The 53,101-nt window shown below is 62.4% G+C and carries 69 protein-coding genes and 1 tRNA gene (2 of these 70 running past the window's edge); 50 read left to right on the top strand and 20 right to left on the bottom strand.

Features of this window, described 5'->3' with window-relative positions:
• A protein-coding gene (gene dhaL / locus HWY30_RS09735) for a dihydroxyacetone kinase subunit DhaL (RefSeq protein WP_090808535.1) crosses the window boundary here: on the top strand, positions 1-1,593 show its 3' portion. Its footprint begins 111 nt before the window's first position; 1,593 of the gene's 1,704 nt are visible here — the last part of the coding sequence; its start codon lies off the left edge, out of view; its stop codon occupies positions 1,591-1,593.
• A 76-nt stretch (positions 1,594-1,669) separates the two neighbouring features.
• On the opposite strand, the gene HWY30_RS42450 is transcribed toward dhaL, so the two are convergent.
• The 4 genes from HWY30_RS42450 to selD form a co-directional block, all read right to left on the bottom strand.
• Positions 1,670-1,804 (bottom strand): hypothetical protein, encoded by a 135-nt coding sequence (locus HWY30_RS42450; RefSeq protein WP_143037237.1) that lies wholly within the window; start codon positions 1,802-1,804, stop codon positions 1,670-1,672.
• A 36-nt stretch (positions 1,805-1,840) separates the two neighbouring features.
• Positions 1,841-2,896, bottom strand: coding sequence for a permease (locus tag HWY30_RS09730; RefSeq protein WP_090808538.1), 1,056 nt, complete (start codon positions 2,894-2,896; stop codon positions 1,841-1,843).
• Positions 2,897-2,921: 25 nt separating this feature from the next.
• Positions 2,922-3,989, bottom strand: coding sequence for a tRNA 2-selenouridine(34) synthase MnmH (mnmH, locus tag HWY30_RS09725; RefSeq protein ID WP_090808540.1), 1,068 nt, complete (start codon positions 3,987-3,989; stop codon positions 2,922-2,924).
• Between the two features lie 116 nt (positions 3,990-4,105).
• Positions 4,106-5,164 carry a selenide, water dikinase SelD gene (gene selD / locus HWY30_RS09720; RefSeq protein ID WP_090808542.1) on the bottom strand — a complete coding sequence of 353 codons (1,059 nt, stop codon included), beginning with the start codon at positions 5,162-5,164 and terminating at the stop codon, positions 4,106-4,108.
• Between the two features lie 248 nt (positions 5,165-5,412).
• Between selD and fdnG the strand changes: the two genes are divergently transcribed.
• The 8 genes from fdnG (at position 5,413) to HWY30_RS09680 (ending at position 15,689) form a co-directional block, all read left to right on the top strand.
• Positions 5,413-8,481, top strand: a complete 3,069-nt coding sequence (gene fdnG, locus HWY30_RS09715; protein WP_143037238.1) for a formate dehydrogenase-N subunit alpha — start codon at positions 5,413-5,415, stop codon at positions 8,479-8,481.
• Positions 8,482-8,490: 9 nt separating this feature from the next.
• Positions 8,491-9,414 carry a formate dehydrogenase subunit beta gene (fdxH, locus tag HWY30_RS09710; RefSeq protein WP_090808548.1) on the top strand — a complete coding sequence of 308 codons (924 nt, stop codon included), beginning with the start codon at positions 8,491-8,493 and terminating at the stop codon, positions 9,412-9,414.
• Positions 9,411-10,067 (top strand): formate dehydrogenase subunit gamma, encoded by a 657-nt coding sequence (locus HWY30_RS09705; RefSeq protein WP_090808550.1) that lies wholly within the window; start codon positions 9,411-9,413, stop codon positions 10,065-10,067. Before fdxH ends, HWY30_RS09705 begins: the two co-directional genes overlap by 4 nt.
• Positions 10,068-10,190: 123 nt before the next feature.
• Complete coding sequence (gene fdhE, locus HWY30_RS09700) at positions 10,191-11,192, top strand: formate dehydrogenase accessory protein FdhE (RefSeq protein ID WP_090808552.1); 1,002 nt, start codon at positions 10,191-10,193, stop codon at positions 11,190-11,192.
• Between the two features lie 46 nt (positions 11,193-11,238).
• Positions 11,239-12,687, top strand: coding sequence for an L-seryl-tRNA(Sec) selenium transferase (selA, locus tag HWY30_RS09695; RefSeq protein ID WP_176078871.1), 1,449 nt, complete (start codon positions 11,239-11,241; stop codon positions 12,685-12,687).
• Positions 12,688-12,700: 13 nt separating this feature from the next.
• Positions 12,701-14,614 carry a selenocysteine-specific translation elongation factor gene (gene selB, locus HWY30_RS09690; RefSeq protein ID WP_090808557.1) on the top strand — a complete coding sequence of 638 codons (1,914 nt, stop codon included), beginning with the start codon at positions 12,701-12,703 and terminating at the stop codon, positions 14,612-14,614.
• A 49-nt stretch (positions 14,615-14,663) separates the two neighbouring features.
• Positions 14,664-14,759: transfer RNA gene (locus tag HWY30_RS09685), tRNA-Sec, on the top strand.
• Positions 14,760-15,029: 270 nt separating this feature from the next.
• A complete protein-coding gene (locus HWY30_RS09680) occupies positions 15,030-15,689 on the top strand; it encodes a DUF3800 domain-containing protein (protein ID WP_090808559.1) in 660 nt (219 codons plus the stop codon).
• Positions 15,690-15,696: 7 nt separating this feature from the next.
• Here HWY30_RS09680 and HWY30_RS09675 read toward each other — a convergent pair whose 3' ends face one another.
• From HWY30_RS09675 to HWY30_RS09665, 3 genes are read right to left on the bottom strand one after another with little or no spacing between them, the layout of a single operon-like run.
• The gene (locus HWY30_RS09675; protein WP_167368738.1) at positions 15,697-16,767 is read right to left on the bottom strand and encodes a tyrosine-type recombinase/integrase; all 1,071 of its coding nucleotides are present in this window, start codon (positions 16,765-16,767) and stop codon (positions 15,697-15,699) included.
• 4 nt (positions 16,768-16,771) lie between these two features.
• The gene (locus HWY30_RS09670) at positions 16,772-17,008 is read right to left on the bottom strand and encodes a DUF4224 domain-containing protein (protein WP_090808561.1); all 237 of its coding nucleotides are present in this window, start codon (positions 17,006-17,008) and stop codon (positions 16,772-16,774) included.
• Positions 17,001-17,285 (bottom strand): hypothetical protein, encoded by a 285-nt coding sequence (locus tag HWY30_RS09665; protein ID WP_244144854.1) that lies wholly within the window; start codon positions 17,283-17,285, stop codon positions 17,001-17,003. The genes HWY30_RS09670 and HWY30_RS09665 overlap by 8 nt, the downstream gene beginning before the upstream one ends.
• Before the next feature lie 23 nt (positions 17,286-17,308).
• On the opposite strand from HWY30_RS09665, the gene HWY30_RS09660 reads away from it, so the two are divergent.
• Complete coding sequence (locus tag HWY30_RS09660) at positions 17,309-17,533, top strand: hypothetical protein (protein WP_090808565.1); 225 nt, start codon at positions 17,309-17,311, stop codon at positions 17,531-17,533.
• A gap of 34 nt (positions 17,534-17,567) precedes the next feature.
• On the top strand, positions 17,568-18,125 hold the full coding sequence (locus HWY30_RS09655) for a hypothetical protein (protein WP_167368739.1): 558 nt from the start codon (positions 17,568-17,570) through the stop codon (positions 18,123-18,125).
• 28 nt (positions 18,126-18,153) lie between these two features.
• Here HWY30_RS09655 and HWY30_RS09650 read toward each other — a convergent pair whose 3' ends face one another.
• Together HWY30_RS09650 and HWY30_RS09645 are read right to left on the bottom strand one after the other, a co-directional pair.
• Positions 18,154-18,783, bottom strand: coding sequence for a Lar family restriction alleviation protein (locus HWY30_RS09650; protein ID WP_176078870.1), 630 nt, complete (start codon positions 18,781-18,783; stop codon positions 18,154-18,156).
• 26 nt (positions 18,784-18,809) lie between these two features.
• A complete protein-coding gene (locus HWY30_RS09645) occupies positions 18,810-19,280 on the bottom strand; it encodes a DUF1643 domain-containing protein (RefSeq protein ID WP_090808570.1) in 471 nt (156 codons plus the stop codon).
• Between the two features lie 230 nt (positions 19,281-19,510).
• Here HWY30_RS09645 and HWY30_RS09640 point away from each other — a divergent pair, with 230 nt between their 5' ends.
• Both HWY30_RS09640 and HWY30_RS09635 read left to right on the top strand, forming a co-directional pair.
• Positions 19,511-19,729: a hypothetical protein gene (locus HWY30_RS09640; protein ID WP_090808572.1), complete on the top strand. Its 219-nt coding sequence runs from the start codon at positions 19,511-19,513 to the stop codon at positions 19,727-19,729.
• 361 nt (positions 19,730-20,090) lie between these two features.
• Complete coding sequence (locus HWY30_RS09635) at positions 20,091-20,345, top strand: hypothetical protein (RefSeq protein ID WP_090808574.1); 255 nt, start codon at positions 20,091-20,093, stop codon at positions 20,343-20,345.
• A 51-nt stretch (positions 20,346-20,396) separates the two neighbouring features.
• On the opposite strand, the gene HWY30_RS09630 is transcribed toward HWY30_RS09635, so the two are convergent.
• The 6 genes from HWY30_RS09630 to HWY30_RS09605 all read right to left on the bottom strand — a co-directional run bounded on the left by HWY30_RS09630 (position 20,397) and on the right by HWY30_RS09605 (position 24,509).
• Positions 20,397-20,936, bottom strand: coding sequence for a hypothetical protein (locus tag HWY30_RS09630; RefSeq protein ID WP_143037241.1), 540 nt, complete (start codon positions 20,934-20,936; stop codon positions 20,397-20,399).
• Positions 20,937-21,177: 241 nt separating this feature from the next.
• Positions 21,178-22,035: a DUF2303 family protein gene (locus tag HWY30_RS09625; RefSeq protein ID WP_090808577.1), complete on the bottom strand. Its 858-nt coding sequence runs from the start codon at positions 22,033-22,035 to the stop codon at positions 21,178-21,180.
• A 27-nt stretch (positions 22,036-22,062) separates the two neighbouring features.
• Positions 22,063-22,404, bottom strand: a complete 342-nt coding sequence (locus HWY30_RS09620; protein WP_090808578.1) for a hypothetical protein — start codon at positions 22,402-22,404, stop codon at positions 22,063-22,065.
• 60 nt (positions 22,405-22,464) lie between these two features.
• Positions 22,465-22,776 (bottom strand): hypothetical protein, encoded by a 312-nt coding sequence (locus HWY30_RS09615; RefSeq protein WP_143037242.1) that lies wholly within the window; start codon positions 22,774-22,776, stop codon positions 22,465-22,467.
• 145 nt (positions 22,777-22,921) lie between these two features.
• Entirely contained in the window at positions 22,922-23,194 is a 273-nt protein-coding gene (locus tag HWY30_RS09610; protein ID WP_143037243.1) for a hypothetical protein, read from the bottom strand.
• 787 nt (positions 23,195-23,981) lie between these two features.
• Positions 23,982-24,509, bottom strand: coding sequence for a helix-turn-helix domain-containing protein (locus HWY30_RS09605; protein ID WP_090808582.1), 528 nt, complete (start codon positions 24,507-24,509; stop codon positions 23,982-23,984).
• 25 nt (positions 24,510-24,534) lie between these two features.
• Between HWY30_RS09605 and HWY30_RS42905 the strand changes: the two genes are divergently transcribed.
• Positions 24,535-24,906, top strand: coding sequence for a YdaS family helix-turn-helix protein (locus tag HWY30_RS42905; RefSeq protein WP_090808586.1), 372 nt, complete (start codon positions 24,535-24,537; stop codon positions 24,904-24,906).
• Positions 24,907-24,960: 54 nt separating this feature from the next.
• Here the strand turns inward: HWY30_RS42905 and HWY30_RS09595 are convergent, their stop codons facing one another.
• Together HWY30_RS09595 and HWY30_RS09590 are read right to left on the bottom strand one after the other, a co-directional pair.
• Positions 24,961-25,203 (bottom strand): hypothetical protein, encoded by a 243-nt coding sequence (locus HWY30_RS09595; RefSeq protein WP_090808588.1) that lies wholly within the window; start codon positions 25,201-25,203, stop codon positions 24,961-24,963.
• 109 nt (positions 25,204-25,312) lie between these two features.
• Positions 25,313-25,552, bottom strand: a complete 240-nt coding sequence (locus HWY30_RS09590; RefSeq protein WP_090808590.1) for a hypothetical protein — start codon at positions 25,550-25,552, stop codon at positions 25,313-25,315.
• Between the two features lie 218 nt (positions 25,553-25,770).
• On the opposite strand from HWY30_RS09590, the gene HWY30_RS09585 reads away from it, so the two are divergent.
• The 7 genes from HWY30_RS09585 (at position 25,771) to HWY30_RS09555 (ending at position 29,928) form a co-directional block, all read left to right on the top strand.
• Positions 25,771-26,364 carry a hypothetical protein gene (locus tag HWY30_RS09585; protein ID WP_143037244.1) on the top strand — a complete coding sequence of 198 codons (594 nt, stop codon included), beginning with the start codon at positions 25,771-25,773 and terminating at the stop codon, positions 26,362-26,364.
• Positions 26,364-26,555, top strand: a complete 192-nt coding sequence (locus HWY30_RS09580; protein ID WP_090808594.1) for a hypothetical protein — start codon at positions 26,364-26,366, stop codon at positions 26,553-26,555. Before HWY30_RS09585 ends, HWY30_RS09580 begins: the two co-directional genes overlap by 1 nt.
• 194 nt (positions 26,556-26,749) lie before the next feature.
• A complete protein-coding gene (locus HWY30_RS09575; protein WP_090808596.1) occupies positions 26,750-27,589 on the top strand; it encodes a ParB/RepB/Spo0J family partition protein in 840 nt (279 codons plus the stop codon).
• Complete coding sequence (locus tag HWY30_RS09570) at positions 27,589-27,819, top strand: hypothetical protein (RefSeq protein WP_090808598.1); 231 nt, start codon at positions 27,589-27,591, stop codon at positions 27,817-27,819. Before HWY30_RS09575 ends, HWY30_RS09570 begins: the two co-directional genes overlap by 1 nt.
• The gene (locus HWY30_RS41535; RefSeq protein WP_090808600.1) at positions 27,816-28,613 is read left to right on the top strand and encodes a DNA-methyltransferase; all 798 of its coding nucleotides are present in this window, start codon (positions 27,816-27,818) and stop codon (positions 28,611-28,613) included. The genes HWY30_RS09570 and HWY30_RS41535 overlap by 4 nt, the downstream gene beginning before the upstream one ends.
• On the top strand, positions 28,613-29,707 hold the full coding sequence (locus tag HWY30_RS09560) for a DNA-methyltransferase (RefSeq protein WP_090808602.1): 1,095 nt from the start codon (positions 28,613-28,615) through the stop codon (positions 29,705-29,707). Before HWY30_RS41535 ends, HWY30_RS09560 begins: the two co-directional genes overlap by 1 nt.
• Entirely contained in the window at positions 29,704-29,928 is a 225-nt protein-coding gene (locus HWY30_RS09555; protein WP_090808603.1) for a hypothetical protein, read from the top strand. The genes HWY30_RS09560 and HWY30_RS09555 overlap by 4 nt, the downstream gene beginning before the upstream one ends.
• A 23-nt stretch (positions 29,929-29,951) precedes the next feature.
• On the opposite strand, the gene HWY30_RS09550 is transcribed toward HWY30_RS09555, so the two are convergent.
• From HWY30_RS09550 to HWY30_RS09540, 3 genes are read right to left on the bottom strand one after another with little or no spacing between them, the layout of a single operon-like run.
• Positions 29,952-30,251, bottom strand: a complete 300-nt coding sequence (locus HWY30_RS09550; RefSeq protein ID WP_090808605.1) for an addiction module antidote protein — start codon at positions 30,249-30,251, stop codon at positions 29,952-29,954.
• Complete coding sequence (locus HWY30_RS09545) at positions 30,251-30,538, bottom strand: helix-turn-helix domain-containing protein (RefSeq protein ID WP_090808608.1); 288 nt, start codon at positions 30,536-30,538, stop codon at positions 30,251-30,253. Before HWY30_RS09545 ends, HWY30_RS09550 begins: the two co-directional genes overlap by 1 nt.
• Positions 30,525-30,995: a type II toxin-antitoxin system RelE/ParE family toxin gene (locus HWY30_RS09540; RefSeq protein WP_244144853.1), complete on the bottom strand. Its 471-nt coding sequence runs from the start codon at positions 30,993-30,995 to the stop codon at positions 30,525-30,527. Before HWY30_RS09540 ends, HWY30_RS09545 begins: the two co-directional genes overlap by 14 nt.
• Positions 30,996-31,217: 222 nt before the next feature.
• Between HWY30_RS09540 and HWY30_RS09535 the strand changes: the two genes are divergently transcribed.
• The 29 genes from HWY30_RS09535 to HWY30_RS09395 form a co-directional block, all read left to right on the top strand.
• Positions 31,218-31,574, top strand: coding sequence for a hypothetical protein (locus HWY30_RS09535; RefSeq protein ID WP_143037245.1), 357 nt, complete (start codon positions 31,218-31,220; stop codon positions 31,572-31,574).
• Complete coding sequence (locus tag HWY30_RS41530) at positions 31,571-32,344, top strand: Rha family transcriptional regulator (RefSeq protein ID WP_244144852.1); 774 nt, start codon at positions 31,571-31,573, stop codon at positions 32,342-32,344. The genes HWY30_RS09535 and HWY30_RS41530 overlap by 4 nt, the downstream gene beginning before the upstream one ends.
• The gene (locus HWY30_RS09525) at positions 32,341-33,486 is read left to right on the top strand and encodes a helix-turn-helix domain-containing protein (RefSeq protein ID WP_167368740.1); all 1,146 of its coding nucleotides are present in this window, start codon (positions 32,341-32,343) and stop codon (positions 33,484-33,486) included. The genes HWY30_RS41530 and HWY30_RS09525 overlap by 4 nt, the downstream gene beginning before the upstream one ends.
• Positions 33,483-33,980 carry a DUF1064 domain-containing protein gene (locus HWY30_RS41525; RefSeq protein WP_244144851.1) on the top strand — a complete coding sequence of 166 codons (498 nt, stop codon included), beginning with the start codon at positions 33,483-33,485 and terminating at the stop codon, positions 33,978-33,980. The genes HWY30_RS09525 and HWY30_RS41525 overlap by 4 nt, the downstream gene beginning before the upstream one ends.
• Before the next feature lie 192 nt (positions 33,981-34,172).
• A complete protein-coding gene (locus HWY30_RS09515; RefSeq protein ID WP_143037247.1) occupies positions 34,173-34,547 on the top strand; it encodes a hypothetical protein in 375 nt (124 codons plus the stop codon).
• Positions 34,544-34,981 (top strand): nuclease domain-containing protein, encoded by a 438-nt coding sequence (locus HWY30_RS09510; protein ID WP_090808618.1) that lies wholly within the window; start codon positions 34,544-34,546, stop codon positions 34,979-34,981. The genes HWY30_RS09515 and HWY30_RS09510 overlap by 4 nt, the downstream gene beginning before the upstream one ends.
• Entirely contained in the window at positions 34,981-35,304 is a 324-nt protein-coding gene (locus tag HWY30_RS09505; RefSeq protein ID WP_143037248.1) for a hypothetical protein, read from the top strand. Before HWY30_RS09510 ends, HWY30_RS09505 begins: the two co-directional genes overlap by 1 nt.
• Positions 35,301-35,660 carry a phage protein NinX family protein gene (locus HWY30_RS09500; RefSeq protein ID WP_167368741.1) on the top strand — a complete coding sequence of 120 codons (360 nt, stop codon included), beginning with the start codon at positions 35,301-35,303 and terminating at the stop codon, positions 35,658-35,660. The genes HWY30_RS09505 and HWY30_RS09500 overlap by 4 nt, the downstream gene beginning before the upstream one ends.
• A 34-nt stretch (positions 35,661-35,694) precedes the next feature.
• Positions 35,695-36,069 carry a hypothetical protein gene (locus tag HWY30_RS09495; protein ID WP_090808622.1) on the top strand — a complete coding sequence of 125 codons (375 nt, stop codon included), beginning with the start codon at positions 35,695-35,697 and terminating at the stop codon, positions 36,067-36,069.
• Complete coding sequence (locus tag HWY30_RS09490; protein WP_143037249.1) at positions 36,066-36,311, top strand: hypothetical protein; 246 nt, start codon at positions 36,066-36,068, stop codon at positions 36,309-36,311. The genes HWY30_RS09495 and HWY30_RS09490 overlap by 4 nt, the downstream gene beginning before the upstream one ends.
• A 146-nt stretch (positions 36,312-36,457) precedes the next feature.
• Positions 36,458-36,721 carry a hypothetical protein gene (locus tag HWY30_RS09485; RefSeq protein WP_090808624.1) on the top strand — a complete coding sequence of 88 codons (264 nt, stop codon included), beginning with the start codon at positions 36,458-36,460 and terminating at the stop codon, positions 36,719-36,721.
• A 12-nt stretch (positions 36,722-36,733) separates the two neighbouring features.
• The gene (locus tag HWY30_RS09480) at positions 36,734-37,375 is read left to right on the top strand and encodes a hypothetical protein (RefSeq protein WP_090808626.1); all 642 of its coding nucleotides are present in this window, start codon (positions 36,734-36,736) and stop codon (positions 37,373-37,375) included.
• Positions 37,376-37,734: 359 nt separating this feature from the next.
• The gene (locus HWY30_RS09475; protein ID WP_090808628.1) at positions 37,735-38,283 is read left to right on the top strand and encodes a DUF1441 family protein; all 549 of its coding nucleotides are present in this window, start codon (positions 37,735-37,737) and stop codon (positions 38,281-38,283) included.
• Positions 38,216-40,159 carry a phage terminase large subunit family protein gene (locus HWY30_RS09470; RefSeq protein ID WP_167368742.1) on the top strand — a complete coding sequence of 648 codons (1,944 nt, stop codon included), beginning with the start codon at positions 38,216-38,218 and terminating at the stop codon, positions 40,157-40,159. Before HWY30_RS09475 ends, HWY30_RS09470 begins: the two co-directional genes overlap by 68 nt.
• Entirely contained in the window at positions 40,156-40,455 is a 300-nt protein-coding gene (locus HWY30_RS09465) for a hypothetical protein (protein ID WP_090808632.1), read from the top strand. Before HWY30_RS09470 ends, HWY30_RS09465 begins: the two co-directional genes overlap by 4 nt.
• A complete protein-coding gene (locus HWY30_RS09460) occupies positions 40,452-42,146 on the top strand; it encodes a phage portal protein (protein WP_167368743.1) in 1,695 nt (564 codons plus the stop codon). Before HWY30_RS09465 ends, HWY30_RS09460 begins: the two co-directional genes overlap by 4 nt.
• Positions 42,143-43,450: a S49 family peptidase gene (locus HWY30_RS09455; protein WP_090808636.1), complete on the top strand. Its 1,308-nt coding sequence runs from the start codon at positions 42,143-42,145 to the stop codon at positions 43,448-43,450. The genes HWY30_RS09460 and HWY30_RS09455 overlap by 4 nt, the downstream gene beginning before the upstream one ends.
• A 32-nt stretch (positions 43,451-43,482) precedes the next feature.
• Positions 43,483-43,896 (top strand): hypothetical protein, encoded by a 414-nt coding sequence (locus tag HWY30_RS09450; protein ID WP_090808638.1) that lies wholly within the window; start codon positions 43,483-43,485, stop codon positions 43,894-43,896.
• A 96-nt stretch (positions 43,897-43,992) separates the two neighbouring features.
• Positions 43,993-45,075: a major capsid protein gene (locus HWY30_RS09445; RefSeq protein ID WP_090808640.1), complete on the top strand. Its 1,083-nt coding sequence runs from the start codon at positions 43,993-43,995 to the stop codon at positions 45,073-45,075.
• Positions 45,076-45,102: 27 nt separating this feature from the next.
• Positions 45,103-45,336 carry a hypothetical protein gene (locus HWY30_RS09440; RefSeq protein ID WP_090808642.1) on the top strand — a complete coding sequence of 78 codons (234 nt, stop codon included), beginning with the start codon at positions 45,103-45,105 and terminating at the stop codon, positions 45,334-45,336.
• Complete coding sequence (locus HWY30_RS09435) at positions 45,336-45,785, top strand: hypothetical protein (RefSeq protein ID WP_090808644.1); 450 nt, start codon at positions 45,336-45,338, stop codon at positions 45,783-45,785. Before HWY30_RS09440 ends, HWY30_RS09435 begins: the two co-directional genes overlap by 1 nt.
• Positions 45,778-46,443, top strand: a complete 666-nt coding sequence (locus tag HWY30_RS09430) for a hypothetical protein (protein ID WP_090808646.1) — start codon at positions 45,778-45,780, stop codon at positions 46,441-46,443. The genes HWY30_RS09435 and HWY30_RS09430 overlap by 8 nt, the downstream gene beginning before the upstream one ends.
• A 12-nt stretch (positions 46,444-46,455) precedes the next feature.
• On the top strand, positions 46,456-46,674 hold the full coding sequence (locus HWY30_RS09425; RefSeq protein ID WP_090808648.1) for a hypothetical protein: 219 nt from the start codon (positions 46,456-46,458) through the stop codon (positions 46,672-46,674).
• Complete coding sequence (locus HWY30_RS09420) at positions 46,674-48,176, top strand: phage tail sheath subtilisin-like domain-containing protein (RefSeq protein ID WP_090808649.1); 1,503 nt, start codon at positions 46,674-46,676, stop codon at positions 48,174-48,176. The genes HWY30_RS09425 and HWY30_RS09420 overlap by 1 nt, the downstream gene beginning before the upstream one ends.
• A 62-nt stretch (positions 48,177-48,238) precedes the next feature.
• Positions 48,239-48,613, top strand: a complete 375-nt coding sequence (locus HWY30_RS09415) for a phage tail tube protein (protein WP_090808651.1) — start codon at positions 48,239-48,241, stop codon at positions 48,611-48,613.
• Positions 48,614-48,691: 78 nt separating this feature from the next.
• Positions 48,692-49,012, top strand: coding sequence for a phage tail assembly protein (locus tag HWY30_RS09410; RefSeq protein ID WP_167368744.1), 321 nt, complete (start codon positions 48,692-48,694; stop codon positions 49,010-49,012).
• A gap of 149 nt (positions 49,013-49,161) precedes the next feature.
• Positions 49,162-51,099, top strand: a complete 1,938-nt coding sequence (locus HWY30_RS09405; protein ID WP_090808655.1) for a phage tail tape measure protein — start codon at positions 49,162-49,164, stop codon at positions 51,097-51,099.
• Positions 51,096-52,370 carry a DNA circularization N-terminal domain-containing protein gene (locus HWY30_RS09400; protein ID WP_090808657.1) on the top strand — a complete coding sequence of 425 codons (1,275 nt, stop codon included), beginning with the start codon at positions 51,096-51,098 and terminating at the stop codon, positions 52,368-52,370. Before HWY30_RS09405 ends, HWY30_RS09400 begins: the two co-directional genes overlap by 4 nt.
• On the top strand, positions 52,351-53,101 hold the 5' portion of the coding sequence (locus HWY30_RS09395; protein ID WP_090808660.1) for a phage baseplate assembly protein. 512 nt of this gene lie beyond the right edge of the window; the window shows 751 of its 1,263 coding nt (coding positions 1-751); its start codon is at positions 52,351-52,353; its stop codon lies beyond the right edge, outside the window. Before HWY30_RS09400 ends, HWY30_RS09395 begins: the two co-directional genes overlap by 20 nt.

Raw genomic sequence — 53,101 nt, 5'->3', positions numbered from 1 at the left:
GCCGATGCCCAGGCCGTGGCCGCGCGCGGCGAGGTCGCGCTGATCTCGGGCGGCGGCTCGGGCCACGAGCCCGCGCACGGCGGCTATGTGGGCCACGGCATGCTGAGCGCGGCGGTAGCCGGCGAGATCTTCACCTCGCCCTCCACCGACGCCGTGCTCGACGCGATACGCGCGGTGGTCGGCCCCGCGGGCGCGTTGCTGATCGTCAAGAACTACACGGGCGACCGCTTCAACTTCGGCCTCGCGGCTGAAATCGCGCGCGCCGAGGGCATCCTCGTTGAGATGATGATCGTCGCCGACGACGTCGCGCTGAGCGCGAGCGGCGATCACGCGGGCCGTCGCGGACTCGCGGGCACAGTGTTGGTTCACAAGATCGCGGGCGCGGCGGCCGCGCGCGGTTTGCCGTTGGCCGAGGTCGCGCGGCTCGCTCGGGAAGCGGCCGCGTCGCTCGGCACGATGGGCGTCGCGCTGACGCCGTGCACGGTGCCGGCCGCGGGCAAGCCGGGCTTCGCGCTGGGCGATGGCGAAATCGAATGGGGCCTCGGCATTCATGGCGAAGCCGGCGTGGCGCGCGGCGCGCTGGAGCCGGCCGACGCGATCGTCGGCAAGCTGCTTGCAAAGATCGTCGACGATCTCGCGTTGCAGGCGGGCGAGCGCGTCGCGCTGCTCGTCAACAATCTGGGTGGCACGCCGCCGAGCGAACTCAACGTGGTGGCTGGTGCCGCGCTGCGCGAGCTTGCCGGGCGCGGCATCGCAGTCGCGCGCGCGTGGGCCGGCACGTTCCTGAGCGCGCTCGAAATGGCCGGCGTCTCGCTGACGCTGCTGCGTATCGATGACGAACGGCTGAGCCTGCTCGACGCCGCCTCACAGACGAGCGCATGGCCTGCGCTGAGCGGCCGCGTCGCGCAGGTCGCGGTGCGTGCGGCGCCACCCGCGCCGCAAAGCGCGAGCGGCGCGACGCTCGCGCGTGACGCGACGCTGCGGCGCGCGCTCGAAGCGGTCTGCGAGTGCCTGCTGGCAGCCGAGCCGACATTGACCGAAATGGACCAGCGCGTCGGCGACGGCGACCTCGGCATCAGCCTTGCGCGCGGCGCACGCGCGGTGCAGCTCGAGCTCGATTCCTACGCGTGCGCAACCACGCCGGGCGCGGTATTGCGCGGCATGTCGGCGACGCTGCGGCGCGTGGTGGGCGGCACGTCGGGTCCGCTGTACGCGGTGATGCTGCTGCGCGCGGCGGCCGCGCTCGAACAGTCGGGTGGGACCACCGCACGGCAATGGGCGACGGCGTTCAGCGTCGGTGTCGATGGGTTGATGGAACTGGGGGGCGCGCGGCCGGGCGATCGGACGATGGTCGATGCGCTGAGGCCCGCTGCCGACGCGCTGCACGACGCACTCGCTCAGGGAGCGTCGACGGATGCCGCATTGCAGGCCACCGTCGCTGCGGCATGCGACGGCACGTCTCGTACCGCATCGATGCATCCGCGGCGCGGGCGTTCGAGCTATGTCGGCGAGCGCGCGCTCGGTCATATGGACCCGGGCGCGCATGCGGTCGCGTTGTGGCTCGCGGCGATTCGCGACGCGCTTCCCGGTTAGGCGCAAGCGGACGCGAACGATACGGCGAACGCAAGGGACGAGCGCACTTTCGCAGCAGAGAAAAACTACGCCGCCGTCACGGCCGCAGCAGATCGAACCCCGCGAACGCCACGACGCCGCTCAGTGCGATCAGCGCCACCGAGTGCTGTCCAAGGTACAGCAGCCCGGCAGCGGACCAACACGTGACAGCGAATGCGGCAATACGTTTCATGCTTCCTTCTTCTACGACTCGAACTCAAAAACCGACTCAGAAGCCCAGCGTAACGGCCAGCAGTCCACTGACGACACCGCCCACCACCACTGCACAGGTCACCACCGTCAGCACGCGCCGCGGAAACGACCGCGCGAGCATCGCGAGCGACGGCACGCTGACGAGCGGCAGCGTCATCAGCAGCGCGCCGGCGGGGCCGGCGGCCATGCCGAATGACAGCATCGCCTGAATGATCGGCACTTCACCCGCGGTCGGAATCACGAACAGCGTGCCGGCGATCGACAGCGCGATGATCCACAGCAGGCTGTTGTCGACGTCCGGGCCGATGTGCGGAAACAGCCACGCGCGCGCCGCGCCGAGAATCAGCACGAGCGCGATGTATTCCGGCACGAGCCGCAGCGTCATGCGCCCCAGAATCGTGATCCAGCGCGAGAACGCGGTGCCTGGATCGTCGGCGCTGACCCGTTGCGCGACGGCCTCTCGCGACGCTTGCGCTTCCTGCGGCGTGACCATGCGGTTCACGACGTAGCCAAGGCCGAACACCATCACGATGCCGAGCGCGAGGCGCAGGCCCATCCACTGCCAGCCGAGCACGAAGCCCATGAAGATCAGCGTAGCGGGATTCAGCGCGGTATTACCAAGCCAAAAAGCAATCGCCGCGCCCGGCGCCGCTTCACGCGCGCGCAGGCCCGCGACGACCGGCGCCGCGCAGCAGGTGCACATCATGCCCGGCAACGACATCAGGCCGCCTTTGACGACGCTGTTGAAGTCGGCACGGCCGAGCGTGCGCGCGACCCATTGCGGTGGAATCAGCGCCTGTACCGCGGAGCCGAGCAGCAGGCCGAGCACCATCGCCTGCCAGATTGCCTTGCCGTAAGCGAGCGCGAAGTCGATCGCGGCCTGCCATGACGCCGCCGGCGCGCTCGCGGACGTGCCCATCAGGATCGACTTGCCGATCGAATGCTGGCTCGCGGCGACGAACGCGCGGTTGTAGTACGGAAACCACTTCACATAGAAGAGGCCGACGACGGCGATCAGCAGGAACACGATCCAGCCAAGCGTGACGCGGGGTTGCCGAAGGGTTGATTGCATGATGGTTGTTGAATGTCGTTGTGGATCAACCGACGACTAGCGTGCGGGTATCGAGCTGCGCGAGCAGCGTTTTCGCCTGCTCGACGATGTCGGCGTCGTTCGGGCGGAAATCGAGTTGCAGCGAGTTGGGCAACTGCTCGAAATGCTGGCCGCTGCTGCGCGCGTATGCGGGATCGTAGTGCCGTTCGATCAGTTCGCGCGCGAGCTCGGCGCGCCGGTTCTCGTCGACGAGCCGCAGCCAGCACGTGACCCGCTCGCGGCTGTGCAGACCGATCAACCGTTCCAGCTGTCCCTTGAAGTAATCGGGATGCTCGAACAGATGCGCGTAATCCTGCAAAAGAAACGCCGCGCGGTCCTCGCTGCTCGAGCGCACCTCGACGCACGCGCCGCGATGAAACGTTTCGAGCAGCGCGAGCGGCAGCGTGACGGAGCCGATGCGCCGGCTTTCCGCCTCGACGAACACCGGCCGGTTCACGTCGAAGTCGCGCAGCGCGGTGACGAGCAGCGTGTCGAAACGCTTTTGCGACGGCTGCGCCACGCCCGCATACGCGCCGAGCAGCGAGCCGCGATGCGCGGCGAGCGCCTCGAGGTCGAGCGTTTGCGCGCCGGCCTCATGCAGCGCCGACAGCAGCCGGGTCTTGCCGCTGCCGGTCGGGCCCACGAGCGCGATATAGCTGAAACGACGCGGCAGGGTTTCGAGCCTCTCCAGCGTGGCGCGCCGGTAGCTCTTGTAGCCGCCGTCGAGCTGCCGCGCCGACCAGCCGATCATGTTGAACAGTGTCGTGACCGAGCCCGAACGCTTGCCGCCGCGCCAGCAGTAGATCAGCGGGCGCCAGTTGCGCGGCCGGTCGGCGAACGTGGTTTCCAGATGATGCGCGATGTTGCGCGCGACCAACGCCGCGCCGAGCCGCGTGCCCTCGAACGGCGACACCTGCGTGTAGGTCGTGCCGACCAGCACGCGTTCCTCGTTGCTCAGCACTGGCGCGTTGGTCGCGCCGGGAATATGGTCTTCCTCGAACTCTAGCGGAGTGCGAACGTCGACGATTTCATCGAAATCGCCGGCTTTGTCGAGGCTGACTAGAAGACTTTTCAAGGGAGTAGGGACAAAACGGACCGCGGGAAGACCGAAATTATCGCATGGGCGGCTCGTTCGGGCCGGTTATATGCGTCCTTCCCGGGGTCTCCAGTGACGTCCTTCGGCCGCCTACCTCAGATGACTTCGACCCGCGCTTGCCCGCTCACCAGCTCGCCGATCACCCGTGCGTCGGCAAAGCCATCGGCGCGGAACAGCGCGAGCACTTCGTCTACCGCTTCGGGCGAGCACGACACTAGCAGCCCGCCCGACGTCTGCGGATCGGTCAACAACGCGCGGCCGGCGGACGGCAAGGTGGCGGGCAGCACCACGTCGTGGCCGTAGGCATCCCAGTTGCGGCCCGATGCGCCGGTGAAAATGCCTGCTTGCGCGAGGCTCGCGACGTTCGGCAGCCACGGCAGGTCCGCGTAGCGCACACGCGCGGTCAGCTTCGAGCCGCGTGCGAGTTCCAGCGTGTGGCCGAGCAGGCCGAAGCCGGTGATGTCGGTCAGCGCATGCACGCCGTCGAGCCGCGCCAGCTCGGCGCCCGGCCGGTTCAGCTTGGTGGTCGCGCCGATCATTGCCGCGTAGCCGGCCTCGTCGAGCCGGTCTTTCTTCAATGCCGCGGACAGAATCCCGACGCCGAGCGGTTTGCCGAGGATCAGCACGTCGCCGGCCTGGCCGCCCGCGTTGCGCTTGACGCGCTTCGGATCGACGATGCCCAGCGCGACGAGGCCGTAAATCGGCTCGACGGAATCGATCGAATGGCCGCCCGCGAGCGGGATGCCTGCTTCCGCGCAGACCGATTCGCCGCCTTTCAGCACGGCCGCGATCACGTCGTGCGGCAGCACGTTGATCGGCATGCCGACGATCGCGAGCGCCATGATCGGCTTGCCGCCCATCGCGTAGACGTCGGAGATCGCGTTGGTCGCGGCGATGCGGCCGAAGTCGAATGGATCGTCGACGATCGGCATGAAGAAATCGGTGGTCGCGACGATCGCCTGGTCTTCGTTGAGCTTGTAGACGGCGGCGTCGTCGGCGGTGTCGTTGCCGACCAGCAGGTCGGGGAAGAATGGCAGCGGCGCGCTGCGCTTGAGCAGATCGGCGAGCAGGCCGGGCGCGATCTTGCAGCCGCAGCCGCCGCCGTGCGACAGGCTCGTCAGGCGGGGCGACTGGCTTGCTTGGACTTGGGTCATGGGGGCGAGAGTTGGGGTTCGTCGAATGACCGCATTATGAGGGTTGTTTTCACCCTGTGCAGCGTCGGCACGGGCGCAAACCGGCTCTATGCCGAACCCGTTTCGACCCCCGTTTTGCCGAGCGATAAACGGCCCCTTTCAAGTGACTTTCGCATGTCCCATCTACCGGGGTGGCGAATGCACTATGCTGCATGTCGCGAAACGGCATCTATAATCAATTTTGTCCCCAAAAGAGCCGAGGCCATGCAATGACGCAAATGACTCGGCGACAATTCCTGAAGGTCTCTGCCACGACACTTGCCGGATCGAGCCTGGCCCTGATGGGCTTCTCGCCGACACCCGCGCTGGCCGAAGTCCGTCAGTACAAATTGTCGCGTGCGACTGAAACCCGCAACACCTGCCCCTACTGTTCGGTGGGCTGCGGCATCCTGATGTACGGTCTTGGCGACGAGGCCAAGAATGTGAAGACGAGCATCTTCCACATCGAGGGCGACCCCGACCATCCGGTCAATCGCGGCACGCTGTGCCCGAAGGGCGCGAGCCTGATCGACTTCATCCATAGCTCGAGCCGTCTGCGCTATCCCGAGTACCGCGCGGCCGGGGCGAGCGAGTGGAAGCGCATCTCGTGGGAAGACGCGCTAGACCGCATCGCGAAGCTGATGAAGGAAGACCGCGACGCGAACTTCGTCGAGACGACCGCGGACGGCAAGAAGGTCAACCGCTGGCTGACTACCGGCATGCTCGCGGCATCGGCCGGCAGCAACGAGGTGGGTTATCTGACGCACAAGACTATTCGCAGTCTTGGCATGCTCGGATTCGACAATCAGGCGCGTGTCTGACATGGCCCGACGGTGGCAGGTCTTGCCCCGACGTTTGGCCGTGGAGCGATGACGAACCATTGGGTCGACATCAGAAACGCGGACGTGATTCTCGTGATGGGCGGCAATGCGGCCGAGGCACACCCATGCGGTTTCAAATGGGTCACCGAAGCCAAGGCGCACCGCAAGGCGCGTCTGATCGTGGTCGACCCGCGCTTTACGCGTACGGCGTCGGTCGCGGACTACTTCGTGCAGATCCGCACCGGTACGGACATTGCGTTCCTCGGCGGGGTGATCAACTACCTGCTGACGAACGACAAGATCCAGCACGAGTACGTGAAGAACTACACGGACGTGCCGTTCATCGTGCGCGAGGATTTCGCGTTCAAGGACGGCCTGTTTTCCGGCTACCACGCCGACACGCGCAGCTACGACAAGGCCTCGTGGGACTACGTGCGCGGCGATGACGGCTTCGCCAAGGTCGATCCGACGCTGCAGGACCCGCGCTGCGTCTATCAGCTGATGAAGCAGCACTACTCGCGCTACACGCCCGAGCAGGTCGAGAAAATCTGCGGCGTGCCGAAGGAGAAGTTCCAGCACGTGTGCGAGATGCTCGCGTCGACGTCGGTGCCGAACCGCGCGGCCACGATCATGTACGCGCTCGGCTGGACGCATCACTCGGTCGGCTCGCAGATCATCCGCACCGGCGCGATGGTGCAACTGCTGCTCGGCAACATCGGCATCGCGGGCGGCGGCATGAACGCGCTGCGCGGCCATTCGAACATCCAGGGCCTGACGGATCTCGGCCTGATGTCGAACCTGCTGCCGGGCTACATGACGCTGCCCATGGAAGCGGAGCAGGACTTCGACGCCTACATCGCGAAGCGCGCCAAACAGCCGCTGCGGCCGAACCAGCTGAGCTACTGGCGCAACTATCGCGCGTTCCACGTGAGCTTCATGAAATCGTGGTGGGGCGACAAGGCGACCGCCGACAACAACTTCGCTTTCGACTATCTGCCGAAGCTCGACAAGTCCTACGACCTGCTGCAGGTCTTCGAGCTGATGAATCAGGGCAAAATGACCGGCTACATCGCGCAGGGCTTCAATCCGCTTGCCGCCGCGCCGTTCAAGGCGAAGAACGGCGCGGCGCTGGCCAAGCTGAAGTGGCTCGTGATCATGGATCCGCTCGCGACCGAAACGTCGGAGTTCTGGAAGAACTACGGCCCGTTAAACGACGTCGACAGCGGCTCGATCCAGACAGAGGTGTTTCGTCTACCGACCACCTGCTTCGCCGAGGAACGCGGCTCGCTCGTTAGTTCGAGCCGGGTGCTGCAGTGGCATTGGCAGGGCGCGGACGGTCCCGGCGAAGCGAAGAGCGACCTCGATATCATGGCGGGGCTGTGGCTGCGTATTCGCGACGCTTATCGCAAGGACGGCGGCAAGTATCCCGATCCGATCCTGAACATGAGCTGGCCGTATGCGAACCCGGAAAGCCCGACGCCCGAAGAACTCGCGATGGAGTACAACGGCAAGGCGCTCGCGGATGTCACCGATCCGAAGGACACGACCAAGGTGCTCGCGAAGAAGGGCGAGCAGCTCGCGAGTTTCGCGCTGCTGCGCGACGACGGCTCGACCTCGAGCGGCTGCTGGATCTTCTGCGGCGCGTGGACCCAGGCGGGCAACCAGATGGGCCGCCGCGACAACTCGGACCCGACCGGCATCGGCAACACGCTGAACTGGGCCTGGGCATGGCCGGTGAACCGGCGGGTTCTGTACAACCGCGCGTCGTGCGATCTCAGTGGCAAGCCGTTCGATCCGACGCGCAAGCTGATCGCGTGGAACGGCAGCAGGTGGTCGGGCGCCGACATTCCGGACTTCAAGGTCGACGAGCCGCCCGAAGACGGCATGAATCCGTTCATCATGAATCCGGAAGGCGTGGCTTGCTTCTTCGCGCGCGAAGCTTTGGTGGAAGGGCCATTCCCCGAGCACTACGAGCCGTTCGAAACGCCGCTCGGCTACAACCCGCTGCATCCGGACAACAAGTTGGTCGTCAGCAATCCTGCGGCGCGCGTGTTCCCGGACGACAAGGCCACGTTCGGCACGCACGAGAACTTCCCGCATACGGCGACCACCTATCGTCTGACCGAGCATTTCCACTACTGGACCAAACACGCGCGTCTGAACGCGATCATCCAGCCCGAGCAGTTCGTCGAGATTGGCGAAGACCTCGCGAAGGAGATCGGCGTGGTAGCCGGCGACCGGGTCAAGGTGAGTTCGAACCGCGGGCACCTGGTGGCCGTCGCGGTCGTGACGAAGCGGATCAAACCGCTGATGATCGAAGGCAAGAAGGTGCAGACCGTCGGGCTGCCGCTCCATTGGGGCTTCAAAGGGATCGCGAGGCCGGGCTATCTCATCAATACGCTGACGCCCCCGGTGGGCGACGGGAATTCGCAGACACCGGAATTCAAGTCGTTCCTCGTCAAGGTCGAAAAGGCATAAGGAAAAGAGATGGCACTGCAATCACTGGACATCAGACGCGTTTCGGCCACCACCACGCAGCCGCCGGTGATTCGCGAGCCGGCCACGGGCACGGTCGCGAAGCTCATCGACGTGTCGAAGTGCATCGGCTGCAAGGCGTGTCAGACGGCCTGCATGGAGTGGAACGATCTGCGCGACGAGATCGGCGTGAACGTGGGCGTCTACGACAACCCGCCCGATCTCACCGAGCATTCGTGGACCGTCATGCGGTTTGCCGAGTACGAGAATTCCGCCGGCGATATCGAATGGCTGATCCGCAAGGACGGCTGCATGCACTGCGAGGACCCGGGCTGCCTGAAGGCCTGTCCGGCGCCGGGCGCGATCGTGCAGTACACGAACGGCATCGTGGATTTCCACCAGGAGAACTGCATCGGCTGCGGCTTCTGCATCGCTGGCTGCCCGTTCGACATCCCGCGTATGTCGAAGAAGGATCACCGCGTGTACAAGTGCACGCTGTGTTCGGATCGTGTGGCGGTCGGCCAGGAGCCGGCGTGCGTGAAGACCTGCCCGACCGGCGCGATCATGTTCGGCACCAAGGAGGACATGAAGCAGCAGGCCGAGGACCGCATCGTCGATCTGAAGGAGCGCGGTTTTCAGAACGCTGGCCTGTATAACCCGGACAAGGTCGGCGGCACGCATGTGATGTACGTGTTGCACCACGCCGACCGGCCGTCGCTGTATCACGGCCTGCCGGACGATCCGCGCATCAGTCCGCTGGTCTCGTTGTGGAAGGGCATCGCCAAGCCGATCGGGCTCGCCATTATGGGGATCGCCGCGCTCGCGGGCTTCTTCCACTACACGCGCGTCGGCCCGAACGAGGTGTCCGAGGCCGACGAAGCCGCAGCCGTCAAGGAAGCCGAAGAAGCACGCCGTTCGCGGGAGGGTAGGCAATGAACCACTCTGAGCACACCGACTTCACGGACGTAAAGGGCAACCGACTGATCGTGCGCTATACGCCGAACGAGCGCACGAATCATTGGATCACCGCGATCTGTTTCATCCTGCTTGCGCTGTCCGGTCTCGCGCTGTTCCATCCGTCGATGGCGTTTCTGTACGTGGTACTCGGCGGCGGGCAGTGGACGCGGATTCTGCACCCGTTCATCGGCTGCGTGATGTTCATCTCGTTCCTGATTCTTGCGTTGCGCTTCTGGCATCACAACTATCTGGACCAGGCGGATATCCAGTGGATGAAGCAGATCGGCGACGTGCTGAACAATCGCGAGGAACGCCTGCCCGCAATCGGCAGGTACAACGCCGGGCAGAAGCTGCTGTTCTTCGTGATGGTGATCTGTATGCTGCTGCTGTTGCTGAGCGGCATCGTGATCTGGCGGCGCTACTTTTCGTTCTATTTCCCGATCGGTGTGATCCGGCTCTCGGCGCTCGTGCATGCCGTGACGGCATTCCTGCTGATCGTCGGCATCATCGTGCATATCTATGCGGCGCTGTGGGTCAAGGGCTCCATAGGTGCGATGACGCGCGGCACCGTTACCTATGGCTGGGCGCGCAAGCATCATCCAAACTGGTTCAGGGAAATCATCGGCAAGTAAATACGCTCCATAGACGCTGCTCCGATGCGGACTCTAATGCACTCGACGCAGCGCCCCTCGCACCGGGCCGCCGCGCTTCGTCGATGACGGGCGGCGGCCTTTCAGTTTTCAGAGGTCGATATCTTGACTCAACGCATTCTCGAAGCCGCCGACATCGAGTCGCTCGATCCCTCGGCAATACCCCGCATCCGCATGCCCGAGCGGCTCGCGGTGTTCGCGCCGCGCGCCGCGCGCCTGCGTCAGCTCGCCTCGCGCGGCAATCCGATTGCCGGCTACCTGCGGCTGATGGCGGCGCTCGCCGATGCGCAGCAGGCGGTGCTCGCGCACTTCAAGGCCCAGCCACCGAGCCCCGAGCTGATCGCGAGCGCGCAGCAGTATTCGATGCCGCTGATTCCGGCGCTGTCCGGCGCGCGCGATCCGGCGTGGCGCGACGTGCTGCTACAACTGCTCGACAGGATCGAAGCGGCGGGTCCCCCGTTGACGCCGCCGCTCGTGGCGTTGTTCGCGCGCCTGCGCTCGCTCGACGTCGCCGCGCTCGAAGCGCAGGCCGACGCGATCTTCGCGCAGCGCTTCGCCGACGTCGATCCGGCGAGCGCGCCGTTCATCATGGCCGCGCTGCAGGTCGTATGGACCGACCTCGCCGCCGACATCGACAAGCGCGCCGTACCGTACCTCGACACACCGGGCCTGTGCCCGGTGTGCGGCTCGCATCCGGTGGCGAGCACGCTGCGCATCGGCGGCGCGTACGACAACTATCGCTATCTGCAATGCGGATTGTGCGCGACCGAATGGCATATGGTCCGTAGCAAATGCTCGAACTGCGATTCGACGAAGGGCATCGCGTACCAGGTAGCCGGCTCGCCCGACGCCGACGCAGCCGCGCGCGAGGCCGAATCGAAAAACGCCGCGCTGAAGGCGGAGTCGTGCGACGAATGCCATACTTACCGCAAGATCGGCATTCAGGCGAAGGACTACGAGTTCGATCCATTCGCGGACGACCTCGCGAGCCTCACGCTCGATCTGCTGATGGGCGCGGAAGGTTACCGGCGCGCGTCGCCGCATCCATGGCTGTGGCCGGAGCAGACGGCCGGCGCGGCCGAAACGGAGGGCGACGAGTCGGCCTGACGGCGACCTGACCGGAGCCAAGTTCAAAACGACATAAGGATTGCTCGTGAGCGATGTGAGCAGCTCGGCATTGCGCGCGCTGATGGCGCGCGTGCCGTCGGTGGACAAGGTGTTGGCGTCGGAAGAGTTCGTGCCGCTCATCGGCGCATACGGCCGCACCCAGGTACTCAACGCGCTGCGCGACGCGCTCGATGCGTGGCGCATCAGCGCGCAATCGGGCGATGCGGCGGCCAACCCGGCGGTGAGCGCGCTCGATACCGCGCAGCTGCATGCGACGGTCGCCGCGGCGCTGCTCGCGCGTAACGCGTCGCGGCTGCGCAGCGTGTTCAATCTGACCGGCACCGTGTTGCACACGAACCTCGGCCGCGCGCTGCTGCCCGATGAGTCGGTGCGCGCGGTGATGAGCGCGCTCACGCAACCGGCCAACCTCGAGTTCGATCTCGCCACCGGCACGCGCGGCGACCGCGACGATCTGATCGACGATCTGATCTGCGAGCTGACCGGAGCCGAAGCGGCGACCATCGTCAACAACAACGCCGCCGCGGTGCTGCTCACGCTCTCCGCGCTCGCGGCGAAGAAGGAAGTGGTGGTGTCGCGCGGCGAACTCGTCGAAATCGGCGGCGCGTTTCGCATTCCCGACATCATGAGCCGCGCGGGCGCGAAGCTGCGCGAAGTCGGCACGACGAACCGCACCCATCTGAAGGACTATGAACAGGCGATCAACGCGCGTACCGCGCTGCTGATGAAAATCCACGCGAGCAACTATGCGATCAGTGGCTTCACGAAGGAAGTCGGCATCGAAGAGATCGCGCCGCTCGCGCACGCGCGCGGGCTTGCGGTCGCCGTCGATCTCGGCAGCGGCACGCTCGTCGATCTCGCCGAATGGGGCTTGCCGCGCGAGCCGACGGTGCGCGAGACCGTCGCGGCCGGCGCCGATCTGGTCACGTTCAGCGGCGACAAGCTGCTCGGCGGCCCGCAGGCCGGGTTGATCGTCGGGCGGCGCGATCTGATCGCGAAGATCAAGAAGCATCCGCTGAAGCGCGCACTGCGGGTCGGCAAGCTGACACTCGCGGCGTTGGAGCCTGTGCTCCAGCTGTATCGCGCGCCGGAGAAGTTGACGGAGCGGCTGACCACGCTACGGCTCCTCACGCGGCCCGCCGAAGATATTCACGGCGCCGCGCAGCGCGTGTTACCGGCGCTACAGCAGGCGATCGACGCGCGCTACAGCGTGGCCGCGGAGCCGATGTTCAGCCAGATCGGCAGCGGCGCATTGCCCGTCGACGTGCTGCCGAGCTATGGCCTCGTCATCAGGATGAGCGACGGCAAGCGCGGCGGCCGTCATCTGCTCGCGCTCGAAAAGCAGTTGCGCGAGATGGTGCGGCCGGTGCTCGGCCGGATCGCGGACGACGCGTTGCGGCTCGATCTGCGCTGCCTCGAAGCCGCCGACGAAGCGCAATTGATCGCACAGCTGATCGCGCAACCGAAAAGCAACTGAAGGACGGGCACGCATGATCGTCGGTACTGCTGGGCATATCGACCACGGCAAAACGAGCCTCGTGAAGGCACTCACCGGCGTCGACACGGACCGGCTCAAGGAAGAAAAAGCGCGCGGCATTTCTATCGAGCTCGGCTACGCGTACGTGCCGCTCGACAATGGCGACGTGCTCGGTCTGATCGACGTGCCGGGCCACGAAAAGCTCGTGCATACGATGACCGCGGGCGCGAGCGGCATCGACTTCGCGCTGCTCGTAATCGCCGCCGATGACGGCGTGATGCCGCAAACGCGCGAACATCTGGCGATCGTCGAACTGCTCGGCATCCGGCGCGGCGCAATCGCGTTGACGAAAGTGGATCGCGTCGACGACGAGCGCCTGCGCGAAGTGCGCGATGAAGTGAGTGTGTTCGTCGCTGGCAGCGTGCTGCGCGACGCGCCGGTATTCGATACCTGCGCGACGCGCGCGGGCGATGCGGGCGTCGCCGCGCTGAACGCGCATCTGCGCGAGCAGGCCGCCGCATGGCGCATGAAGCGCGACGACGGCCTGTTCCGCCTCGCCGTCGATCGCGTGTTCACGCTCGCGGGGCAGGGCACGATCGTCACCGGGACCGTGGTGGCGGGCAGCGTGAGCGTCGGCGACACGATGCTGCTCGCGCCGAAAAACGAATCGGTGCGCGTGCGCAGCATCCACGCGCAGAATCGCCCCGCCGAAACCGGTCGCGCCGGCCAGCGTTGCGCGCTGAATCTGGCGGCCATCGAGAAGAGTGCGATCGAGCGCGGCGACTGGATCGTCGATCCGCGACTGTCGCAAGCGAGCGAGCGCATCGACGTCGCGTTGACGCTGCTCGCCGACGCGCCGCACGCGCTCGAACATTGGGAACCGCTGCACGTGCATCTCGGCACGCAGCATCAGGTTGCGCATGTCGCGCTGCTCGAAGGCGACACGCTCGCGCCCGGTCAGCGCGCGCGCGTGCAACTCGTGTTCGAGCTGCCGCTGTGCACGGTGCCGGGCGATCGCTTCGTCGTGCGTAACGCTCAGGCCAATCGCACGGTGGGCGGCGGGCACGTGCTCGATGCGTTCGCTCCGGCGCGCAAGCGGCGCTCGCCGGAGCGCTTCGGCTGGCTCGACGCGATGCAGTCGCTGCTCGACACCGGCTCACTCGACGCGCTGTTCGCGCGCGCGCCGCACGGTTTGTCGCGGGCGTTGCTGGAGCGCCTCACGGGGATGCCGGCAGCCGCGCTCGCGTTGCCCGCCGCGACACGCACGATCGAACTGCCGGGCCATGACGCGCTGCTGGTCGCGGACGCGACATGGCACACGCTCGAGGGGCGCCTGACGAGTGCGCTCGCGCAATATCACGAGCATTCGCCCGACGAACTCGGCCCGGACGTGTCGCGCTTGCGGCGCATCGCGGCGCCACTGGTCGACGACGCGCTGTGGCGCGCGCTGGTCGACGATGCGGCGGCGCGTGGCGAGCTCGTCAGACTCGGACCGTGGCTGCATTTGCCCGGCCACGCCGTGACGCTCGACGCCGCCGATCAGGCGCTTGCCGCGACGCTGCTGCCCGAGATCGAGGCGGGGCGTTTCGATCCGCCGTGGGTGCGCGAGCTCGCGAACGCGCACGGTGTGCCGGAGGAGCGCGTGCGTCAGTTGCTGCGCAAGCTCGCGCGTCAGGGCGAGCTGTTCCAGGTCGTGCATGACCTGTTCTACCACCAGCAGGTGATTCGCGAACTTGCGTCGATCGCGGCGGCGGAGGCGCACAAGAACGGCGGCACCGTGGCGGCCGCGCCGTTTCGCGACGCGACCGGGCTCGGCCGAAAACGCGCGATCCAGCTTTTGGAGTTCTTCGACCGGGTTGGGTATACTCGCTTCCACCGTGGCCTGCACCTCGTGCGCACGGATAGCAGCTGGCTCGATCTGCCCTGATCTGGCTGGCGGTCTGTTTCTATCGGGCTCGCGTCATTCAATCACCGTAGGAAGGCATTCGTATCCGGTGGTGCGGCTGGGCTTCAAACCCAGTTGGGGGCGTCAGACGCTCTCGGGTCGGTTCGACTCCGGCTGCCTTCCGCCACAAGGCTTTGCGGGATTTCGGCATCTGTTTTTTGCCCGATATTATTTCCGCAAAATCAAGCCTGTTCCGCAAAACTGCTTGCAAGCTTTGCTTGTAACAACCATAATGGTTTCTGTAGCGGCGCAGCGATTTAAATATGCCCGGGTCGCCTGCGACAAATCGGCGCACGCAATCGTAAGCGTACTAGAGTCAGTACGTCAGGTCCGGGTATCGCAGCATTCTGAATAGCCTCCCAAAAAGGGAGGCTATTTTTTTACCGGTGGTAACGGCGTGGCAGCAACGATCTATCTCGACGAAAGCGGCTGCCTTGGCTGGCGGCTAGACGAACCGTATTTGCGAGGCGGATCAAGCCGCTACTGCACCCTTGCGGCCGCGATCATTCCGGACGGATGTGAGCCAGTACTAAGCCGCGTTGTTCGAGGCATGTATAAAAAACGTGGTCGCTGCACGTCAAATGAACTGAAATCGGTAGCATTGAAAAGCGGCGAGCGGGAGCGTTTTGCCCGGGCTCTTGACGACATCCGGCAGCGGCATCCTGATATCCAATTCGTCGCGATCACGGTCCGCAAGGAGAATGTTGGTGGCGGGTTCCGTCGACATCCCAATGGGCTGTACAACTTCATGGTCAAGTGCTTGCTGCTGGAGATCATGAGCCGGCACGATCGCGTTTCGTTCATCCCTGATGCCCGATCAATCAAGATTGACCTCAAACACGGGCTACATGATTATCTAGCGACCGAGCTTGCAGCGCTGGGAGATACGTTCCTGCAGACCACGCCATGGGAAAGCAAGGACTGCCTGCCGCTTCAGTTCGTCGATATCCTCGCGGGCATCGTGTGGTCGCACTACGAGTTCGGGAATGGAACGGCTTACCGTGCTGCGAATCCCCACATCCATCAGCGCCGCCTCTTTTTCGGTGACCTTCCGTAACCGCTATCTATCGCGTTGGCTTGACCTTGTCGCCCCGGCGGTTGCGCACGTAGTGTTCCGTCATCGCAACTGACGTGTGGCCGAGTTGCTTTTGGGCCTGTCGGATATCGCCGGAGCTGTCAGTTTTGTCTGTGCCGGCCTTCGCCCGCAAATCCCTAAACTGGAAATCCTTATCGGCTACGCCGGCAGCGCGGCGTGCTTCACGAAAGCGTCGCTGCAGCGTGTCCAGTAGCATCCGCTGGCCCTTCTCATTGACGACCAGCGCGGTACTCACCACCTTGTACCCCGCCTTGCGCCGACGGATGCGATCGATCACGGCTTTCAGTTCGCCGGACATCTCCATGCGAAGTTTCTTGCCAGTCTTCCCCTGATCGATATTCAGGAAATTGTCGCGAATATCCCGCTCGTCGTACAGCAGTGTGTCCTGCGGTCGCTGCCCAGTGAGGTATGCCAGATCCATTGCATCGCGCGTGGGTACGTCGGCCTTTTCGTACACCCTTGTGAATATCTCATCCTCGACATAGACGTCACGCCCTGTCTCGACGTTCTTTTTAACGCCGAGACAGGGATTTGCGGCCTTCGTCAGCCCGATCTCGCGCGCGAAATTGAACGCGTGGCTGAGCACCTCAATATCGCGGTTCGCGCGAACGTGACCGGCATTTGCCGGCACAACGCGGTTCTTCGATTTGTACCATTCGACTGTTTTCTTGTGACGCCAATACATGTACTGCTTGATATGTACAGGCTCGATTTCATCGAGCGGCGCGTCGTCGCCAAAAAACTCTTTCAGCAGGCCAATCTGCACGAGATTGGCGCCCTGACTGCTGGCGGCTTTTCCGGGGATGATGTCGCGGATGTACGCGTCAAAGGCGGCTTTGAGCGTGGGAACGAACGCTGTCGGTATCTGTTCCTGCTCGATTTCTGACCAGCGCTTCACCGCCAGCACGAAATCGGTACCCAGCGACTCTTCGCGCCGTGGCTTGCCGCCCAGGTCATAGTAGTAGTACGTGACCTTCCCGCGGTGGCGGGCTCGCATTCGTGGCGGTAGGTTTTTGTTTCGGGTGGGCTTTCGTCCCATGTCTTTAACCAGCCATCATCATCTTGGGCTGCCATTTCTTCTTTGGCAGATCGTCGCGTGCGATGCGGCCTTCGATCGCGGCGCGAGCAATGATCGGCCGCCCGCGCGCATTCTCCCAGAACGGGATGCCAGACGTACGCAGCCATGCGACCTGCAGTTCCTCGCGGGTTTTCCCGCGTCGACCGACCCGCACGCCAGTCAGCTCAGCGACTTCCTCCGGGGACAGAAACGTATCAGTCATCGTGCGCCTCCTCGGAAATGAGCGGGTAATCCGCTTCCTCGCCCTTCAACTCGATCACGACCGGGCCATGCCGCATGTCGCCGGTCATTGTGCCGTCGAGCTCGCGCCGTTCGGGACCGGACAGGTTGTGCCACTTCGCAATGTCATATGGGCCGCGCAGCAGCCCGCGCGGCTGGCCACGCTCCATGCGGCCGACCGCAATGCCGCGATCGCCGCACCACGCTTCAGCGGCGCGGCAAGCTTCGAACTGTACGATTTGATCGAATACAATTTTCATCATTCACCTTTGGAACGCAGCTCATGCACCTCTGGATTCAACCTTGCGGACCGTGCGCGGACCTCTACGGGCAGCCGGCCACCGCCGAGCCACATGAAGCGCTGACGCTCAACGGTGCGGGCGCTGTGAAGGACGCGCGAGCAGAGGCGCACTACACCTGCCTGCAATGCGGCGGCGTATTTGCACGAATTCTCGCTGGCCCGCCCGGCCGGCAGACATGGATGCTGCTGAACGCCGGGCAGCACTGACAGGCATCTGGCATCCTTCCCACGGATTAAACGTATGATCCGTCCACTCAATTTTGCTGTTCTCGCTCATGCTATGGCTTCCTCCGCTACGATTGAGGTCGATATGTCGCGATTTGGATACTGGAGAAACAAGTCTTCCCGGTTTCTTGCACTGCTCGTGGGTGGCGTTCTGATTTCCGGATTGGTATCAATCTTCTTCACTGAGAGGCAAAAGATGAGCGAGCAAAAGGCGGGTGTGCAGGCACCGACCATCAATATCAGCGGTAGCAGTTTTACGAACGTCGGCAAGGCCGTCACAGTTCCAGGAGACAGCAACGTCCAGCTGAATATCCAAAATACCGCCATGAACCACGTCGATACAGCCGTCGAGATACGGGACAGGCAAGCGATTCCCGAACTAAAGGCAAAGTTGCCACCTGGGGTAACCGACGAACAGATCCTCGAGGCCTTGAAGGCCATACAGACCGCGCCTGCAAATGACCAAGCACGGGAGGCCGCAGTTAAAAATTCGCCAATATGGGACGCCATCAAGGATGCAACTCCCGACGTCCTAGCATTCCTGATCAAGATCGGCGTTGGGTTATTGAAATAGCACGTCCGCGCGAAGCTGGCTCGTCGAGTCACGCCTTATCTCCCTTCTCTGCGGATGCCGCGATAGCAGCGTCGAGACTCGCCTTGTCGTAATAGTCGACACCGCAAAAGCAGATCGGTAGGCCGGAGTCGAAGAACGCTCGATACCGCTCCGCATCCCTGCGAACCTCGCCAATGAATCCCACAAGCTCATCCCTCTCGCGTCCTCCGTTATCTCCGCAAGCCGCGCGGATCTCGCATAGCAGCGTGAAGAGGTCAGAGTCGTCCGCATCCCTGATCTGCGCTGCATCCTGGGGTGGGATGGCAGGCGCGACGTCAATCATCGCGCGATAAATCGCTTCGGCTACCCGGTTTGCGTCCTTTGGAGTCAATGTCGTGCCGTTGCGATTGAAGTGATCAATGCGCGCCCGCCCGCCTGCCTTGACCATCTCAGCGGTAGGATTCTGCGGGACTCGCGCCAAACCATCCGCCATCGCCTGCCCAGTCGCCTGAGCGCTTGCAGCGTCGCGGCGGTTCCATGCGGCTTTGGCGTCATTCAGCGTCGGGCAAAGTGGCGAAGACGTGTGACAGCCCTTGCAAAGGATAAAAGGCTCTCGCATCGAGAGATTCGTATCCGCCGCGCCGCCGCAGAACGGGCACGACTTCAGTTCGTCGCTCATCGCTTGCGCGCTGTCTTGGGGTGGGGTCATGGTTGGTTCCATTCGATAAGCGGCTGGTCAGCGCGCACGTAAAGGGGATGACGCGGCGATCCGTCGAGACACCAGAGACGTGCGCCCGCGTCTTTCAGGATGCTGGCGACACGTGTGGACCGATCCGGCTTCGCATTCGAGCCCCATGCACACACAACGTCGCCGCACTCGCGGGCGAAGTTCCACAGATAGTCGTCGTTGTCGGGGCCGACCGGGTCGGGATGCGCCCACAATGCGGCCGGGTCTGTCGAGCGCAACGCATAGAGGTTCGCGACGGCCAAGCCGTTGCAATCCCACAGCTTGGCGAAGCCGCGGCAGCGCCGAATAGTAGGATCGTCGAGACTGGCATCTGCGGTGCTCGGGTTGAGCATCAAGAACAACGCGGTCGACTTCATTGGACACATCGAGTCGGCCGCGCGGGTCAGGAGGTAGCGGTACTTGCCGCATTCGCTAATGATCGCGCTCATGCTAGGATTTCTCCGTATACAGACGGAGTGCCGACATGTGGACCTGTCGAAACTGCAATGTTCGGTTTGCCCTCGGTGAGATCGAGCCCCAAATCGATGAGGAAGGATTTTTTTTCATCTGCCCCGGCTGCGACTACCGGAACAAGTTGGTGAACATCGGTCCAGATGTGGCCGGGCAGCCGCAGCTTGTCCAGCGAGACTACGAGTAAGGCACCTATTCTGAGGCGATCATGCAGTTCGACTATAGGCAGTTTCACATCGATGCGTCGCCGCTGGATGAAGGCGGCCGCTACTACGCCCGCGCGAAGATCTACCGGCGCGCCTCGGTGGACGGTGATAAGTTCGAGGTGAAGTATTCGGGCGACCTTGGAGACTATCCTTCCGACGCGGATGCAATTGAAGCTGCTGAGCGATGGTCGATCCAATGGTGCGATGCGAACCGCGCTTAGCCAGCGTCCTACGATTTTTCGAAAGCCCAGAATGAGACCTTCATGTCGAACCACAACTTCACGTATAAGGAAGTCAACTAGAGCGTGTATGTGACCGAGCAGAGGGACGGAAGGTGGAACTGGGCATATACGATGACTAAGCCCCCCGTCTACTGGAGAAACCAAGAGACGCCTGCAAGAAGTCAGGATCTTGCGATCGAAGAGGCTCGTTTCGACGCGGAGCGCCGAATCGACGCGATGTAGCGGTTTCATCTTGGACCTCTTCTTAGGACGTGCCCGGGGCCTTGCGCGTGGTACGGGTCGATCCCGTTGTGGGAGGCCGTCATGCCAGGATTCCTCGAAAGTGACCGCGGAGGTTGCCATGCTTCACGCCGAGGTGTACAAATTCCAATACACGCGTCAACAGGGTCTGCGCCGTACCTACGACGTGGTGCTTAACGTCGCTCATTCGGAAGCCGGCGTATATTCTTACGAATCGTGGGTGCATTTCAATCACGAGCTCAAAGGTAACGGACTCGTTTTCCCGCTGGTCGCCGGGACGGCCGCTGATGCCGAGGCGGAGGCGCGAGGACGGATTGAGGACAACATCGAGCACCTTGCCGGGGTGTCTGAGTAAGCGGCTCATTCCGTCTTTTCTTCTCCCGTAGGGGAGGGTTTGAAGTCGCAATCACCCCTCCTGTTGAGACAGGGCATGCCTCGCGCGGCTCTTTGCCCACGCTTCGAACTCGGTCGGATCGTCCCACTCGACGGTGTCCGCGTTGGCGATGTTCCTGAGTTCTTGTCGCAACATTTCGTTTTGCGTTCGCAATGAACGAATCTCGGCGCCGGCCGCATCAGCGATGACTGCCGCGCCCTTCAGCGCATCCCTGATCTGCGCTCCATCCTGGGGTGGGGTGGCGTAGAGCGGCGTCACGCGCCAGCCCTGGTTCTCGTAATGCTCAACCGTCGGTTTTTTCGACGTGAGAAAGGCCAGCGCAGGCTTTTCGCCGGCCGGAGAAGCACACTCCCACGCCACCGGCTGCACAGTCGCCTGAGCGCTTGCAGCGGCGAGAAGGGCGCGGCGATTCCACCTCGGCACGTCGGTGCACGAAACTTCGAACCCGCTGAGAATGCAATCGGCTGGCGGGTGATAGTAAAAGCCGGCGTCGCTGGCCTGCGAGAGACCTGTGCCACAAAGCGGGCACGCAATTGGTTGATTCGTATCCATCGCTTTAAGCCTTTATTGAGGCAGCACGGCGGCGCGCTTCCTGTGCCATCGCGAAAATGTTCCACCATGAATGAGGCCAGTCGATTGCACGTCGATGCGTCGAAAGTTCGGTTAGCAAGACCTTGGCCGAGTACAGGTGCCACTCTCGGGCTGTCATGATTGATGCCCCCGCAATATGGAAAGAGATACCGGCTTTCGAGGCGTGGAATGTCTCTGCGGCAGCCGGCGAGCCGCCGGTTCTTTACTGCGCGAACGGATCGCCGAAGAAGAACGGGTTGCCCGTCTGCTCGCGAATGGACGTGATCACGCCATTCGCGGCCGCTTCGAGTACCTTGTCGAAGCGGATGAGTTCGTAGTGGAACGTCAGCTTTGCATCCCTCTGGCGATAGCGCAGCCGTGCGTCGACGCGGTACGCATCGCCGTTGCGGAACACTGGAATGCCGATCGAGAAGCGTTCGAACAGTTGCATGCGCTGCAGCGTTGCATCGTCATCGTCTTGCACGAACGACAGGTTTTGCCCACCGTTTTGCAGTCGCACTGCACTCTTGAACCGGTAGTCTTGGGTCGCTTCGAACGCGAGCGCCATTTCGAGCATCTGCGCACCGGTCGGGAGGTTCTCGCCGTCGGTCGGGCCGGCAATGTCCTTCGAGTTTTCCTCGAGGAACGCCGCGAACTCGATTTGCGACATAGCCTTCTTGTGAAGGCCGATCCAGCGCTTCCATTCCTCGCTGAACTCCGGCGAGAAATGCGCGCGGTGGTCGCGCCATGCCGCCTTTTCCGGATCTTCCCCGTTGTCGTTGAGAATCGCGAGGAACGACACCTTGCCCTGCGGGTAGTCCGCTTCGCACCAGATAGTCGAATCGGTCAGCGAGCCGTGCCGCTTCACATAGCTGACGAAGTCCTCAACAGTGCGCAGGCGAATCGTCGCGGTCTTGCGCAGCGGAGCAGCGAGATACTTCGAGTCGTCGTATTCACGCAGATTCCAGTTCGGCGGTAGCGCGATGCGCCGCAGAGCGCCGGCCGCATCCGATCCAATCTCGATCGGTGTTTTCATTTCCCGCGCGAGCGTCTCGGCGATGTTGGTTTTCAGATCATCCATATCGGGGGAGTATTCCAGTAGGGAGGGTTAGGCCGTCTTCAATTCGGACGGCGGGGTGTCAGCGGTGTCGACGCGCTTCAAATCGAGCTTCTGCTGACGAGGATCGTCGGCGACGAGGTTGCCTTCAGGCGTGGCGAACAGCATGGCTTCCATCGGCTCGTCGGCAGGCTTCTTGAGAGTCGATTTGCCGGTGACGAGCATGGCGCCGCCGCGGCTTGCCTTCTTCACGGTCAGTTCGATCGTGATCTTTCCGGTGCCGCCGTTGGTGTCGATCGCGCGTACGAGCTCGGCGAATTGTTCACTGGAGTGGTCGAGCAGCGTGCCACCGGCAATCTGGCGCAGCGTGTCAGTAATGGGTCTGACAGACATTTGGACTCCTATTCTTTTCGTGTACTGCATGGAATAAAAAGGGCCTACTTGCAGGAGGAATCAGCTTTCGGCCAACGGGGACGGGTCAGTGTCGCCGGCAGCGCGGTCTTTTCCGCTGACAGCGACGAGTCGCAATGAGCGCGGAGGACGCCACGGCTGACGGATATTGAAGGCTTCTGGGCTGGCCGCTGGCTGTGCCCATGGAGCGGGATCAATGGTCCTGCGACAGTTGGCGATGGCGAGCGCAACGCGCCACGACGGATTACGTTTTGGGTCACTGTCGCCACCCATCGCAATGAGCGCGCTCGAAAGCGCATCGTCGCTGACGGGAATGCTGGCGGCAGGAATGCGGCGAGGCATGATCGCTCCCATGGTGAGCCTTTACGGGATCAGATGCAGCGGGTTGCCTGACAGACAGCGGTACCGCGTTCATCCCACTGCTGAACGAGCGCGCACAACAGAACCACGATCGCAAGAGCCAGGGCTGATGTCGCGCAGTATTTGAGGAATGCGCACATCACCACGCACCCAGCACCCGGCAAAGGCCCTCGGCGACGAGCGGGGATGCAGCGAGGAACGCGAAGCAGAGCAGCGGGCGCTTCGTCGTGCGGCGTGCGTACTGGTCGGCTTCAGCTGCTGCGTCGCGCCGCGGGCGGGCAGCCTCTGGCTTGGCGTCGACGCCTTCGCCGATCGGCCCGGCAGCGAGTTCGCGTTTGAGATGGCAGGTACGGGCGCCGTGCGGTCTGGGGAGCGCATCGAGCGTCAACAGGGCGAGGGCAAAAGCAGACATTCCGTTCATCCATCAGTGGGGTAGTGATGGATCAAAATATAACTACAGTAGTTTTATAAGTCAACAACAAAAGTTATTTTTGCGGAGGGGTAGGAGGATCGCGCAATGCCCTGGTGAACTCGGCCAGCATGATTGCTGCCGCCATTGCGTCGTCTCGCAAGTCACGATAGATGCCAGCTACAGACATGCGGATGCTGCCGTCAGGGAAGTGACGGAGGCAAAGTTCTCCATCGGCTTTGAGATCCGCGTTGTCCGCGGGTGGCTGCGACGGTGGAACAAGGGTGAGACTTGGGCGGGGCCGCTTTGCTTTTCTATTTGTCACGGCAACCCCGCCAGCATGAGGGGCATCCCGTAAAGCAATGGGAAATGACGCACCGCAAAATGAATGAATAATGTAATCATCCCTGCCTCAGGCGGCAGAAAAATTGCGGTCAATGCATTGGCTATTTGTCCTGATTGCCACCAAAAGGCCGGGCCGTAAGGCGATCGGTGTCAATGCGGAGTGTTTCGCCGGCCGTCAGCAGCTGACGGCGCTAGCCAGTCAATTCGTCCCATGCTAATACGCTCTTCAGGAACAGGTAGTAACTTTGTATTGCAGAAGTTACCGCATATATCGAGATATAGGCACGTCTGAAATGAACGATGCAATTCATTCAGGCACTTTTCCCGTCCAGAGTAATGAAATTGTGAAAAAAATGCGAACTGCCGGATAACCTAATTATTGAAAAAGCCGATTCAATAAATAGAATGTGTTGTAGGTGAAAAAAAGCCGCTATCGCGGCTTGGACTAGCTCGCCTTGCGCGGTATGTCGTGTTTGATCGCGGGCACCTCATCGGTGATTTCCCCTGCCGGCGAAACCTCTCGCCTCGCTGGCTCAGCATTTCCGACAGGATGCTGCTTCAGTGCCTCGACGGTGGCCGCGATCTGCTCAATCTGCGCTGCTGTTAGACCGCGCGTCACTTTCACTAGCCGTTGTATTGCGGCGTCGAGCTTCGCCTGCTCGTCGGCGCGGTGTGTGATGCCAGGGCCGACGGCGTCTGTCATTGGCCCCGTTCCGCTCGCCAGCCATAGGGGGCGCACTTCCAGCTTTGTCGCGATTTCGACAATCTTCGACGTCTCCGAGCCGTTCTCGATCTTCCCGATCATAGGCTGGGAGACGCCAACTCGTTCGGCCAGTTCAGCTTGAGTCAAGCCAGCTCGCTTGCGAGCAAAGCGAACACGGGCCGCCAAGGTATCCAGTTCAGCATTTTCCATGCTGGGAACGATACAACCCTGGTTGTTGCCGGTCAAAAAACTATGGTTATTGACTTTCATAAAACTATGGTTTTAAACTTGCGTCATGCTCAAGAACCAATCCTATGGCGCCCTGATGGACGCAGTTCGGGTGGCCGGCACGCAAGAGAGCGTTGCTGCCATGGCCGGCAAGAAGCAGGGCCACTTTTCCAAGTGGCTTAGAAGCCCTTTGGGCGTCCCTGCGGAGCACTGCATGGCAATCGAGGAAGGCTGTCTGTCGATCGATCCGAACTGCAATGTCACGTGCGAACGTCTGCGGCCCGATCTGACTGCGCAGTGGCAGTACATGCGAAACAGTGCTCCTGTGAGTTCGTCAGCATGTTGTGGCGCCCCAGGATCTCCCCCCATACCTCTTGCTGCTCGTGAGGCGGCAAGAGGCGAACTGGGGCAACCCATCCCAGCACCAGAGGAGGTGTGATGTCTAACGATCGTTTCAGACCAGATGTTCGGCAGCTGCTGGCAGAAGCGGCTTTCAGGGGCGCTTGTTTGCCACGAGACCGGTGGCCATATGCTCTAAAAGCCATAGGTCTTTCTGAGGGATTCCCTGGTCAATCCGCATCCGTAGAGCGCGTTCATTCAATGCGTCGGATGCCTCTTGCCTGGTTAGCAAGCCTTTTTCGTCGAGTGCGTCGACTAACGCTGCGATAGCCCCGGAAAAGTTTTCGACGATAAGACCGAGTTGTTCGGCGGTGACCAGTGTGGTTTTTTCGTTCATGAGGGTTCCTTCAGTGATGAAAGTAAATGAGGTTTGTGTGAGAGCTGCTGATTCTACTGGCGAGAGCCGGAACCCTCGCCCGAATACAACCGAGGCTGCTTCAGATCACCTATATGCAGGTTTCGTCAGGAACGCGGTCGTGGGCTTCGAACTTCAATCCAATGCGTTCCGCCATCCGTGAGAACCGAATCAGAAAGTCGAATGCGATGTCCGAATCTACAAGCCAGACGTTTGCGCATGCGCGTGCCGCGCCGGGAGGTTTCTGACCAAGCAGCGAATCGAGTTTGTCTAGCGTGTCGAGGTCTCCATGGCCTTCCGGCGGCGCCGTTAAAAGTGCGACAAGTTTCATGCGTGCTCCTGTTGTGAGCGTGGTTGGCGGTGTTGCAGCCCGACAACCTGGTCGGTGGGCGGGGTTGCAGTGCCAACCTGGCATATCTGTCGAGCTTTGTATTTGGGACGAGTCTGAATTGCGATGGGCTAGCCTGACAGAAAAGCTCCAAATATTTGTATTGGGTAAGCACTACTAATGGTTAAAACGGGAATGTAACCCCGGGAGATTGAGAAATCATGCGCAACGTGTCGCACAGAAGCCCGATAGCGGCAGTGAAGGCGGTTATTTCCGAATGGAAAAACGCGCACGGCTGGTCGCGGGAGACCGTCGTCGAGCAGGTTGTAACGGCGCACATGCGCATCGATGCGCCCTGTCGCACAGGTATTCGCTTCAGCGACCACCACGACCCGGCCACGCGCCAGAAGACGAACGCCGATCGCGTGTACCGGTGGCTCGACGACGATGAAGATCGCAACCTGCTCTCGGTGAACATGCTGCCGTCAGTATTGGCCGGGCTGCCTGTCGATCGCGCAGTGGCGCTCGTCAACGAGATTCTGGCGCCGGCGGGGTTTGCGGCCCGCACGCTGGACGTTTCCGCAAACGGGGCGGTTGATCCGCGCGAAATTGTCCAGGCGATCGTGCGCACGAATCACCGGACCGAGGCGGATGCGACAGACCTACTGGACGGCATCGATCCGGGCGAACTGCCGCGCCTGCACAACAGCCTTGTCAACGACATCGCCGTCAAGAAGTCGCTCGTCACTGCTGTTGAATCAGCGATGCGCAAAACCGGTGAGACGGTCACGGCGCTGTTCAGAAGGGAGGCGTGATGCGTGAACTGTTCGAAGGCGCGGCATTCAAGGCGGGCGAGCAGGCGGCGCGGGCTGGTGTCCCGTTTCATGAAAATCCGCTGACTGGTCCACTGCAGCGATTCGCGCGGCAGTGGGAGCGCAGCTGGTCCGAATTTGTCGAGAAGTGTTCCGACGCCATTGGAAACACAAGAGGGGGCGAGCCTGTGTAGCAAGCAGGTCGTCAGTCATGGCGCGCGCGGCTTGCGGAAGGGACGCGCGCAGTAGCAATGCGAGGGATTGCGCCCGGCTTCCGTGACGGCCCCCATACGCGAGCAGTGCCAGAGATCACCGCTGGGAGCGAGGCAGACCCTCGCCAACACCGACCTTCCGGCGGCCTTTGGTCAACCGATTGAGAGCAACGAGAATGGCAAAAAACAGCATCGACGCGTACGGCGCATCCGGCAAAAGCAACGTCCTCTATTTCGATCCTGAGGTGTTGACGCTCGTGGAGGATCAGGCGCATCCGCTTTACGACTCTCGCGTGCATCTGCCGCTCGACGAGAACATGGTGCGCAACATCATGTACCAAGGTGTGCTGCAGGCGATCGAGGTCAACAAGAATCCCGAGACAGGCAACGTCGAAGTCGTCATGGGCCGGCAGCGTGTCAAAAACTGCCGGGAGGCTAACCGCCGTTTACGCGATCGGGGCGAGGAACCGAAGCTCGTGCCGGCGATCGTGCGGAAGGTGGCGGCGCGTGACCGCGCGCTTGTGCTGTCGGCCGCCACGGCAAGCGAAAACGCCATTCGCCAACAGGAAAGCCCGATAACGCGCGCCGAAAAAATGGCGCGGCAACTGTCGCTCGGTCGATCCGAGGCGGATATCGGAATCTTGTTCGGTGTCGGTCTGCAGACCGTGCGCGCGTCGCTCGAACTGCTCGAATGCTGCGCTGCCGTTCAGGATGCTGTCGAAGCGGGGAAGGTGAACGTTACCCATGCGAAGCAGCTCGCGAAATTGACGCCCGATGACCAGCGCGCGAAGGTTGCCGAATTGATCGCGGCCGGCGACGGCGTAAATGGGCATGAACGCTCGCGCAAACAGCGGGCCGTGATGGGTGACGGCAAGCCGCGCATGAAGACGCGCGCGAAGATCGAGAAGGAGTTGGAGACCGCCAAGGGCGAGCGAGCAGACGCCCTGCGGTGGGTCCTCGGTCTTGCGGAAGTTGGCGAGCAATCCAGCCAACCCGAAGAGCAGGAGGCGATCTGATGGTCGATCAGATTGCAATCGGGCTGTGCGGTGTAACGGCCGTATATCTTTCGCAGGACGCGCGCGCAGAGCGGCGCCGTTACGCATGCCTGTTTGGTCTGGCGGGGCAACCGTTCTGGCTATATGCGACGTGGAAGGCGCAGCAGTGGGGGATATTCGGGCTGTCGTTCTTGTATGCGTTTTCGTGGGCGCGCGGGTTCTTCGCGCATTGGGTGCGGAGGGTTCCGTGACGCCACTTCAGATCGGCAACGCGACGCTGTTCTTGGGCGATTGCCGCGCGGTCATGCCAGAGCTGGCGGCCGAATCCATTGACATGGTTTGGACGGACCCGCCATACGGCCACAACAATGCGGACGGCGACCTTCTGAGTCGGATGGACGTCGTTCTTCGTAGCGCCAGAAAGACGCGGGCAACCCCGATCGCGAACGATTCACCAGACTCGATGCGGGAGGTGGTCGACGGAATGCTCACGCAAGCAGCGAGAGTGCTGCGTGCCGACTGCTGCTGTTGCTGCTGCTGCGGCGGCGGCCCACGCCCCACGTTCGCATGGTTGGCGCTGCGCATGGACGAAAAGGGGCTTTCCTTCTTTCACAGCGTGATTTGGGATAAACGGAATCCCGGCATCGGTTGGCGATATCGTCGTCAGCACGAGATGGTCATGGTTGCTCACAGAGCGGGTGGCCGGCTCATGTGGAATGAGGAAGTCGAGGCAATTCCCAACGTCATAAGCGCCACCAAGCCGCGCGATCTCTATCACCCGAACGAAAAGCCCCTGCGCCTTATGGAGCAGATGATCCGTGCACATACCGTTCCGGGGCAAGTCGTGCTGGACCCTTTTATGGGCAGCGGCAGCACTGGCGTCGCGGCTGCGAAATTGGGTCGCAGGTTCGTAGGGATTGAGCTTGACCCGGTGCATTTCGACACGGCGGTCGAGCGTATGGTGAACGCGCATCGACAGGGAGCGCTATTTGATGAACCGCGCATGGGCGCCGAGCAGCCGAGTTTGTTCGGGGAGGGTGAGTAATGGACTGGCTCGACCGCTGCCACTTCGGAGACTGCCGCGAGACGATGCGCGCGATGATCGCCGACGGCGCGAAGGTGCGGACAATCGTGACGTCGCCGCCGTATTACGGGCTGCGTGACTACGGCCACGTAGGCCAACTTGGACTGGAGAAATCGCCGGACGCTTACATCGCCGCGATGGTCGAGGTGTTCCGCGCCGCGCGCGATGTCCTGGTTGACGATGGCACGCTCTGGCTGAACATTGGCGATAGCTACGCCGGCTCGTGGGGTTCGCAAGGGCGCCAAGGCAACACCGGGCAGATGGCGGGCAGGTCTGTTGCCAACGTTCGTGAGCGGTCGAAGATACAAGCGGCACGCATCGAGGTAGGTGCTTATCCGTCGAAGGTGAACCGAACAGGCACGATTCCGGCGGCCTCCGACCTGAAGCCGAAAGACCTGATTGGCATCCCTTGGATGCTCGCGTTTGCGCTGCGCGCCGATGGCTGGTACCTGCGCCAAGAGATCATTTGGCACAAGCCGAATCCAATGCCCGAGAGTGTGCGTGATCGCTGCACCAAGGCGCACGAATCGCTTTTCCTCCTAGCGAAGTCCGGGCGCTATTTCTATCAAGCTGAAGCTATTGCGCAACCGCTTGCGGAAACGAGTGTCGATCGGTTGGGTCAACCGAACCTGCATAACCAAACAGGAAGCGACCGCGTGCCGGGCAAAACGAACGGCTCGATGAAAGCAGTCGGCCCGCGCATCGGTGGCAACAAGTACGGTGACGATGACCGCGAGGAATCGCGCACGAAATCGGGCAGTGAGTGGACCGGTGAAACCGGTCGCGCGAATCGGCGGTCGGTGTGGACGATTGCGACGACGCCCTATAAGGGCGCCCACTTCGCCACATTCCCTCAAGAACTTGTTGAGCCATGCGTGCTCGCGGGCTCGCGGCCAGGCGACATCGTGTTCGATCCGTTTTTCGGGAGCGGCACAACCGGCCAGGTCGCGCAGCGGCTCGGCCGCCATTTCATCGGCTGCGAACTGAACCCCGCATACGAAACGCTGCAGCGCGATCGTCTGCGACAGCCGGGTTTTGTGCTGGAGGTCTCGTGAACGATCGCGACTGGCACATCCGCATGGCGCGCACGTATCTCGCGGAAGCGGCGCGAGCACGGCACTACGGGCACTGGAGCTGGCACGCGACGCTGCTGTCATGGGTCGCGGGCAGACGCCGGCAGGCCGCGGCGATATCGCGCGTGCCGGCGCAAGGCGAATTGTTCTCTGATGCTCATCCCGCGACGGCATGCGCGTCTGCATATGGACTGTGCGAATGAACGCCCAGCCAAACCGCCTATTTTCACGCGTGCGCTTTCGAGCCGTGCAACTGCAGGCCAAGTGCCTTGATGACCTTCAGGATCGTCCCGAAGCTCGGATTACCGTCGCTCGACAACGCCTTGTACAGCCCCTCGCGCGTCAGGCCCGTGTCGCGCGCCACCTGCGCCATGCCGCGCGCCCGGGCAATGACGCCGAGCGCATGCGCGATAAATGTCGGATCGTCACCGCCTTCGAGCAAACAGGCTTCGAAGTATTCGGCCATATCGTCTTCGGTCTTCAGGTGTTCGGCCGAGTCCCACGGCCGGGTCTTGATATGTTGCATCACGCGAACGAGATCACTAGCTTTTTGCCGCAGGCTTCGGCGTATTTGCGCAGAGTGTCGAGCGAAGGTGAGTGTTGCCCAGACGCGAGGGCGCGCTCAAGCCGCGTGACGGCGGGCGCCTTGGTGCCCATGCGCTCAGCCACGTCCGCTTGGGTGAGGCCGGCGGCGCGCCGTGCCTCAAGCATCTGGTCAAGCAGGGCGTACTCTTCGCGGTTCAGCCGATCGTATTCCGCGCGCACTTTAGGGTCGGCAAGCGCGCGTTCGCGCATTTCCTTATACGTTGCCATTTCTGACCTCCAACAATCTCTTTCGAGCGGTTTCCAGTTCGTTCGCGGGCGTTTTTTGGGTTTTCTTCACGAAGCAGTGAAGCATCACGATGCGCCGGTCAATGACCGCGCAGTAAAACACCCTCGCAATACCCTCAGCCCCTTTGAGTCGCATTTCAAACAGACCGCCTCCCATTGCCTTGGTATGTGGTTCGCCGAGATTCGGCCCGTGTTGTTCCATACGGTCAGCCAAGGCGAAGAAGCGCGCAAGCAAGGTCTTCGGCAATGCGGCGATGCTGGTTTCGACCCGCTGGCTGTAGAAGCGGATTTGGTATGTCATGAAGAAAATAATAACATATTTGTTACGTCGATGCAAACGCGAAAGGCAACGAACGTGATCACGGCGGCGCGCGCGATCGAATTTGCAATCCAGGGCGACCTGGCTTATTCTGCGAGCAAGGAGCCTAGAAACTCCCATGCAGAGCGGTATCCACGCCCGCCAGTACGTGGTTTTTTTACGTCCGTAGTCCGTGCAGGACTACGCGCGTCCGGTCAATGGCCGGGAGGGCGACGGATACAAGACCCGCAAGGGAAAGAAGTCCGCCCAGCTCTGCATGGGTTTCTAGCCTCCCGGCCACCTCGCGGGATGCGCCTAGAAACGCTCCAGCGAGGCTTTGTCAAGCTCGCAGAGGAGCGTTTCATGCCGCATCCGTCCAACGAGGGCGTGCGTTCGCACGTCCCTACATCCCGCATCACATCCTCCAATGTCATCCCGCTGCCCACGGCAGCGCCTGAACGCGTTCGTCAGTCGTGGCGCGGTCGCTATCCAAAAACCGTATCTCGCCTCATTGACTTGCGTCGACGCCAGCAGCTGGACGCGCAGACCTCCGCGCCGGGTGAATTCGTGCTGTCACGCCGCCGCGACGGCCGCCTCGAAGCGAGCCTGAATGGCTGTTTCTCGGTCTCGAAGGAAAAACTTCGCAGCGCGCTAAATGCCGCGATGCGAAGTCTCGATGTCGGTGCATGGGATGCGTTATTCGAAGAGGTGGCGGAATGAACAACATTACGAATTCGGCCGCGCCGACCATGTCGAGCCGCGAGATCGCGGAACTGGTCGAGTCGCGTCATGACAAGGTAAAACAATCGATCGAGCGCCTCGCTGAGCGCGGCGTAATTCAACTTCCCCCAATGGGGGAAGTTAAAAACCACTTGGGCCAGACAGTCGCTGAGTACCGGATCTGCAAGCGCGACAGCTATGTGATCGTTGCGCAGCTTTCGCCGGAATTCACCGCGCGTCTGGTCGACCGGTGGCAGGAACTTGAAAATAGCGTCGCCGTTCCCGCGGTGGCCGCGTCGAAGCTCGCCGGCGCAATTGCGATCGCGGAATGTTTTACGCGCTTGCTCAAGCCCTCGGCGTCATGCCAGATGGCGATGCTCGCGCACATTGCAAAGGACTACGGCATTGAGCCGACCTTCCTGCCCGCGTACGCGATCGATGCAGCCCCAGATGCGACCGGCGGCAGTTCGATGCTGACCAAGCCGCTCACAGAGCTGCTCATCGAGCATGGCATCAAGATCCGGCCCCGAACCTATAACCCGCTGCTCGCGGACGCCGGTTTTCTGGCCGAGCGCACGCGCAAGAGCACGTCGAGCCACGCAATAGACGGCATCAAGAAGTTCTGGGTGGTCACGGACGAGGGCCTTCGCTTCGGGAAGAACGTGACGCATCCGAATTGCCCCCGCGAGACGCAACCACACTGGTACGTGGAACGGTTCGCGGAGATGCACTCGATCGTCTCGGCACGGCTTCAGGGAGGCGGCGAGTGAAGCCTTGGACATGGCGCCACGCCATCATCAAATCGCAGCTGCCGTCCACGACGCGTCACGTGCTGCTTACCCTCGCGTGTCATCTGAACGAACTCGGCGAGGACTGTTTCCCGTCAACAGAGCTGCTGGCGGAAGAGACCGGCCTGTCTGAACGATCCGTCTGCACTCATCTCGCAGTCGCCGCAGATCAGGGTTGGTTCGCCACTAAAAAGCATGGTTACGCCGGCAAGAAGTGGAAGCGCCACGAATACTTCCCTCAGATTCCGGATGGTTTCGTTTTGCCATCCAAGGACGATAAAGGCACTGAAGGACGTTCAGTGCCTCGCGCGAAGAAAGTTATCCACAAGGCACTGAATGACGTTCAGTGCCAAATTGATACAGGCACTGAAGGACGTTCAGTGCCTCAAGACGAAGGCACTGAACCTAACGACACGAAGGCACTGAACGACGTTCAGTCTAGTAGTTCAGTTAACCCTACAAAGAAAAGCAGCAGCAACGCGCACGAGGCACTGCCTGTGGACAACTCCAACGCCGAATCGCTGCTGCTGCTTTCGAACGAAGAACCCGACAAACCGCCGGCGGGGAAAATGCATCCGGGCGGTGATCCGCCGTTGACCCTCGACCAGAGCGTTTTGCTCGGCGTGCTGCGTGAACTCGAGGAGAGCCACGGCAAGGGCGGCGGGATCCCGCTTGCCAAAATCCGGTCGCACCTTGCGGCCTGGGCGGCGCGCTCAGTCAAGCCCGACGAACTGCGAGACGCGTATCGGCGCGCTGTGGCGGCGCGTGCGCGCGATAACGACGGCAGGCCAGTGAACGCCGGGTTTCTCGCCCGCTTCGTCGACGAGGTGCTGGCTCCGGCCGCGACTCCCGGCGCCGGTGATGCCGACAGCGGCGCGCCGTGGTACGAGTCGACCGACACTGCCGTGATCGAAGCCCGCGGTGCGGAGCTCGGCGTACGTGCCCGAAAGCATGAAGAGGCGATTGGCGCGTACCGGGTGCTTGTGGTGGCGGCTTCGCGCGAGAAAGCGGCGATCGCATTCGTTCTGGCGGACGCCAGGAAATTCAACGATGAGCGGCTGTACCAGTTCGCCCGCACCCAGTTCGGCGATGCGCTCATGCCCGTGGACGACTACGCGTCATGAGCAAGAACTCACTCCGCTTTCCCGAGAGTGCGATCGCTGGTGGCCGTTTCGGCACCGCGCGTATCAGCGGCGAAATCAGCAGTGCGGCGGCGCGCCTGAATTCGGCCGAGCCGGTCGCGCTTGATACACCGATCGCTCAACTCGTCAGCGGCGCACACAGCCCGCGCAATCGCGACCTCGGTCGCCTTGGTGGCGGAACGATGAACGGGCTGGAAAAGCGTTACGCCGCCCACCTCGACATGCTGCGACATGGGGGCGACGTCCTGTGGTTTCGCTTCGAAGGTCTGAAATTCCGGCTTGCTGACCGCACGTTCTACACGCCCGACTTCGCGGTGATCGTCGCGAGCGGCGCGCTCGAACTGCACGAGTGCAAGGGATTCATGGAGGAAGACGCGAACGTGAAGATCAAGAGCGCGGCTTCGCAATACCCGTTCACGTTCCGGTTGGTGCGTAAGGCAAAAGGCGGCGGCTTCGATATCAGGGAGGTTGGCTAGATGGGCACACTGTGGAGTGAAAAGGAAAAGCGCACGCTGAAGCGCATCTGGAAATCGCCGAAGCCGTTGGATAGCCATATCCACCTGCTGCCGGGACGTTCGGTCGATTGCGCTCGCGCGTATGGGCGAAGCATCGGATTGCCGAAGAAACAGCGCACACATGCCGCGAGCCGCGAGCGGATTGTCCAACTCATGAAAGACAAGGTGGCTCGAACCGGCTCGGAAGTTTCGAAGGCCGTCAATCTGGACAGAAAAACTGTTCGCGATCTGCTCGTGAGCCTGATAGCGCTGGACAAGGTGCATCTGACCGGCGAATACGGTCCTTACAAAGCGGCCTACTACCAGTTTGGGCCGACACCGGCAGGCAAGCCGAAATTGACCCGCGCGCGGCCCGAGCCGCGTGGAGAAGCGCGGCGGCGCGCGATGGCAGAAGCGAAAACCGAAGAGGAGCTGGATCGGCTGCTCGACGCTGCGTATCGAGCGCCGGCCCGCTGGTGGCCGCGCGCTGATCCTGTTGTGATTGCTGCGTTCGGTGCGATGGTGCGCGCGGAGGCTGTGCAGCCATGAAGCGCACCACGCCGCTCGCGCGTACCGGCTTCAAGCGCAAAGTGCCGGGTGTGTTCAAGGCGCAACTCGACCGCACTACGCAAACGCTGATGCGCAAGGTGGCGATCAAGCGCAAGCCACGCAAGCCGAAGTCTGGCGACGATAAGCGGATGCGCGACGCGTGCCGCGACGAGCCGTGCTACCTGCGGATTCCGGGCGTGTGCACGAGCGACCCGAGGAAGAGCGCACCGGCGCACCGCAACGAAGGGAAGGGCATGGGCCTGAAGACTGCCGACTATTTCACTGTGCCGGCCTGCCCTACGTGCCACTACGAATATGACCAGGGCAAACGCTTTCTTCGCGATCACAAGCGGTCACTGTGGAACATGGCGTTCGCTCGGTGGGAGCCGATGCGCGCGACCAAGATGGGACTGGAATCGCAGGAGGCAGCGTAATGCAGGTGTTTGTGAATCTGGCGCTGAAGTCGACTCGCAGCGTGCGCGGCAACCGGGCGTCGACGTTTCACAGTGGATGGTTCACGGTCACGCGGTTGTACGGCCCGGTTCGCGAGTCGTATCTGAGGGGCGAATTGGGTCGCGGCTACATCTGGGCTGACATCGAAATTCCTGACGACTTGCGTGATCACGTTTCGGTCGCCGGCTTCAACGCAGACGGAACGATCCGCGTCCAGGTATGGGCGAACACGCATAGGAAGACGCTGGCGGCGTTTCTCGCCAGTGGTGATCGGGAATGGGACGTGAGGGAGCGGGCAGCATGAACGTTGTCGAACTGACCGGCGCCGACCTCGACTACTGGGTCGCGCGCGCCGAGGGATACGACGCGGAGGTCATCGCCATGCATGGCTGGCGGTACTGCCGCATCGATGTGCCGTATCACGGATACCAGGTGTACGAACCCACGCAGAACGAAATGCTCGCTGCGCGGATCATGCAGAAGCACTTTTATACCGTCGGCCCGGCACCGCTCGAAGATCAGAACGAGCACGGCGGCGCGCTGCGCGTCTGGATGGCCGAAGCGCAGATGAACCCCGGGTTTCATGGCTTGTGCAAGGCCGATTCGCCGTGGGTGGCAATCTGCCGGCTGCGGGTCGCGGAAGCGTTTTGGGGACGTTAGCGGTGTGTTCAGGTGAGCTTTTTCGGGAGCGGAGATGATCAGTCGAGCGAAGCTTGATTCGGAGATCGGGAACTGGGTGCGCTGGTGCTGGAGCGGGCCGGGAGACGCGCCCGAAGGCAGTGGATGCATTTCCGCTGAGTGTTCATATATCGCACCTAGCGATCTGTGCGATGTATCAGAAGACGATCCGCCGGCAGTCGATGTCGACAGCGCTCTGATCGTGCAGGGCGTTTATGACTCAATGTACATGCCGGAGCGCAAGGTAATGCAGGCCGAGTACGTGTGGCGCGAGCGTTACGGTCGCCATCTCGGGATATGGGTTGCGGCCTGCATGATCGATGTTTCCCCGCGGCTGTATTTGCAGTTGCTCGAAACCAACAGGCAAAAAATCAGGAGGGCTTTTGGATGAAATACGCGCGCGAGGTTATGGAATTGATGGGGCGACATCCGCGCCGCTGGTTTCCGATGCGCGAAATCGTGACCTATGTCATCACGCGTGTCCCTGACGTTCAGCGTGACGCTGCACGTCAAGGGGTTTTGCGGGTGCTTGACCGACTACATGAGTGCAAGTCTATTGCGATTCGCAGGCCCATTCGTAAATCTGGCTCAAGCCCGCTGTATCGGTGGCGCAGCCAAAAGCGCGACATGTAGTTGTTGAAAAGCGCGACAGAATCCGCGACATTAGCGCCGGGAAGTTGCGTTTGCAGCAAACGTAGAAGATGAAGCCCGCTAGGTGAAAGCCAGCGGGCTTTTGCAATTTTGAGTGGGCTTTTACTTTTCGGTCTTACAGGACACGCATGAAAATCACCGTGACCGCCGCAACCAGCCCAGTCGCGCAGCCGAGCGGTGTGGCGTTTTCAAGGATCGAATTCGAGCTGTCGCGGGTGGATGGCACCGGGGAGACGGCGTTTTCGATGGTTGATGCGCCTCCTTACGTCGCCGGCTTCGATGTCGATCCGGGGCAATACGCTGTCGTCATTGTTTCGCGCGATACCCGCGGACGGGCGATTGGCGAGATGACGAGGCATTTTGAAGTGGATGCTGGCGGGACGGTGATTTAACGGGGCAAGGGAATGGGCGTCATTCAGGTCAACGTCCGGGGAGACTTCGAGAAGCTGCCGCTGAAACTGCGCATGTTCGCGCGCGACTTGCCCTTTGCTGTTTCGCTGGCTCTGAACGATACCGCGTTCGACGCACGCAAGACGATCCAGGGCGAGACGCTCCCGCAGACGTTCACGCTGCGCAACCGGCGCACGCAGAGTGGCACAAAGGTTGACAAGGCGAGCAAGCAGTCACTCACGGCCACAATTGGTACGGTTGACTGGTGGACCGCTGAGCAGGTCTCAGGTGCGAAGCGTGCGGCTGGCAACGAGGGCCGCGAGAGCGTGATGGTGCAGGGAAGGCCGTATCTGGCGATACCCGCGATCCATAATGCGCCTTCGAAGGTTGTTACGAAATCCCAGCGCGCGAGCGCACTGATCGCGAAGAACAAGGCGTTCGTGGTCAGGCTTCGGAAGTCCGGTCAACTCGCTGTCGTGCGCCGTGAGGGCGGCGAGCGCTATCCGTTGAAGGTGCTCTTCATCCTGAAACCAGTCGTGCAGCAGAAGAAGCGCTTCGAACTGGAAGCGGCGGTCGCAGATGAGGTGCGTCGGCGGTTTGGTGCCCGTCTCCAGAAGAGACTCGCCGATGTCGCCCGCAAGGCGGGCGCGACGTGAAAGAGCCGCCCGACGGGCATTCTGGAGGTTCCATTCAGCGCGCGGCGACCTCGCGGGTCCTTTCAGCGCTGCGGTGCAGCGCGGGATATGCGGCGACCCCCGGTATTTAAGTAATTTTCGGCCCCGAAATGGGGTCAATCACAATCACAATCGCGCTGTTACGCGTTTTGAAACAATCGCGCAGCGCTTTTGTGCATGCGGATTGCAGCGATTAGCGATGCGCGAAAACGTTGTGATCGCATGTGACTTTCGGCCCCTTATTTGTGACTGGCAAACGACAGGCAGAGCGACCGCGAAACAGCAAACCAGATGACACAGCACAGGCGTCCGCCGATTTCGAGGTTTCGGTCCAGTGGCTCGTGGAATTCGGCCCGTATTCATCGCGTGAGCAGATCATCCGGCTCGCGAATGAGGGCGTGACGGTCAAGGCTGCACGCGGTCTGTACCTTGCCGGCCTGAGCCTGCGCAATCTCTATCAGCGCGAGCTGGACAAGGTCAAGGATGCGCAGCTCGACGACGCGGACCCTTACAGGCAGGCGCTGATCGACAACCTGCATGCGAAAACCCGCCTGAACGAACTGGAACTCGCGCGCCTGGAGGGCGAACTGATGCCGGTCTCGGGGCACGTCGAGCAGATGGCCGAGATGGCGAAGTTTTTCGCGACATTCCTCGATACGCTGCCCGATGTGCTGGAGCGTTCCGTCGCCCTCACTGCTGATCAGGTTGCGGAACTGGTCCGGAAGATTACCTCGGTGCGAGCCGATCTCTACAAGAATGCGCTATCTCTCGTCATACCCGATAAACAACCTGTCGAGCGGGCGGCAGGAAGCGGCGGCGACGATGGAGATTCTCCTGCCGCCGAAGCGAAACCGCGTCAGCGAAAGCGCAGTCGAAAACCTGCGGATTAGCACGCCAGGCGGATATGAAGGGCCGTGGGATCCGACCATCACGCCGTATATGGTCGAGCCGATGGACTGCCTGACGCAGCGCGATCTGGAGGCCGTAGCATTTGCCGGCATCGCACAAAGCGGAAAGACGAACGGGCTGGTCGAAGGGTGGATGGTGTATTCGGTTATCGACAGCCCCGCCGACATGATGGTGGTCCACGTGACGCAGGACGACGCCCGCACGTTCAGCCGCGACCGGGTTGACCGTGCAATTGAGGCGAGCCCTGAACTCCGCGCGAGGCTGTCGAAAGGCGGCAACGACGACAACGTATTTGACAAGCTGTTTCGTGCTGGAAACCGGGTGCGCATCGGCTGGCCGACGCCGGGCAAGTTCCGCGGGAAGAACATTCCACGCGTGGCGATGACCGACTACGACGGCTATCCGCCAGACGTCGGAGGTGAGGGTGGCGCATGGGTGCTCGCGAAGAAGCGCACGACGTCGTTCATGTCCGGCGGCATGACGCTCGCCGAGAGTTCGCCCGGTTTCGAGATCACCGATACGGACTGGAAGCCGTCAACCGAACACGAAGCACCGCCGTGCGACGGAATTCTCGCGCTGTATAACAGCGGCGACCGGCGGCGCTGGTATTGGACTTGCGGGCACTGCGATGAGCTGTTCGAGGCCTTCAGCTGGCCGGAGCATCCGAAGAGCATCCTGCATTGGGATACATCGATTGAGGATCCGGAGATCGCCGGGCAGACTGCGCACGTGATCTGCCCGCATTGCGGAGTCGTCATCGACGAATCGAAGAAGGCGTCGATGAACCGGGCCGGAAAATGGCTCGCGGAGAACTGGCGCACCGGCAATCCGCGTACCTCGAAGACGGCTTCATTCTGGATGTTCGGCGTGGCCGCGGCGTTCCAGTCCTGGTCAAGCCTCGTTTCGAACTACCTCAAAGCGAAGCAGGTCGAGCAGGTTACCGGCAACTGGCGAACGTTGAAGGCAACGTTGAACGTCGACTGGGGCGTGCCGTACGCGGCGCCGCAAACGGCCGTGGCCGCTGACCCGGACGTCTACGAGGCGCGGGCGGAGCAGGCGAGCAAACGCAGGATCTGGGGCGATGTCCGCTTCCTCACGATGGCGATCGACCAGCAGAAACATCGGTTCGTGGTGCAGGTGCTGGGCTGGGGGCCGGACGGCGAGCGCTGGGTCGTGGATCGCTTCAACGTCACCGAGTCAGACAGACTGGGTGAAGATGGCAAGCCGTTGCGGATCGAGCCCTTCACCCACGCGGAAGACTGGAGTCAGCTCGACAGGATCATCGATCGGCAATATCAGACCGACGATGGAGCGGTGCTGGAACCACGGATGGTGGTGATCGATTCTGGCGGGATGGATTCCGCTACGGAAAACGCCTATGCGTACTGGCGCAGGCTGCATCGGCTTGGCAGAGCTGAGCGCGTGATGCTGATCAAGGGCGGTTCGAACCGCAACGCACCGCGATACGAGCGATCGCGCCCGGAAGCGAAGCGCTCGGGCGTGCCGCTCTACATCCTGAATGTCGATCAACTGAAGGATGAAGTGGACCGGTCTCTCAGCCGGGAGGGACCGGGGGCGGGCTACATCCACTTCCCGAACTGGCTGGGACCGTGGTTCTACAAGGAACTGACGGCTGAAGTCCGCACACCCGCCGGCTGGCGCCGGCGCAACAAGCAGCAGGGCAACGAGGCACTCGATCTGCTCGTCTACAACCTCGCCGCGTACCTGGTGCTGAACGGCGAATTCATCGACTGGAAAAAACCGCCTTCGTGGGCACGGCCGCTCTCCGAGCAGGCCGGGGCGCGCGAGGATGAGTATTCCTCCTTCGCAGCCATCGGCAGGAAAATGAACTCATGAGCGATACAACGCTTCCGACGTGTGGGCAGATGCTCGCGGACGCCATCAAGGCGTACCTCGCGTTGATGAACGGCAAGCGCGAGGTCGTCACGGTCAAGTCTCTCGGCGCCGAGACGCAGTATGGCCGGCGTGACGGGCCTGCGCTGCTCGCGCTGATCCGCAACCTGAATCAGCGTTGCCCGTGCGAGCAGAGCCTGGCGATCCTCGGCTATCCGCGCAGCCGCGCGCCGATGCGGCCGGTTTATATCGATCACGGATGGGCGGGTGGCGTGCCCGTGCGTCGCGGGCCGCTATGAGTGGGGGCGACAACCAGATCGTCGACCTGAACGGCGCGCCGATCTTCAGCAGCGGGAACCGCCTTTCGCCAGGCGCGGCGGCATGGAAGGCAGGCTCATTCGCGAACCGTGAGCTGGCGCACTGGCGGCCGGCGCTGCGCAGCGCTGATCGCGACATGCTTGCGGAAAAGGGCATCGTCGAGGGGCGCGCCCACGATCTTTCGCGCAATAACGGCTATGCACGCGGGGCGCTGCAGAGTTCGCGGGACAAGGTGGTCGGCGCGAAGTACCGTTTGCAGATCAAGCCGGACTACCGCGTGATCGGCATCGACTTCGATGCTGCGAACGAATGGGCGTCGGCGGTTGAGCATGAATTCATGCTTTACGCGGAGGATCCCGAGTGCCTGATCGACGCGACGCGACGCCGGACGTTCACGCAGATCCTGCGCGAATGCGTCGGTACCGAGATGCTGCAGGGCGAGGCGGTGATGTCGCGCGAGTGGCGGCCCAGCTATGCCGGGTATTCGACATGTTTTCGCACAATTGAGCCGGAGCGCCTGTGCAATCCCAAGGGCGCGATGAACACCGACAGGCTTCGCGGTGGTGTCGAGCTCGACCGATGGGGCGCCGCGAGTGCGTACTGGGTCCGCACACGGCACCTGAGCGACATTTTCAGCGTGGTGGGGCAGTTCGAGTGGGATCGCTATCCGATCCGAAACCGCTTCGGTGATCTGAACATCATCCATGTGTTTGAGCCGGAGCGGCCCAACCAGACGCGCGGATTTTCGCAGTTCGCGTCCATCATCCAGAAGATGAAGATGATGGACCGCTTCGAGGACCTGGAGATGGAGGCGGCCATCATCGCAACGACCTACGCGATGGCGATCCGCTCTGAATTCGGTCCCCGGGCGGCGCAGGAGGCAATCGGTGGATTCAGGCAGCAACTGCTCGACTATATGGGGGCGCGCAACGAGTTTTACGGTGATCGCGACATCGCGTTCGACGGGGTGAAAATTCCGTTCCTGTTCCCGAACGAGAGTATCGAGTTCACGACGCCGAATCATCCGAACGCGAACGCGGATTCGTTTCACGCGTGGATGCTACGGCACTGCGCGCGTGGCACGAACACGAGTTACGAGGAAATCTCGGGCGACTTCTCCCGGGTAACGTACAGCAGCGCGCGCGCGGCAATCGATATTTCGTGGAAGTACGTGACGGGCAAGCGCGCGGGGTTTGTTAACCGTCTCGCGTCACTCATGCTGCGTGCGTGGTGCGATGAGGCAATCATGCGCGGCCGTATCACCCCGCCCGCCGGCGTCGACTACTGGCAGAACCGGGCGGCGCTGACCAATGCCGAGTGGATCGGTTCCGGCAAGATGGTGATCGACGATCTGAAAGCGGCGCGCGCGAACCAGTTGCGCATTGCCACACACGAGTCGACGCTTTCCGATATCTGTGCGGACAATGGCGATAACTGGGAAGACCAGATCGAGCAGGCGGCCCGCGAGCAACGTCTGATGGAGGAGTTGAACGTTGCGCCGCCTGCGCTACCTACCGCCTCGGGTGGCGTGGGTGGCGTGGGTGGTTCAGGCGGCAATGGCGGCAATGGCGGCAATGGCGGTGGGCATAGCGGCGTCGTCGACGATGCGGAAGATGGCGACGGCGAGAGCGGAAACAGCAACGGCCCCGATCAACCGGACCGGACGGAATGAACAACTATCCCCATATTGTCGCGCGTGCGCTAAACCGGCCGCTGCTGGTCGAGCCAGGCTACGCGCGAGTTTTCTTTTCGGCGCTTGCGCCACGTCTGCAGATCGACACGCTGACGACGGTCGAGCAGGAGACGCTCGACGGCAATGCAATGGCGGGCGCGCTAAAGGCTTACGACCGTGCGAGTGGCTGGCGTGCCTACCAGGTGGTCAACGGCGTCGCCGTGATCCCTGTGAACGGCACCCTCGTGCACAAGAACATGGCGCTCAATCCGGTATCGGGCATGCAGGGGTACGACGGCATCGAGGCGAAGCTCGACGGCGCACTCGCCGATCCGGAGGTGCGCGGCATCCTGTTCGACATGAATACGCCGGGCGGCGAAGTCTCCGGGGTGCATGACCTCGCCGCGAAAATCACTGCCTCGACGAAACCGGTGTGGGCGCACGCGAACGAGCTGGCAGCGAGCGCCGGCTACTGGATCGCGAGCGCGGCTGACCGTGTGGTGCTGTCGGAGACAGCCGAAGTCGGCAGCATTGGTGTGCTGATGGCACACGCCGATTATTCGAAAGCGCTGCAGGATGACGGCATCAACGTCACGTTGATCCACGCCGGTGCGCACAAGGTTGATGGCAACCCGTACGAGCCGTTGCCCGAGGATGTGCGCGACACGTTCAAGGCGGAGATCGAGGAACTGCGCAGTCTCTTCGCGCAGGCTGTCGCGACTGGCCGCGCGAGGACTGATGGCGGCCGCGGGATGAGTGTGCAGGCGGTGCTCGACACCGAGGCTCGTATCTATCGTGGGCAGCAGGCTGTGGAGGCAGGTCTTGCCGACGCGGTGATGCCCTTCTCTGAAGCGCTCGACGCGTTTTCCAGACAACTCTCGACAAGGAGTCGAATCATGAGTATCGAACAGGCTCGCGCCGACGCGCCGGGTGCAGACGTGATCGCGCGGGCGGATGCCTCGCGCATGGCCGAGCAGGCACGCGAGGAAGGGGTGCGAGCCGGCGCGGAAGCCGGGGCCAGTGCTGAGCGCGAACGGATCGCCGCGATTCTGGGCCATGCCGAAGCCGCAGGCCGTCAGAATTCGGCACGAACGCTGGCACTCACCCCCGGCATGTCGCCGGAAACGGCTGCCACGCTGCTCGCCGGCCTGCCGGTGGAAGGCGCGGGCCGCTCGCTCGAGCAGCTTGCCGAAACCGCGAACGTGAGACACGACGCATCATCATCGTCGTCGGAGGCGAAGGGGGCCGACTTCAAGCAACGCACCGCAGAACTGTGGAAGGCCCACGGCCACCGCGCCGCGTGATCTTCGGATCGACCACTACCAGGGAGTCAGACATGAACTTTTACCCGGAACGCGATCCGGCGCTCGTTGATATCACGCAGGCTGGCAGTATGCGCGTGAGCTTCTCGCCGGATCAGCTCATCGCGAGCAACGACATCTCGTTTGCCGAGGTGTTCATTGCTCCCGCAGTGGCTTATCAGCGGGGAGCGCTGCTTGCATTCGATGAGGTGACGAACACCGCACAACCCGCCGCTGCCGCGAGCGATGTCGTGATGATTTGCCCGTTCACGATCACCGCCGAGCAGGCGAGCGCGCAGCAAGGTCTGCACATGCAGGTCTATTGCGAAGGCACGTTTAACGAAGATGCGCTCCTGCTCGCGGGGGCGCCGCTCTCCGACGCCGATCTCGTGACGGTCAAGGGCAGGTTCAATGCGGGAGGCAACATCCGCCTGCGCAAGATGACCTGACCGTATCCGTTGCCATCAGGAAGCCGTCATACGGGCGGCTTTTTTGTTTCCGAGGGGCTGCCAGTTGCGCAGCCCTTTTCTTTTCAGGGAGGGCGCATGGACGCGCTGAGTCTTTACGACACCGCGGAGCTGCTGCAGCTCATCGAGACGGTGTTCGAGCCGGAGCAATTTCTGGTCAATCGCTTTTTTCCGACGGTTCACGAGTCGACGACGACGCAGATCCTGTTCGATCGTTTCACCGAAAACGAATCGATTGCACCGTTTGTCTCGCCGAACGTCGCCGGCCGGCCGATGAGGCGTGAGGGCCGCTTCACGGATGCGTTCCGTCCGGCGTACGTGAAGCCGAAAATGACGATCACGCCGGACGATGCGTTTCGCCGGGCGGCGGGCGAGCAGGTGGGCGTCGGTACGATGAGTGCTCAGGAACGCTTCGATATTGCCGTGATGATGGGGCTGCAAAAGCAGCTTCGCTCCATCGAGCGTCGTCTTGAGTGGATGGCGGCATCCGCGCTCACACGCAGTTCGGTCACCGTGGTCGGAGACGGCTATCCATCGGTGACCGTGGACTTTGCGCGCAACCCGTCGCACACGATCGAGCTGCTCGGTGACGACGCGTGGTCGAACCCCAACGTCGAGATCGGCGACGATCTTGAAGACTGGTCGATGCTCGTTCTCGAAGCGACTGGCGCGGCGGCGACCGATGTGATCATGACGCCGGACGTGTGGCGGGTGCTGATGCGGAATTCGAATTTCCGCGAGTTGTTCAAGACGTTCCAGAGCCTGGGTGGCTCGCTGCCTGGCATCTTGCCGGCTGTGCAGAAGCGCAACCTCTACAAGGGGCAGTTCGGCAGCTTCCACCTGTGGGTCTATCAGGACTGGTCCCGCGACGAAGACGGCGTGAAGCATAAGTACATGCCGCCCGGGACCGTGACGATGGTCGCGGCCGGTGAGACCGGGGTGGCGGGCGTACAGGCGTTCGGTGCGATCCAGGACATCCGGGCGCTTCAGCCGATGCGCTGGTTCCCGAAGATGTTCGAGCAGGACGATCCGTCCGCGCTGGTCCTGCTCACCCAGTCGGCGCCGCTGCTTATTCCGGTGCGTCCCGACGCGACTGTCTCGGTGCAGGTGCTGCCGCCGGCTGACGAGATGGGCGAAGAGGAAGCAGACGAAGCGCCCTGAAACAAGCCTTTCTGATATGGAGAATCCATGAAACTGACTGCCAAATGCCGCATCAAGATTTGCGGCGAATATGTGCTGCCTGGCGAGACGCTGGAAGTTGATGAGTCGGTCGCGACAGGTCTGATCGCCCGCGGTCGCGCGGAAAAGGCCACGGCCGTGTCCATGCGTCCGAAGAAGACGGACGAGCCCGGAAAGATCACCGTCAAGGCAACCGAGACAAAGACCGCCCGGGCGGCAGGCGACCCGGGCAAGGCGTCGTAATGCCCACTCAATGGCTGCCGGATGGCTATACGAGCCCCTGGCAGGAGAACTTCGACGAGGCGGTGCGCGACCAGATTGCGGAGTACGGCGAATGGGTCGAGCACCGGCCATTCGGTGCGCCACCAGAATGGGTGTTCCTGCACTTCGTCGCACCGCAGGACAACATCGGTCTGGGTGGGGGCATCGAGATCGCGGAGCGCAACCCAGAGCTGCGCGGTATTGATTCGGATTTCGCAACGCCTGTGCGTCAGTACGACCAGATCTCCGCCGGTCATCCGCGTAACGGCCAGGGGTCGATGGTTGTGGTGCGTGGGGTGATCTACGAGGTGCGCAATCCGCAGCGCAGTGCTTACGGCGAGATCCGCATCGACATCGTGGATTCGGGCCGGCGCGACGAGACGTTCGCGGCCCGTCGTGCGGCATTCCTGCAGGGGCAGTCTGATGCTTAAACGCACGCTTATCCGGCAGGCGGTCGTGCAGATCCTGCTCGACCCGGCGACCGCGCTCACGAGCGGCTCATGTGAAACAGGGCTGACCGCCGCATTGGACCGGGTCTATGACAGCCCGTCTGATCCATGGCAGGTCGCCGCGGATCTGGGCGTGCCAACCTTGATCGCCGTGTACACCGGGGATGAGACCGGCGACCAGGGCAATAGCGACTCGGGCGACCAGAGCGCGCACGTCGAAATGGAACTGGCCATCGAGATGTATGCCGCTGGCCAGACTGATTTCGCTACCGAGGCGCTGCTCGACGAACTCGAGGAGCAGGTTCGCCGCAAGGTGTTCTTCGACGATCGCTTTTACAACCTTCGCATCGTCGATGAAACCGGCCGACAGGTCGCGCATGAACCCCTTGTCCATTCGATCCGCGGCTATCAGTCGAGGCGCACGTTCAGTTCGGCGGGCGAGCGGCGCGCGGGCGTTCGCATGCTTGCGATCACGGTCAGGTACGTAGAGAACTGTCTGCCGCCCGAGATCATTACGGGCGCGTGCCTCGCTCCGCCGACGCTGCACTGCATGAAGTCCGCCGTGATTGTCGGCACGCAGGCTGTCCCGTTCGGTATGCACTACGCGGACGTACCAGTCGGCATCTCGGTGTCCACCTGAAGGGAGTGAATGATGGAAATCATCAAGGTCCGGCCGCTGCGGGGTGACGTGCTCATGCCCGAACGCGGCTTCCGGAAGATGAAGGGGGCGGGCGAGCGCGTACCGCGCAACACCTACTACGAAAACCTGCTGCGCTTTGGCGACATCGCGCAGGAGCCGGTGACGAAAGCCGCGAAGAAGCGGGTGAGCCCCGCGAACGCGGCAGCCGGAACGGACACGGAGGCGAACTGATGTCTGATCTTGCGATTACGGGCGTGCCCGATGGCGTGCGCGTGCCGTTCCTCTATTTCGGCGTCGACAATTCGAAGGCCAGCTACTTTCAGGCGTCCGAGCGCGTGCTGCTGATCGGCCAGCGTCTGCCTGATGGCACCGCGCCGGCAGGCGCACCCGTGCAGATCTTCGGTAACGAGGACGCGCTTTTCGGGGCGGGGTCGATGCTGGCTGACATGGCGCGCATCGTGCGCCTGAAGAGCGGCTTTGCTGAAATGTGGGCGCTGCCGCTTGACGACGCCGCGGCGGGCGTAGCCGGAACGTGGACCGTGACCGTCGATGTCGACGCAAGCGCGCTGACGGTCGCCGGCAGCGTGGGCATCCATATCGGCGGCTTCCGGTGTGCGGCGGCGGTGCTGCCCGGCGATGAGCCGCAGGATATCGCCCAGGCGCTGGCCGATGCGATCAACGCAGACTCGCACGCGAAGGTGCTCGCTGCTGCCGACGACGGCGTGATTACGCTCACCGCGAATCACAAGGGACTCACAGCTGGCCAGATCGATGTGCGCGTGACATACAACGGTGTGGGTGCGCCCGTCGCCGGGGTGACCCTCACGGTTGCGCAAACGCAGATGGGGACGGAAAACCCGGCGCTCAGCGCCGCACTCGCGACGCTCGCGGACGAGCCCTACAAGTGGGTGGCGCTGCCCTACACGGACGCCTTGAGTCTCACGACGATGCGCCGGTTCTTTGACGACCAGAACGGCCGGTGGGCGGCAATGCGAATGATCTACGGTCACGCGTTCAGCGCGCGCACGACCGACTCGCCCGCGCTGCTCGTGCAGTTCGGCGGCACGGTGAACGACCAGCATCTGTCCGTGCTCGGCATCTACGGCACGCCCAGCGCACCGTGGGAGGTAGCCGCGGCGCTCGCCGCCTATGGGCTCGTTCACCTGTCCGATGCGCCAGAGCTATCCCGACCGGAACAGACACTCGAACTGCCCGGCATCTTTGCGCCCGAAGTCCCGGATCGCTTCGACCGGACGGTGCGGCAAACGCTGTACTACCGGGGCATCGGTGGCTATACCGTCACTCAGGAGGGTGCGGTACGGCTGGACCGACTGCTGACGACGTATCAGGTCAACGGCCTGGGCATCGCGGATACGTCCTTTCTGGACGTCACCACGCTTGCGCAGCTCATGTACTTCATCGAGTACGTGAACAACGGGATCGCAACTGCATTTCCGCGCGTGTCGCTCAAGGATGACGGTAATCCTGTTTTCCCGGGCCAGTTCGCCGTGACGCCAGGGCGCATCAGGACCTACGTGATCGGGCTCGCCGATCACCTCGCCAATGCGAACGTGATCGAGAACGTGGACCGGTTTGCCGACCTGCTCGTGGTAGCGCGGGACAGCACCGATCCGAACTGCGTGAACATGATCCTCCCGCCAGATTTCGTGAACCAGTGGCGCATTGGCAAGATTCTCGTGCAGTTCTACAACCAGTATCCGGCAACGACCTGAGCGTCGCCTGATCCCTCAACCCGCCCGGCAATGTCGCCGGGCTTTTTATTGATGGAGGGCGCATGGGCAACTGCGCAATCGCTGGCCGCTTCTATCTCACGATTGGGGGAAAACAGATTTCTGCGCGCGGCGCGTTCGATATCCAGCCGCTCAATTACGAGCGCGAGGGTGAGGCCAATCAGGACGGCACGATCTTTGTCTCCGAGAAGGCGGTTCCCGCGGAGGCGAGCGGGTCGCTGTCGTACTCGCGCGATCTCAATCTCGAAACGCTGTACCAGATTTGCGGCGTGCCAGCCACGATCGAGCTGGTCAATGGCGACACGTTCGTATTTCCCGCAGCGATGGTTGTTGGCACGCCAAAGCTGAACACCGAGAAAGGCGAAATCAGCGATTTCAAGATCATCTCGCAGACGTGCCGTCGCGTGCTGGGCGCGTAGCCGGCATCAAAAGCAAACGCCCCGAACGGTTGACAGCAGCCGGGGCTTTCTGATCTGAACTTTACGTTGAATGGAATGATGAGCGATATCACACAAACCGAAGCCCTTGAGCCCCGCGCCGAACGCGTCGTCGCGCTGTCGAAGCCCGTGGTCGATCAGGACGGCGTCGAGCACGCAACGCTGACGCTGACCCAGCCGAATGGTCAGGCGTATCTGAAGATCGGCGACCCATGGACGCCAGTGTTTGGCGACGAGGGCCAGCGCGGCATCGAGACAAACCGCAGTCGGCTGATTGCATACGTCTCCGACGTGACAGGTATTCATCGACCGATTCTCGCAAGGATGCCATTTCGCGACATCCAGAAGGTCACGGACGAGATGATGCTTTTTTTCGGCTGATGCCGTCGAACCTTGGCGAGCTGATCGATGATCTCCTGTTCCAGTACAGGCTGGGGTGGCGCACGGTGGGTGAGATGACGCTCGACACGATCCTCATTGCGCATGCTCGCGGCATGCGATTCGACGAACGCGCCCGAGGCGGATAACGCATGGCAAATACCTTTAAAGCCCAGGTCGATATCGTCGGCAACGAGGGCGTAAGCCAGGTGCTCAATACCGTCTCGCATAAGTTCGCGAATGTGTTCGATGGCATCGCACGGCGAACGAATGGTGTGATGAACGGCATGTCTGAATCGGTCGGCAGCAAGCTTCAGCAGCTTGCGAACACGACGAAGGGCCTGTGGGGACCCTCGGGCGTACTCGGGGCGGTGGGCGGGGCGCTGGCGATCGGCGGCACGGCACACGCGATGGGGCAGTTTGCCGAGCAGGTCGCGCAGCTGAAGGGTATGGCAGGTAGCATCGGAATGCCAGTCGAACAGTTCCAGCAGTGGCGTTTTGCTGCCCAGCAGGCGGGGGTGGAGGCCGGCATGCTCACGAACGGGCTCGCGAGGTTGGGTGAGACGGCGTTTCAGGTCGCCCAAGGAGGCGCAAAGGAGCAGGCGAAACTCTTTCAGGCGATGCACGTCGCGGTTCGCGATCAGCAGGGTAATGTCCGCGGCATCTCCGATGTCGCGATGGACGTGGCCGAACGCTTCCGTGAGCATATCCAGCGTATCGACCAACTTCGAAAGCAGGGCAACTTCGCACTCGCCGGCCAGCTCGAAGCCGAAACGAACAATGCCGCTCAGCAGATGTTTGGCATGAAGGCACGAGAGGTGGCCGGGTTGCTCGCGCAGGGGCGCGAGGGACTTCAGAGGGCATTCGACGATGCGAACAGGACTGGCGGCGTCTTTGGCGAAGAGCAGGTGGAGAAGATTGAGAGTTACGCCAAGGCGATGAACAAGCTGCAGTTCGCCAAGCAGGGTCTCGTGGCAGGTCTGTTTGCGGACAAGATGCAGGTGATGGCCAACAAAATGGCTGGGCTCGCCATGAAGATTGGCGAGTTCACCAGAAAGCATCCAGCGATCATGAAGACGGTAAGCTCGGCGCTGGTGCTGGCCGCAGGTCTCACGAGCGTTGCCACGGCAGCCAAGCTCGCGGGAATGGCGTTCCGGTTCATCGGCGTGGCGAACCCATGGATGCTTGCGCTCGCGGCGGCTGCGGCACTCGTCTACGCGAACTGGGAGAAGATCGAACCCGTTCTTGAGGGGGTGTCGGAGTGGCTGCAACAGGTGTGGCAAATGGCGCAGCCGGTCATCGAGCAGTTCGGATCTGACGTATGGACGGTGTTCGCTGGCACGTTGTCCGACATCAAGCAGACGTTTACTGACATCACCGGCGCCGTGTCTGGCCTCGCATCAGAGATTCCTGGTGCAAGCGAGAAAATGGGTGGCCTGACCAGCAAATTTCAGGCAGCCGCCGATATCGCAAACGGGCTTCGGGTCATCGTCGATCTGCTGACGATTGCCGTCGAAACCCTGGCCGCCCCGTTTCGGCTGCTCGCAGTCTTTGTGGAGGCGACCAGTGACAAGTGGGGGCAACTCAGGTCGAGCTGGGAAAAAGGAGGTGCACTGGGGCTCGTTAGACACTTCAACGATCCGAAGCAAGATTTCAGTGCCGACCTATGGAATCGCTGGATGCAGAATTTTGGGCCATCGGGTCAGCGTATGGGTGCCGCATTCACTGACCTGTACGACGAAGAGAGTCACCCGGCGACCGCGGAGAGCATGCAGGCTGGCGCAAGGTTTGCGGCGGATCAGGCAACGCCCTACAGGTTCACCGCGAACACGCCTGCGCTGGCCGGAAACTACAACATCCCCTATTCCCCGGGCGTGGGCTATCAGCCCGCAGCGCTCGCCTCAGCACCGACGGCCACCGACTGGAAATCGAAGCCCCAGGAGGTCACCCTGAAGACCGACGGAAAGATCGGCATCGATGTGCGGGTCGCGCTCGACCGGGCGCTGCTCGAGCAGCAGACCGGCGTTGATCAGAGCGGCGCGCCAGCCGTCGTTGGGGACGTTGGTGTATCGACGGTGCATGCAGCATGAGGATTGTCCAGCCCTATCCGGTCAAGGCGTCGTTTCGTGGCGTCGAGTTCGAAACGGATTCGATCGAAGACGAAGGCGGGCGGCGCGTAATCGTTCACGAGTATCCGAACGAGGAAAACTGGGATTCGGAAGACCTGGGGCGCACTGCCGAGGGCGGCAAGATCGAGGGCTACCTGACTGAGCCCGATCTCGCCCGCAAGCGCGAGGCGATGCTGGCCGCGCTGCGTACGCCCGGTCCGGGGTCGCTGTATCACCCGTACGCGCGCCAGTGGATCAGTGTGCGCGTCAGGAAGTGGAAGCTCTCCGGCGCGAGAGATGCGTTGGGTCGGTTCGGCCTGTCGATTGAGTTCGTCCCGGATTCGGAGGAAGGCGCGCCGGTCCGGGTCACGAATACCGCAGGTGTCCTAGCGGACACGGCACAGTCGCTGCGCGATCTCGCCCTGGCGGACTATCTCGACGTCATGCAGATGGCCGCGATGCCAGGCGATATCCGGGCGGTGGTGGATGGCTACGTGCAGACTGCGATCGCATGGATTGGCGAGGCGAATGCGCTGTCGTTCATTCCTTCCTGGTTCGACCTGCGCGGTCTGATTGCGTCGCATGGCGCGCTGCCCCCCGGATCGTTCGCAACGATCGATACGGCACTGGCAATCCTGTCCGTCGTGGACGGTCTGACGTCCGTGTATGACCAGCGGCTGGACCAGGCGGAGCAGACGACAAGCGGGGGCCTTGCACCCGATATCGACGTCTCGCCGATGGACAGGTACGAGCCACAGGCCCTGTTGATGCAAGCATTGCGCGACGTGACCGATATCCAGTTGCCGCGCGTCGAGGGTGGCGATGGTGAGACGGCGATGCTCAATGGCGCGGCGGCCGCGATCGAATCCCTTGTAGCACGCTCAGCGCTCGGCGCGCTCGCGCAGAATATCGCCTCGGCGGGCTATCCGGATCGCGACTCTGCCATGGCGGCGCGCTACGACTTCGCGCAGCGAATCATGACGATACAGGAGACGGCAGCCAACGATGGACAGACAGACATCCGTCAGACGCTTGCCGAATTGCTGCGTTACGTCGGCGAGCAGTTCGCGTCGAACACGGACGATCTGCAGCCGCTCGACACGCACAACGGAACGGTGCGCCGTACAGCGCTTTCCGTTGCCTTCGACCTGTACGGCGACCCGACGCGCGCGCTCGAACTCATCGACCGTAACGGCGCGCTCAACGGTTCGTTCTTGCCTCCGGTGATTGACCATGTCCGCCCCGCATCCTGATCTCGTGACGCTGGAGGTCGACGGCGTCCGCTACCGCGGGTGGAAGTCGGTGAAGATCCGACAGTCGATCAGGCAGGGTGCGATCGGGTTTGCGCTCTCGGTGCGCGAGGACCGCCCGGATGCAAACGGCTCACCGCTCTCGTGGCGGATCCAGCCGGGGGCCGCCGCCCGGGTGCTTATCGATGATGAGATCGTATGCACCGGTTACGTGGATGCGCCGGTTTTCCGGATCGGCGACACAGAGCACGAGGTGACGGTATCGGGTCGCTCGAAAAGTGGTGATCTGGTCGATTCGTCCACGGTCGTGCCGAACGGCAGGTTTCCCAACTCGACCGCGATCGACATCATTACCGCGATCTGTGCGCCTTACGGGATAAGTGTTCACGTCGCAGAGAACACCGATGCGCCCACGCGTGTTGCGAATGTGCGTCATTCGAGATCGGGCGCTGCGTCCGCGAAGAAAACCTCGACGAAGCTTGCCGCTGGCAAGCAGCGCATCGGCAACTTCGAAATCAATCAGGGAGAAAAAGCGTATGCAACGATCGAGCGGCTGTGCAAGTTGTCGGGGCTTCTGGTCTTCGCTCGGCCGGATGGAGATATCGAAATCGCTCGAGCTGGGCAGGAGCGCTATCCGTTCGCGCTACCTCGAATCAAGACCGGCCAGGCCAAATTCGACTGGTCAAAACGGTTCTCCGAATACATCTGCAAGGGGCAGCAGAGCGACCCTCATT

The organism is Paraburkholderia tuberum STM678 (assembly GCF_902833905.1).
Lineage (GTDB): Bacteria > Pseudomonadota > Gammaproteobacteria > Burkholderiales > Burkholderiaceae > Paraburkholderia > Paraburkholderia tuberum.
This window is presented reverse-complemented; position numbering and strand designations above follow the sequence as displayed.

Bases quoted from the DNA above. Each gene is read 5' to 3' on its own strand.
- selD (WP_090808542.1), bottom strand. From the start codon at position 5,164: ATGACCCAAGTCCAAGCAAGCCAGTCGCCCCGCCTGACGAGCCTGTCG.
- HWY30_RS09425 (WP_090808648.1), top strand. From the start codon at position 46,456: ATGGAAATCATCAAGGTCCGGCCGCTGCGGGGTGACGTGCTCATGCCC.
- HWY30_RS09675 (WP_167368738.1), bottom strand. From the start codon at position 16,767: ATGGGACGAAAGCCCACCCGAAACAAAAACCTACCGCCACGAATGCGA.
- HWY30_RS09445 (WP_090808640.1), top strand. From the start codon at position 43,993: ATGGACGCGCTGAGTCTTTACGACACCGCGGAGCTGCTGCAGCTCATC.
- HWY30_RS09605 (WP_090808582.1), bottom strand. From the start codon at position 24,509: ATGAAAGTCAATAACCATAGTTTTTTGACCGGCAACAACCAGGGTTGT.
- HWY30_RS09595 (WP_090808588.1), bottom strand. From the start codon at position 25,203: ATGAACGAAAAAACCACACTGGTCACCGCCGAACAACTCGGTCTTATC.
- HWY30_RS09460 (WP_167368743.1), top strand. From the start codon at position 40,452: ATGAGTGGGGGCGACAACCAGATCGTCGACCTGAACGGCGCGCCGATC.
- HWY30_RS09650 (WP_176078870.1), bottom strand. From the start codon at position 18,783: ATGAGCGACGAACTGAAGTCGTGCCCGTTCTGCGGCGGCGCGGCGGAT.
- HWY30_RS09645 (WP_090808570.1), bottom strand. From the start codon at position 19,280: ATGAGCGCGATCATTAGCGAATGCGGCAAGTACCGCTACCTCCTGACC.
- HWY30_RS09610 (WP_143037243.1), bottom strand. From the start codon at position 23,194: ATGTCTGCTTTTGCCCTCGCCCTGTTGACGCTCGATGCGCTCCCCAGA.
- HWY30_RS09450 (WP_090808638.1), top strand. From the start codon at position 43,483: ATGAACTTTTACCCGGAACGCGATCCGGCGCTCGTTGATATCACGCAG.
- HWY30_RS09440 (WP_090808642.1), top strand. From the start codon at position 45,103: ATGAAACTGACTGCCAAATGCCGCATCAAGATTTGCGGCGAATATGTG.
- HWY30_RS09465 (WP_090808632.1), top strand. From the start codon at position 40,156: ATGAGCGATACAACGCTTCCGACGTGTGGGCAGATGCTCGCGGACGCC.
- HWY30_RS09550 (WP_090808605.1), bottom strand. From the start codon at position 30,251: ATGCAACATATCAAGACCCGGCCGTGGGACTCGGCCGAACACCTGAAG.
- HWY30_RS09470 (WP_167368742.1), top strand. From the start codon at position 38,216: ATGGAGATTCTCCTGCCGCCGAAGCGAAACCGCGTCAGCGAAAGCGCA.
- HWY30_RS09590 (WP_090808590.1), bottom strand. From the start codon at position 25,552: ATGAAACTTGTCGCACTTTTAACGGCGCCGCCGGAAGGCCATGGAGAC.
- HWY30_RS09730 (WP_090808538.1), bottom strand. From the start codon at position 2,896: ATGCAATCAACCCTTCGGCAACCCCGCGTCACGCTTGGCTGGATCGTG.
- HWY30_RS09655 (WP_167368739.1), top strand. From the start codon at position 17,568: ATGATCCGTCCACTCAATTTTGCTGTTCTCGCTCATGCTATGGCTTCC.
- HWY30_RS09410 (WP_167368744.1), top strand. From the start codon at position 48,692: ATGAGCGATATCACACAAACCGAAGCCCTTGAGCCCCGCGCCGAACGC.
- HWY30_RS42905 (WP_090808586.1), top strand. From the start codon at position 24,535: ATGCTCAAGAACCAATCCTATGGCGCCCTGATGGACGCAGTTCGGGTG.
- HWY30_RS09495 (WP_090808622.1), top strand. From the start codon at position 35,695: ATGATCAGTCGAGCGAAGCTTGATTCGGAGATCGGGAACTGGGTGCGC.
- HWY30_RS09535 (WP_143037245.1), top strand. From the start codon at position 31,218: ATGCCGCATCCGTCCAACGAGGGCGTGCGTTCGCACGTCCCTACATCC.
- HWY30_RS09415 (WP_090808651.1), top strand. From the start codon at position 48,239: ATGGGCAACTGCGCAATCGCTGGCCGCTTCTATCTCACGATTGGGGGA.
- HWY30_RS09500 (WP_167368741.1), top strand. From the start codon at position 35,301: ATGAACGTTGTCGAACTGACCGGCGCCGACCTCGACTACTGGGTCGCG.
- HWY30_RS09515 (WP_143037247.1), top strand. From the start codon at position 34,173: ATGAAAGACAAGGTGGCTCGAACCGGCTCGGAAGTTTCGAAGGCCGTC.
- HWY30_RS09665 (WP_244144854.1), bottom strand. From the start codon at position 17,285: ATGAAAATTGTATTCGATCAAATCGTACAGTTCGAAGCTTGCCGCGCC.
- HWY30_RS09405 (WP_090808655.1), top strand. From the start codon at position 49,162: ATGGCAAATACCTTTAAAGCCCAGGTCGATATCGTCGGCAACGAGGGC.
- HWY30_RS42450 (WP_143037237.1), bottom strand. From the start codon at position 1,804: ATGAAACGTATTGCCGCATTCGCTGTCACGTGTTGGTCCGCTGCCGGG.
- HWY30_RS09625 (WP_090808577.1), bottom strand. From the start codon at position 22,035: ATGGATGATCTGAAAACCAACATCGCCGAGACGCTCGCGCGGGAAATG.
- HWY30_RS09545 (WP_090808608.1), bottom strand. From the start codon at position 30,538: ATGGCAACGTATAAGGAAATGCGCGAACGCGCGCTTGCCGACCCTAAA.
- HWY30_RS09705 (WP_090808550.1), top strand. From the start codon at position 9,411: ATGAACCACTCTGAGCACACCGACTTCACGGACGTAAAGGGCAACCGA.
- HWY30_RS09485 (WP_090808624.1), top strand. From the start codon at position 36,458: ATGAAAATCACCGTGACCGCCGCAACCAGCCCAGTCGCGCAGCCGAGC.
- HWY30_RS09435 (WP_090808644.1), top strand. From the start codon at position 45,336: ATGCCCACTCAATGGCTGCCGGATGGCTATACGAGCCCCTGGCAGGAG.
- HWY30_RS09620 (WP_090808578.1), bottom strand. From the start codon at position 22,404: ATGTCTGTCAGACCCATTACTGACACGCTGCGCCAGATTGCCGGTGGC.
- selB (WP_090808557.1), top strand. From the start codon at position 12,701: ATGATCGTCGGTACTGCTGGGCATATCGACCACGGCAAAACGAGCCTC.
- HWY30_RS09570 (WP_090808598.1), top strand. From the start codon at position 27,589: ATGGTCGATCAGATTGCAATCGGGCTGTGCGGTGTAACGGCCGTATAT.
- HWY30_RS09420 (WP_090808649.1), top strand. From the start codon at position 46,674: ATGTCTGATCTTGCGATTACGGGCGTGCCCGATGGCGTGCGCGTGCCG.
- HWY30_RS09630 (WP_143037241.1), bottom strand. From the start codon at position 20,936: ATGGATACGAATCAACCAATTGCGTGCCCGCTTTGTGGCACAGGTCTC.
- HWY30_RS09455 (WP_090808636.1), top strand. From the start codon at position 42,143: ATGAACAACTATCCCCATATTGTCGCGCGTGCGCTAAACCGGCCGCTG.
- HWY30_RS09540 (WP_244144853.1), bottom strand. From the start codon at position 30,995: ATGGGAGTTTCTAGGCTCCTTGCTCGCAGAATAAGCCAGGTCGCCCTG.
- fdxH (WP_090808548.1), top strand. From the start codon at position 8,491: ATGGCACTGCAATCACTGGACATCAGACGCGTTTCGGCCACCACCACG.
- HWY30_RS09490 (WP_143037249.1), top strand. From the start codon at position 36,066: ATGAAATACGCGCGCGAGGTTATGGAATTGATGGGGCGACATCCGCGC.
- HWY30_RS09615 (WP_143037242.1), bottom strand. From the start codon at position 22,776: ATGGGAGCGATCATGCCTCGCCGCATTCCTGCCGCCAGCATTCCCGTC.
- HWY30_RS09400 (WP_090808657.1), top strand. From the start codon at position 51,096: ATGAGGATTGTCCAGCCCTATCCGGTCAAGGCGTCGTTTCGTGGCGTC.
- HWY30_RS41530 (WP_244144852.1), top strand. From the start codon at position 31,571: ATGAACAACATTACGAATTCGGCCGCGCCGACCATGTCGAGCCGCGAG.
- HWY30_RS09580 (WP_090808594.1), top strand. From the start codon at position 26,364: ATGCGTGAACTGTTCGAAGGCGCGGCATTCAAGGCGGGCGAGCAGGCG.
- HWY30_RS41525 (WP_244144851.1), top strand. From the start codon at position 33,483: ATGAGCAAGAACTCACTCCGCTTTCCCGAGAGTGCGATCGCTGGTGGC.
- HWY30_RS09510 (WP_090808618.1), top strand. From the start codon at position 34,544: ATGAAGCGCACCACGCCGCTCGCGCGTACCGGCTTCAAGCGCAAAGTG.
- HWY30_RS09560 (WP_090808602.1), top strand. From the start codon at position 28,613: ATGGACTGGCTCGACCGCTGCCACTTCGGAGACTGCCGCGAGACGATG.
- HWY30_RS09505 (WP_143037248.1), top strand. From the start codon at position 34,981: ATGCAGGTGTTTGTGAATCTGGCGCTGAAGTCGACTCGCAGCGTGCGC.
- HWY30_RS09660 (WP_090808565.1), top strand. From the start codon at position 17,309: ATGCACCTCTGGATTCAACCTTGCGGACCGTGCGCGGACCTCTACGGG.
- HWY30_RS09670 (WP_090808561.1), bottom strand. From the start codon at position 17,008: ATGACTGATACGTTTCTGTCCCCGGAGGAAGTCGCTGAGCTGACTGGC.
- HWY30_RS09635 (WP_090808574.1), top strand. From the start codon at position 20,091: ATGCTTCACGCCGAGGTGTACAAATTCCAATACACGCGTCAACAGGGT.
- HWY30_RS09585 (WP_143037244.1), top strand. From the start codon at position 25,771: ATGCGCAACGTGTCGCACAGAAGCCCGATAGCGGCAGTGAAGGCGGTT.
- HWY30_RS09640 (WP_090808572.1), top strand. From the start codon at position 19,511: ATGCAGTTCGACTATAGGCAGTTTCACATCGATGCGTCGCCGCTGGAT.
- HWY30_RS09480 (WP_090808626.1), top strand. From the start codon at position 36,734: ATGGGCGTCATTCAGGTCAACGTCCGGGGAGACTTCGAGAAGCTGCCG.
- HWY30_RS09575 (WP_090808596.1), top strand. From the start codon at position 26,750: ATGGCAAAAAACAGCATCGACGCGTACGGCGCATCCGGCAAAAGCAAC.
- HWY30_RS09430 (WP_090808646.1), top strand. From the start codon at position 45,778: ATGCTTAAACGCACGCTTATCCGGCAGGCGGTCGTGCAGATCCTGCTC.